Raw genomic sequence first — 57,671 nt, forward strand, 5'->3', positions numbered from 1 at the left:
ATTGAGCAGCACGGCTGGGCGCTCTGGGCGCCGGTGCGCTTTGGCGCAAACAGTATAAACTTCGCTACCACGGCCCCCTTCCCTTCCCCGCCCTCCGCGCAAAACTGGCTGGGAACGGATGCTAACGGCGGCGACGTGCTGGCACGCATCCTGTACGGCACGCGAATATCGCTTCTCTTTGGGCTGATGCTGACGCTCTTCTCCAGCGTGATGGGCGTTGTGGCGGGCGCCGTTCAGGGTTACTACGGCGGGAAAATTGACCTGTGGGGCCAGCGTATCATCGAAGTCTGGTCTGGTATGCCAACGCTGTTTCTGATCATCCTGCTTTCCAGCGTCGTACAGCCCAACTTCTGGTGGCTATTAGGCATCACCGTCCTGTTCGGCTGGATGGCGCTGGTCGGCGTGGTGCGGGCGGAGTTTCTGCGCACCCGCAATTTCGACTATATCCGCGCGGCGCAGGCGCTTGGCGTTAGCGACCGGAGTATCATCTTCCGCCATATGCTGCCTAACGCCGTGGTGGCAACGCTCACCTTCCTGCCGTTTATTCTGTGCAGCTCCATCACCACCCTCACCTCGCTGGATTTTCTCGGTTTCGGGCTACCGCTGGGTTCCCCGTCGCTTGGCGAACTGCTGCTGCAGGGTAAGAACAACCTCCAGGCGCCGTGGTTAGGCATCGCCGCCTTTCTTTCCGTGGCCGTGCTGCTGTCGCTGCTGATTTTTATTGGCGAAGCCGTGCGGGATGCCTTTGATCCGAACAAGGCGGTATAAGATGACCCAGCCTCTTCTGAGTATTGATAACCTGTCGATTGCTTTTTCAAAGCAGGGTGAGACGCGCACCGTGGTCAACGATTTATCGCTGCAGATCCAGCCCGGGGAAACGCTGGCCCTGGTCGGCGAATCGGGTTCAGGCAAAAGCGTTTCGGCGCTCTCCATCCTGCGGCTGCTGCCTTCTCCGCCGGTGAGCTATCCGCAAGGGGACATTCTTTTTCACGGCCGTTCGCTGCTGCATGCCGACGAACATACCCTGCGCGGCATTCGCGGCAACAAAATCGCGATGATCTTCCAGGAGCCGATGGTTTCACTTAACCCTCTGCACAGCCTCGAAAAACAGCTTTATGAAGTGCTCTCCCTGCACCGAGGGATGCGCAAAGAGGCCGCGCGGGGAGAAATTCTGGATTGTCTTGAACGCACAGGCATACGCAATGCGCCCAAACGGCTGAATGATTTTCCGCATCAGCTCTCCGGCGGCGAACGCCAGCGCGTGATGATCGCCATGGCCCTGCTGACGCGCCCCGAACTGCTGATTGCCGACGAGCCTACAACGGCGCTTGACGTGACGGTACAGGCGCAAATACTGACGCTGCTGCGGGAACTGCGTGACGAGCTGAACATGAGCCTGCTGTTTATCACGCACAACCTGAGCATTGTGAGAAAGCTGGCCGACAGCGTCGCGGTGATGCAGAACGGACGCTGTGTTGAACAGAATACGGCGTCCGCGCTGCTGAGTGCCCCACAGCACCCCTATACGCAGCGCCTGCTCGACAGCGAACCCTCCGGCGACCCGGTTCCTCTCGATGCGGACAGCACGCCGCTGCTGCGCGTTGAGGATCTGTCCGTCTCGTTCCCGATCCGTAAAGGTATTCTGCGCCGCATTGTCGATCGCAACCCGGTGCTGAAAAACCTCCGCTTCTCGCTGCGCCCGGGTGAATCACTGGGGCTGGTGGGCGAATCCGGCTCGGGTAAAAGCACCACCGGTCTGGCGCTGCTGCGCTTAATTGCCTCCCAGGGCGAGATCCTCTTTGACGATATGCCGCTGCACCGCTGGAACCGCCGCCAGATGCTGCCCGTGCGTCCCCGCATGCAGGTGGTGTTTCAGGATCCCAACTCCTCGCTTAACCCACGGCTCAGCGTGTTACAGATTATCGAAGAGGGTCTGCGCGTCCATCAGCCCGGCCTGAGCGCGCAGCAACGCGAGCAGGAGGTCATGCGGGTCATGACCGAAGTGGGTCTAGATCCCGAGACGCGCCACCGCTACCCTGCGGAATTTTCCGGTGGGCAGCGCCAGCGTATCGCCATTGCCCGCGCGCTGATCCTGAAACCGGAGCTGATTATTCTGGATGAACCGACGTCATCGCTGGACAGGACCGTACAGGCGCAGATCCTGGCGCTGCTGAAAGGGTTACAGGAAAAGCACCGGCTGGCCTATATCTTTATCAGCCATGATTTACAGGTGGTGCGGGCGCTATGCCATCAGGTGATTGTGTTGCGTCAGGGAGAGGTGGTCGAGCAGGGTGATTGCCAGCGCGTATTTAGCGCGCCAACGCAGCGCTACACGCGCCAGCTGTTGTCGTCAGACTAGCGCTCAGAATGGATACTGGCCGGAGAAAGGCTCTGCAATAGCAACGCCAAAATTTTTCAGGCGGCAGGTAGCAGCAAACTCGTCCTGGCTTTTCACAAACAGGCACGGCTCACCTTCGCACTCCAGCACGGAGCTGTCCACTTCGATATCCGTCAGGGCCTGACTGAGACGCTCCATCACCCGCCAGGCATTTTCGTCGCTCGGGCTCAGCAGCTTGAGCGCCACCAGGCAGTTTTCACAGCCCGCGACGTTTTGCGGAATCGGTTCAACTTTCGAACCAGCAAAACCCGCCGACCAGCGATAGCTCTGGGGCAAGCGATGGACAATAGAAAGTTGTAATGTATTCACGTTCGTTCCCCGGAAGCAAAATTTACTTCACAATTTATTTACATTTATAGTAACACATCATCGCCAGCCTGCACTATTCAGCACTTTTTTATCGGTATTCAGGCTCGCGTCGGCGCTATATGTACCCGTTTCTGCGATCTAACTCAACCTTTTTGAATACAATGATGTGACTTTTTACACAAATAGATTTTACATAAAATAAACAAACACGGAATAAACGAACGGGGGTTTGGTTGATATGCATCAACAAAAAAGGCCCTTCCGGGCCTTCTCTGCGTTTTAGTGGGCCGCTTTTCGCGGTCGACTGGCGTAAAGATAGAAGAGTATCGAGCTGGTTGCGCAAAAAGCCATCGCCCACAGCATCGGCCACGCCGTCGTAAAGGCGGCCATCGAAAGCATCGCTCCGACGATAGCGCCGATGCCGAAGCGGAACGTCCCTGCCAGAGATGATGCGGTTCCTGCCATGTGCGGAAACTCATCCAGGATCACCGCCATCGCATTGGACGACACCATCGACACGCAGCCAACAAAGGCCGCCACGCCGACCACCAGCGCCCAGAAGCCCACGCCCAGAAACGCGCTCACCACCAGCCAGATCGCCATCACAAACTGGATCCACAGCCCGGCGCGGAACATGTTCAGCGCCCCCACCCGCCGGACAAAGCGGCTGTTGATGATGGTCATGATGAACAGGAAGACGATGTTAAGCGCAAAGTAATAGCCGAAGTGCTGCGGCGAAACGTGGTTCAGCTCGATATAGACAAACGGCCCGGCGCTCAGGAAGGAGAACATTCCGGCGAAGCTGAACCCGCTCGCCAGCATATAGCTGAGCACGCGCTTGTGGCGAAACAGCGAGGCAAAGTTGCCGATGGTGGTACGGATGTGAAACTTCTGGCGGCGCTCGACGGGAAGCGTTTCATCAATAAAGAAGAAGATCATCGCGGAGGCCAGCAGCGCGGCCAGGGCCAGGATCCAGAAAATCACATGCCAGCTGAACCACACCAGCACCGCACCACCGGCCATTGGGGCCACCAGCGGCGCAATCGTCGTCACCAGCATGACAAACGACATCATGCGGGAGAACTCTTCTTTGGGGTAGATATCGCGCATCAGGGCGTTAATCACCACGCTTGCCGCTGCCGCCGCCAGACCGTGGAAGAAACGCATGATAATCAGATGATCGATAGTCTGCGCCAGCGCGCAGGCAACCGCTGCGGCGGCAAAGACCAGCGTCCCGCCCAGAATGACCGGCTTGCGTCCAAGGCTGTCGGCCATCGGGCCATAAAACAGCTGGCCGAGGGCAAAGCCGAGAATATAGGTGCTGAGCGTCATCTGCGCGCTGCCCGCCGGTACGCCAAACTGCGCGGAAATGACCGGCAGCGCGGGCAGGTACATATCGATAGACAGCGGCATCAGCATGGCCAGCAGGCCAAGAATGAAGACGATTTTGAACGACGAGTGTGGCCTGGTGGTCACAGAGTTCTCCTGAAATTAGTGCGAAGGCAGACCGACGCTGGCGATCTCTTCTTCCGTTAACGGGCGATATTCGCCAGGCGCCAGGTCGGGATCGAGTTCAATCGCACCAATCCGTTCGCGATGCAGGCCAACAACGTGGTTCCCCACCGCGGCAAACATACGTTTCACCTGATGGTAGCGCCCTTCGCTGATGGTCAGGCGGACCTCCGTCGGGGTGATGACTTCGAGCACCGCCGGTTTGGTCAGATCTTTTTCATTATGCAGCTGAACGCCTTTCGCGAAGTGCTCTGCCGTGTCATCCGACACCGGTGACTCCAGCGTCACGAGATAGGTTTTCTCGCAGTGGTGGCGTGGAGAGGTGATGCGGTGCGACCACTGACCGTCGTCGGTCATCAGCACCAGCCCGGTGGTGTCGATATCAAGTCGACCTGCGGCGTGCAGCTTGTGCGCCACCGGCTCGTCGAGGAAATAGAGCACCGTCGGGTGATCCGGATCGTCCGTTGAGCAGACGTAGCCTTCCGGCTTATTGAGCATGAAGTAGCGCGGACCGTGCTGCTGGGCCAGCGGATTGCCTTCATACTCCACCTGATGGTCAGGTTGCAGTTTGAACGCGCTGTCTCTCACAATGTCGCCATCCACGGTAACTCGGCTGGCGCGAATTTCGCGCCCGGCAATAGCGCGGCTTACGCCGAGTTGCTGAGCGATAAACTTATCAAGTCGCATGAAATCTTTTTAGCCTTAATGGTGCAGGAAGTCGGACAACAGGTCCGAAAAAAGAAGCAGTCTGGAACGGTTCAGTATAATGGTCTGGTTGCGCCACTCAAGGGAAAAAGTTTCGTGGCATACTATGTGCGGAATAACGAAACCGAGACCCCATGACTTTTACACTTCGTCCCTATCAGCAGGAAGCCGTTGACGCCACCCTCGCCTGGTTCCGTAAACATCGCGAGCCGGCGGCGATTGTGCTCCCAACCGGCGCAGGCAAAAGCCTGGTCATTGCCGAACTGGCGCGTCTGGCCCGCGGCCGCGTGCTGGTGCTGGCGCACGTTAAAGAGCTCGTCGCGCAAAACCATGCCAAATATTGTGCGCTTGGGCTGGAAGCCGATATTTTCGCTGCCGGGCTGAAGCGTAAAGAGAGCCACGGCAAAGTGGTCTTTGGCAGCGTGCAGTCGGTGGCGCGCAATCTGGACCTGTTTCGCAGCGAATTTTCGCTGCTGATTGTCGATGAGTGTCACCGCATCAGCGATGACGACGACAGTCAGTATCAGCAAATCCTGTCGCACCTGAAAGACGTGAACCCTCACCTGCGCCTGTTGGGCCTGACGGCGACCCCGTTTCGCCTGGGGAAAGGCTGGATCTACCGTTACCATTATCACGGCATGGTGCGCGGCGATGACAAGGCTCTGTTTAGCGACTGCATCTACGAGCTTCCGCTGCGCTACATGATTAAACATGGCTACCTGACGCCGCCTGAACGGCTGGATATGCCGGTGGTGCAGTACGATTTCAGCCGCCTGCAGGCGCAGAGCAACGGGTTATTCAGCGAAGCGGATCTTAACCAGGAGCTGAAAAAGCAAAAGCGCATTACGCCGCATATCATCAGCCAGATTGAGGAGTTCGCCGCGACGCGCAAAGGGGTGATGATCTTTGCCGCCACCGTTGAGCACGCGCGAGAAATCACCGGGTTACTGCCCCCCGGCGACGCGGCGCTCATCACCGGCGAGACGCCCGGCCCCGAGCGCGACCGCCTGATTGAGGCCTTTAAAGCCCAGCAGTTCCGCTATCTGGTTAACGTGTCGGTGTTGACCACCGGCTTTGACGCCCCGCACGTCGACCTGATCGCTATTTTGCGTCCGACCGAATCGGTCAGTCTGTATCAGCAAATTGTTGGCCGCGGCCTGCGTCTGGCGCCGGGGAAAACCGACTGCCTGATTCTGGATTATGCCGGTAACCCGCACGATCTCTATACGCCTGAGGTCGGCGCGCCAAAAGGGAAAAGCGACAACGTGCCCGTGCAGGTCTTTTGCCCTGCCTGCGGGTTTGCCAACACCTTCTGGGGAAAAACCACCGCCGACGGTACGCTGATCGAACATTTTGGCCGCCGCTGTCAGGGCTGGTTTGAAGATGATGACGGGCATCGCGAGCAGTGCGATTTCCGCTTCCGGTTTAAAAACTGCCCGCAGTGCAACGCCGAAAACGACATTGCCGCTCGCCGCTGTCGGGAATGCGACACGGTGCTGGTTGACCCGGACGACATGCTCAAAGCAGCATTAAAGCTGAAAGATGCGCTGGTACTGCGCTGTTCCGGCATGGCGTTGCAGCCCGGCGCCGATGAAAAAGGCGAATGGTTGAAAATCACCTATTACGATGAAGACGGGGCGGACGTCAGCGAGCGCTTCCGGCTCCAGACGCCTGCCCAGCGAACGGCCTTCGAACAGCTGTTTATTCGCCCGCACACCCGCACCCCGGGGGTGCCACTGCGCTGGATCACCGTGGCGGATATCGTGCACCAGCAGGTGTTATTACGCCATCCGGATTTTGTGGTCGCCCGCAAGAAAGGCCAGTTCTGGCAGGTGCGCGAGAAACTCTTTGACTACGAAGGTCGCTTCCGTCGTGCCAATGAATTGCGCGGTTAGCGGGACTTTTCATTGATGTGGGGGGCATTTGAGTATAAAATGCCGCCCGCTTCACATCCGTGAGGCAGAACACTCACCTGCTGCTGGGTCGCCTGTAGTAGGGTTTTAAATACAGAGAGAAATCAATGTTTACTATCGAAGCAGAAGTACGTAACGTGCAGGGTAAGGGTGCGAGCCGCCGCCTGCGTACCGCTAACAAGTTCCCGGCTATCGTTTACGGTGGTGAAGCTGCTCCAGTTGCAATCGAACTGGATCACGACAAACTGTGGAACCTGCAGACCAAAGCTGAATTCTACAGCGAAGTTCTGACCATCGTTGTTGGCGGTAAAGAAGAAAAAGTGAAAGTTCAGGCTGTTCAGCGTCACGCGTTCAAGCCAAAACTGACTCACATCGACTTCGTTCGCGCGTAATCGCAAACCTGTCGAAAAAAACCCCGCTTCTGCGGGGTTTTTTGTGCCTGCTATTTACCGCCCGAGGTGCGGCGCTGAAGCTGATCGCGCAGATTCGGCGGCGTGCCCTTAATGGTCAGCGTATCGGTGGCCGGATCCCAGAAGATACGTTCACCCAGCAGCATCGCATCAAAGTTAATGGTTAACCCACCGCCGCTGCCGGCAAACTTGGTTAACTGACGCAGCGTGCTGCGATCCGCCGGGAAGCTCTCTTCAAGCTCATAGCCCTTTTCTGCGGTAAATTCCTGGAAGCTGACTTCGCTGACGCCCGCCAGCTCTTTTGACAGCGACTCCAGCTCAATCTCTTCCCCTGCCTGCAGCTGTTCGTTGCAGTAGCTGTAAACCTGCTGACGCACCGTCTGGCGCTCAGATTTATCGAGCTGCGCTTCTGCTGTGAAATCGTCAACCGCCTGGAGCAGCCCTTTGTTCTGCGCTTTGGCGTTAAGCCCTTCACTGGCACCGAGGAAGTCCATAAAGAAATCCGCCACTTTGCGGCCCACGCGTCCCTTCAGGAAAGTCAGGTAGCGGGTCGACTCCGGGTTGGTTTCCCACTCGGTCAAATCAATACGCGCCACGATATCCGCATGGTTAATGTCCAGATAATGCGTCGAGCTGATATCCAGCTGCTCGTTCACGCGCATGCTGCTTAAGTTATTCAGCACGGTAACCAGCAGATACTCGACCGCCAGATAGCGGTAGTGGCAGAACAAGACAATCCCGCCGTCGGCGAACGGATATTTAGCCAGCTCGTCGCGCAGACGCCCGGTTGCCGCACGGCTAAACGCCAGGAAATCCTCTTCACCCTGGCGCTGCAGGCGCAGGCTATCGGCCAGTTCGCTGTCTTCGCTGAAAAGACCATAGGCTTTATTTTTGGCGCTGTAGACGCGATGCAGCTCTGCCATCATCTCCACCACGGTCGCCGTGGGTTCCAGTAACGAATCGCGCAGCACCACTTCAAGGGTTTGCTCATCACGCTTGATAAGCTGGTGCAAGGCAATCTGGTTGATTTCCAGACTCATGATAAACTCTCCTTTTAGACCGGGCGGTATTCAACCACCACCAGGACATGTGTGCAACAACAGATAAAAAAGGGGAAAAAAAGCTGTTGCTACGGTAATATGTTGCCCTTTCATCAACAAACTGATTTTGATTTATGCCACAACATTCCCGCTACAGTGATGAACACGTTGAACAACTGCTCAGTGAGCTGGTCAACGTACTGGAAAAACATAAAACGCCGACCGATCTCTCCCTGATGGTTTTGGGAAATATGGTCACCAACCTGATTAACACCAGCGTTGCTCCGGCTCAGCGTCAGGCGATCGCAAAATCTTTCGCCCAGGCTTTACAGTCGTCCGTCAGCAACGACCCGGCCCATTAAGGGATACGAACAACAGTTTATGGTGACGAATCGTCAGCGCTACCGTGAAAAAGTCTCCCAGATGGTCAGCTGGGGGCACTGGTTTGCCCTGTTCAACATTCTGTTGGCGACGGTCATTGGCTGTCGTTATCTGTTTGTCGCAGACTGGCCAACAACGCTAACCGGGCGTGTCTACTCCTGGATAAGCGTTGTCGGTCACTTTAGCTTTTTGGTTTTCGCCACCTATCTGCTGATCCTGTTCCCCCTGACGTTTATCGTCATGTCGCAGCGTCTGATGCGGTTCTTATCCGCCATCCTCGCGACGGTGGGGATGACGCTGCTGCTTATCGACAGTGAAGTGTTCACCCGCTTCCACCTGCATCTTAACCCCATCGTCTGGGAACTGGTGATTAACCCCGACCAGAACGAAACGGCCCGTGACTGGCAGCTGATGTTTATCAGCGTCCCGGTGATCCTGTTGATTGAGATGCTGTTTGCGACGTGGAGCTGGCAAAAGCTCCGCAGCCTGACCCGGCGACGCCATTACGCGAAGCCCGTCGCCGCGCTCTTTTTCGTCTCCTTTATCAGTTCGCACATCATGTATATCTGGGCGGATGCGAACTTCTATCGCCCTATTACCATGCAGCGTGCGAACCTGCCGCTCTCGTACCCGATGACGGCCCGTCGTTTCCTCGAGAAACACGGCCTGCTTGACGCTCAGGAGTACCAGCGCCGTCTTATCGAGCAGGGTAATCCGGAAGCCGTCAGCGTGCAGTATCCTCTGAGCGATCTACGCTATCGCGATATGGGGCGCGGGCAAAACGTCCTACTGATCACCGTTGATGGCCTGAACTATTCCCGTTACGAGAAGCAGATGCCTGTGCTGGCCGATTTCGCGAGTCAAAACGTCTCGTTTACTCAGCATATGAGCTCCGGTAACACAACCGACGCGGGCATCTTTGGCCTCTTCTATGGCATTTCAGCCGGATACATGGACGGCGTACTCTCTACCCGCACGCCTGCGGCGCTGATCACCGGGCTGAATCAGCAGGGCTATCAGTTAGGGTTGTTCTCATCGGATGGCTTTAACAGCCCGCTCTACCGCCAGGCGCTGCTGTCCGATTTCTCACTGCCAGCGGCACAAAATCAGTCCGATGCGCAGACCGCCGGCCAATGGATAAACTGGCTTCAGCGTTACGCGCAGGAAGATAACCGCTGGTTCTCATGGGTTGCCTTTAACGGCACAACGCTTGCTAACAGCAATAAGAGTGATTTCGCGCGCCGCTACGGCCGCGCTGCGGGTGATGTTGATGCGCAGATTGGCCGCGTGCTTGACGCGCTACGTGAGTCCGGCAAGCTGGATAACACCGTGGTGATCGTGACCGCAGGCCATGGCGTCCCGTTAGGTGACGAGACGAAGAGCATGAGCTGGTCACGCCCGAACCTGCAGGTTCCGCTGGTGATCCACTGGCCTGGCACCCCGGCACAGCGCATCAATATGCTTACCGAGCATAAAGATGTGATGACTACCCTGATGCAACGCCTGCTGCATGTCAGCACGCCAGCGAACGAGTATTCGCAGGGACAGGATCTCTTCAGCGCTGCGCGCCGCCATAACTGGGTCACGGCTGCCGGGAATGACACGCTGGTGGTGACCACACCGAAGCTGACGCTGGTGCTGAACAGTAACGGGAATTATCAGACGTATAATCTGCAGGGTGAACGGTTGAAAGACCAGAAACCGCAGCTGAGCCTGCTGCTGCAGGTCCTGACGGATGAGAAGCGCTTCATCGCTAACTGATTAATAATAAACCAGTTAGCGACAGATTCCCTTGCATTCAAAACGGAATCGAGTAGTATTCTTTTTATGCGTCGGCACGTAGCGCAGCCTGGTAGCGCACCGTCATGGGGTGTCGGGGGTCGGAGGTTCAAATCCTCTCGTGCCGACCAAAAACATACTGAAAACCAGCCTGATGGCTGGTTTTTTTATTTCGCCTCGTCCGGGTTTTTGCGCAGATACACCAGCGTAGCCAGACAAATCACCGCTCCTGCATAAAACGTATATTCCGCGCCAAACGTTTCCCATATCGCGCCGGCTCCCACGCTGGCGATTAATAATCCCACGCCGCTGACCAGACTAAAAATACCGAAAGCAGTGCCGCGCAGATCGGGCGGTGCGGTTTTAGCGATCATTGCCGCCAGTAATCCCTGGGTCATACCCATATGTACTCCCCAAAACGCGACGCCCAGAAGCATTCCAGCCCAGTGGGTGCTCAGCGCCAGCACAACATCTGCCCCAATCAGCATCACCAGACCCCACTGCAGTAATCGGGTGTGGCTCATCCCGTCCGATAACTTGCCAAACGGATAGGCAGAGAGGAAATAGAGCAGATTCATGGCCACCATCACCAGCGGGATCAGCGCCAGCGGCACCCCCGACTGCTGTGCGCGCAGCACAAGAAATGCTTCACTGAAACGTGCGAGCGTGAAGATGGCTCCCAGGCCAATGACCCACCAGCAGCCTTTCCCGAGACGCCTGAGGTTCTCTTTTTTGATGGGGTTCGTGCGTTTATGTTCGACGGGCGTTTTCGGCTCATGCAGGCCGAAGAAAAGCAGCGCAACGGCGAGCACGCCGGGGATCACCGCGATCCAGAAAATCGTGCGGAAGTCATCGTTCCACAGCAGCATTAATCCTACGGCCAGCAGCGGCCCGAGAAATGCGCCGACGGTGTCCATCGACTGACGCAGCCCAAAGGCCGCGCCGCGAAGTTCCGGCGGCGTAACATCAGCAACCAGCGCATCGCGCGGCGCTCCCCGTATCCCCTTCCCGACCCGGTCGATTAAGCGCGCCCCAAGGATCATGCCGGAAGAAGAGGCGATAGCGAACAACGGTTTACTCAATGCGCCAAGACCGTAGCCCAGAACCGCCAGTCCTTTACGCTTGCCCAGATAGTCACTGATGGCGCCGGAAAACACCTTGATAAACAGCGCCGTAGCTTCAGCCAGACCTTCAATCAAACCAATGAAAATAACGCTGGCGCCCAGCGTCGTCACCATAAACAGCGGCAGCAGGCTGTGGATAATCTCCGAGGAGATATCCATTAACATACTGACGCCGCCCACCACCCAGACTCCTTTCGGGATCCGGCTGAGCGTTGCAAACCGGGATAACATTGCGCATCTCCTGCTTCATGTTGCACTGTCTTGTTCGAAACAGAATATCCTGGAAATGCGAATAAAAATTATTAGACATAAAAAAAGCCACCCCGCAGGATGGCTCCGATATCGCAAATCGGCGTCTAGTGTTTATCACGTCCGCCCAGGAAGAAAATGCCCAGCGGGATGGCCAGCAGAACGGTGAACACCAGGCTGTAGACAAAGATCATCGCCGACTGCAGGACATACATGCTGGTTGTCCAGGCAGAGAGAGGAATGTTGTACTGTTCGATAACGCCTACAATGGTGGCCCGCCCCACGCACGCGGCAGCAATCATAAACACAACCAGCAGCGCCAGGAGGAACTTGCGGCCTTCAGGCGTTTTCAGTTTTGCACGAACCATCTCTCTTCCCTTTTACAGATGAATAACATTATAGAGGGTCTAAAATAACACAAACGCCTGCCGGACTCCACGCCAGTGCAAATCTCTACTTAAGTGGCAAATATGTGGTTTATTTCGCTATCCATATTGAAAATGTAAGTAAATAACACCAATCATTCATAGTTGATATGTTAACCTGTGCAGGATCGTTTTGACATAAAGGAATGACAATGAAAAACGCACCTAAATTTGCCATCGCACTCATCGCCGCCGCATGTGTCAGCACCAGTGCTTTCGCCAGCGAAACCCCTAAAGAGCAGCCGCTGGAAAAAGTCGCCCCGTATCCGAAAGCGGATAAAGGGATGAAGCGTCAGGTGATCCAGCTACCGGCACAGCAGGATGAAGCGAATTTCAAAGTGGAGCTGTTGATTGGCAAGACGCTGGAAGTGGATTGCAACCAGCATCGTCTGGGCGGTCAGCTGGAAAGCAAAACGCTGGAAGGCTGGGGTTATGACTACTACGTCTTTGATAAAGTGACCTCTCCGGTCTCCACCATGATGGCCTGCCCGGACGGCAAGAAAGAGAAGAAATTTGTGACAGCGTATCTGGGCGACAATAGCCTGCTGCGCTACAACAGCAAGTTGCCGATCGTGGTTTATACGCCTGAAAACGTGGAAGTGAAGTATCGCGTGTGGAAGGCTGAAGAGAAGATTGAGCAGGCTGTCGTACGTTGAAATTAAGTCGGTGGCGGCTTCGCCTTACCCGACCTACAAAACAACACCGAACATAGGCCGGGTAGGCGTCAGCGCCACCCGGCTTTTTTACCTTACAGCGCGATATCCGCAACCGGTTTGTTTTCCGGCTGAGGCTTCAGCTCCGCTTTTGGCGCAGCATCCGCAGCCTGCGGTTTGATGTACTGCAGCTGCAGTACGCGGCTGGTGTATTCCAGCTCCTGCTCCGTCGCGTCCACGTTACCGTTCAGCTTCGTGCCGTAGGATGGAATAATGGTTTTCAGCTTCGCCTGCCATTCCGGACTGGCGACTTTATCTTTAAACACTTTTTCCATCAGGTGCAGCATGATTGGCGCAGCGGTAGACGCACCCGGTGACGCGCCCAGCAGCGCGGCGATTGTGCCATCCTTATCGCTCACCACTTCGGTACCCAGACGCAGCACGCCACCCTCTTTCGGATCGCGCTTGATGATCTGTACGCGCTGACCCGCCTGCCACAGACGCCAGTCTTCTTTCTTCGCCTGCGGATAGTACTCTTTCAGCGCCTCGAAGCGGTCGTCGTCAGAGAGCATCACCTGGCTAATCAGGTATTTCACCAGATCGAAGTTATCCAGACCCACGTCCATCATCGGCTTGACGTTAGAGGTGGTGGTTGCGCTCAGCAGATCCCACAGGGAGCCGTTTTTCAGGAATTTAGTGGAGAAGGTCGCGAACGGTCCAAACAGCACCACGCGTTTGCCGTCAAGCATACGGGTGTCAATGTGCGGAACGGACATTGGCGGCGCGCCCACGGAAGCCTGACCGTACACTTTTGCCAGATGACGATTCACCACTTCCGGGTTATCGGACACCAGGAACTGACCGCCGACCGGGAAGCCCGCGTAGTCGTCAGCTTCCGGAATACCGGACTCCTGCAGCAGCTTCAGCGCCGCGCCGCCCGCACCGATGAAGACAAACTTCGCCTTGATGACGTGTTCAGCTTCATTGTTTTTCAGATCGGCAACGGTCACGCTCCAGCTATTATCCGCGTTGCGCTTGAAACCGCGCACTTCGGTGCTGAGCTGCAGATTGAAGTTCTCTTTTTTCTTCAGAGATGTCACCAGCTGACGGGTAATTTCGCCGTAGTTAACGTCAGTACCAATTTCGGTACGGGTCGCCGCCACTTTCTGGTTCGGGTCACGACCTTCCATGACCAGCGGAGCCCACTCTTTAATCTGCGCGTGGTCTTCAGAGTATTTCATCCCGCGGAACAGCGTGCTCTGCTGCAGAGCGGCGTAGCGCGCGCGCAGGAAGTTGACGTTCTGCTCGCCCCACACAAAGCTCATGTGCGGCACGGTGTTGATGAAGGAGTGCGGGTCGTGCAGCACGCCGCTGTTGACCTGATGAGACCAGAACTGGCGAGAAACCTGGAATGCTTCGTTGATTTCTACTGCCTTCTCGATACTAATGGAACCGTCCTTTTTCTGCGGCGTATAGTTCAGTTCCATGAGTGCCGAATGGCCGGTACCGGCGTTATTCCAGCCGTTCGAACTCTCCTGTGCCACGCCATCAAGGCGCTCGACCATGGTCATAGACCAGTCCGGCTGCAGTTCTTGCAGATAGGTTCCCAGCGTGGCGCTCATGATCCCGCCACCGATTAAAAGGACGTCCGTTTCCTGCTCTTTTGGTGCGTCAGCTTTCGCCGCCATGGAGACGGTGTTAAGCCCCACGGCCAGAGAAAAGAGCATGGCAGTCATTTTTTTCATAATTTATGCCTTAGTGTAAAAGTGCTTGATGCGTGGAAATTGCAGGTGAAAAAAGCTGCGGGGCACGGTAACAACTTTTAAATATTGTTTAAAGGTTACGAAATTATTGTAATTGTGAAATTTAATGATGGATTGTTTGTGAGGAATTAGCGATGCGTCTGGTAAAGCGCGGTTTTACTGGCTAGTATGTTGCGTTTTGTGATCGCGCGCACGGAAGCCTGCCCTAACCAGCGAACTGTTATGTCCTTACCCCATTCTGCTGTATCCCCCGAAGAGCGCGTAGCCAACGTGCTGCGTTCCCCTAAGAAGCTGACGCGCGAAACGCTGGCAGGCGTGATTACCGCCCTGGCTCTGATCCCCGAAGTCATCTCGTTTTCGGTGGTCGCGGGCGTTGACCCGAAGGTCAGCCTGATCGCTTCCGTAGTGCTGTGTCTCGCCCTGTCCGTACTCGGTGGTCGTCCGGCGATGGTCACGGCAGCGGCCGGTTCCGTGGCGCTGGTCATTGGCCCGATGGTGCATGAGCACGGCGTGCAGTACATTCTTCCCGCCGTGCTCATGGCTGGCGTGATTCAGATTCTGTTTGGCGTGCTGGGCATGGCAAGGCTGATGCGCTTTATTCCCCAGTCGGTCATGAACGGGTTTGTTAACGCCCTGGGCATTTTGATCTTCTTAGCTCAGGTGCCGCATTTCTGGAGCCGAAGCCCGCTGATTGTGGGCCTGTTCGTGCTGACGCTGCTGATCGTGCTCTGGGTGCCGCGCTATATCAAAAGCATCCCTTCCCCGCTGATTGCGATTGTGCTGTTAACCTTGTTTACCGTTTCAACCGGGCAAAGCCTGCCGACCGTGGGCGATGAAGGCTCAATGAGCGGCAGTTTGCCGGGACTTAGTGAACTTCTGGTCCCCCTCAATTTACAGACGCTGAGCATTATCTGGCCGTGCGCGTTGAGCATCGCCTTTGTCGGCCTGCTGGAGTCCCTGCTCACGGCAAAGCTGGTGGATGAACTGACCGCGACACCGTCAAGTAAACGCCGCGAAAGCATTGGATTAGGCGTCGGCAATATTCTGGCCGGATTTTACGGTGGTATTGCAGGCTGCGCGATGATAGGACAAACCATCGTTAACGTGGAGATGGGGAAAGGCCGAAGCCGCATTTCAACCTTCGCTGCGGGCATCGTGCTGCTGATCCTGGTGACGGCGCTCAGCGAGGTGATGGCCAACATCCCGATGGCGGTGCTGGCGGGCATTATGGCGATCGTCGCCGTCAAAACCTTCAGCTGGCACAGCCTTCAGCCCACCACGCTGAAAACGGCCCCGATAGCGGAAACGGTCGTCATGCTGGTCACCGTTGCCGCCACGGTATCAACCGGCAATCTGGCAATTGGCGTGCTGGGCGGAATTATCGTCATGGCACTCCTCCCCGCCCGCATTAAGCGTCGGCTTAAAGAAGAAAAATCGTCGCCAGTCCAAGAAAAATAAAGAAACCGCCGGTATCGGTGATGGCGGTGATCATCACGCTCGACCCCACCGCGGGGTCGCGCCCCAGTTTGGTCATGGTCAACGGGATAATGACGCCCATCATCGATGCCACCAGCAAATTCAGCACCATCGCCAGCATCATCACTCCGCCTAACGCCATATCGTCATACAGCCACCAGGTGATGCCGCCCATAATGCCGCCCCACACCAGGCCGTTGATCAGCGCCACGCCCATCTCTCTGAAAATCAGAAAGGCGAAGTTGCCGGGCTGAATATTTTCCAGCGCCAGCGCGCGGACGATCATGGTGATGGTCTGGTTTCCGGTGTTGCCGCCAATCCCGGCCACAATCGGCATCAGCGAGGCCAGCGCCACCAGCTGCGAAATAGTGTGTTCAAAGCCGTCAATCACGCGGGAGGCGATAAACGCGGTACACAGGTTAATGGCCAGCCACGCCCAGCGCGTTTTCACCGCCTTGCCGACGGAGGCATGGACGTCATCTTCCGCGCTGATCCCTCCGAGCGCACGCAGATCGTTATCGGTTTCTTCGTAGACCACGTCAACGATCTCGTCGATGGTCAGACGCCCCATCAGTTTGCCGACGGAATCCACGACGGCAGCACTCACGAGGTCGTCACGTTCGAAGGTTCGCGCCGCTTTCTCCGCATCGTCTTCCGGGGAGAAGACCATCGGCTCGTTTTCCATCACCTCGCTCACCTTCCGCTGGGTGCTGTTGAGCAGGATGGTTTTCAGCTCCAGCTCGCCGAGCAGGGTTTTGTCCCGGGAGGTGACAAACAGTTTATCGGTGTTGTCCGGCATTTTGCCCAGGCGACGCAGATAGCGCTGCACGGTACCGAGCGTCACGTCCGGTCGCACCGTGATAACGCCGAACTCCATGATCGCGCCGACGCTGTTTTTCTCGTAGTGCATCACCTGACGCACGCGCGCCCGCTCCTCCGCAGGCAGTGACGCCAGCAGGCGACCGGTCAGGTTTCGCGGCAGGTGCTGAACGAGGTAAATCTGCTCGTCGATATCCAGCGTTTGCAGAGCGTCAAGAATATCCCGGTCGCTCATCTCGTCAATCAGGTCGTCCCAGACGTTTTCGGAGGCCTCAAGCAGCACCTGTCCGCGCTCGTGATCCTGTACCAGACGCCAGAGGGCGTGACGTTCTTCCGAGGGAAGCGCTTCAAGGGTGTCCGCCAGATCCGGCGGGGGTAAGTGAGCAACCAGCGCACCTACCTCAGCAATATCGTCGGCCAGAGTGCCGACATCATATTGCTCAGCCAGGGTGAGTTTGCCTAATAGCGTAGAAGTGACCGCTTTATCGGTCGTGAGGAGCCAGATGAGTCGCGCGCGCTCCTGGTCACGCTGTCTGGCGCTGTTTTTCTTTAATACCGACATCAATCATAAATCCATTAAATGAGTTGGGGTTAAGCATAGCGCGGGGATATGTAAATAAGAATAAACAACGGGCCGGGATGGAGAAAAAAGCGGCATTACGGCCACGATCTCTCCCCTCTCCCTGTGGGAGAGGGTTTGGGTGAGGGCATCAGGCCGTACGCGCCACCGCGTCACGCGATGCCGCATCGCGCTCTTCACCGGTCAGCTCGCTCAGCCTGCCGTCGCGCATCTCCAGCAGGCGGTCAGCATGAATGAAGTAGTGATCGTCGTGGCTGATGGCGAAAATGGTTTTGCCCATCTCCTGCATCAGCGGCAGCAGCACCTGATAAAATTCGCGGCGGAAATGCGGGTCCTGATCCGCTGCCCACTCGTCGAGCAGGATGATGTCACGCTCTTCCGCCAGCGCCAGCAGCAGCGCCACGCGCTTTTTCTGCCCTTTGGAAAGCTTCAGGTCGAGGATCTTCCCGTCCTGTAACTCCAGCTTGTGCGACATCTGCAGCTGCGCCAGCCATTTTTCCACCAGCGCCGGATTAGCCTGCTGCCCATCCGGCCCCAGCAGCCGATCGAACAGCCAGACGTCGGTGAATACCGCCGAGAAAAGCTTGCGGTAATCTTCGGGTTTCTCCGCGCTCAGCGCCCTGCCGTCAAGCAAAATCTCGCCCGACTGCGGCTGATAAAGCCCGGTGAGCAGCATAGCCAGCGTCGATTTACCGCTGCCGTTGCCGCCAATCAGGAACAACAGCTCGCCGCGGCGGATCGTCAGGTTGATCGGCCCCACGGAGAAGGCGCTGTCCTGATAGCGGAACGTGACGTTACGTAGCTCGAGCGTCTGCCAGTTCGGGAAGGCCTGCGGGCGCGGAAATTCTGCCTGGAACGGCGCGAGATCGAATTTTTTGAGCTTATTAAAGGCCACCTGCGCACTCAGTAAGGTGGGCAACGCGCCGACCGCCGAGAGCAGCGGCGTGCGCAAAAACAGCAGCGTCAGTGAGTATGTTGCCGCTACGTTAGTGTCCGACCAGCCCAGGCTGTTCGCCATCCAGAATACCAGGCCAATGGCACCCAGCATCATAATGTTTGACCAGTTCACCGCGCTCAGGTGGAAGGTATCGGCGCGAATAATGTGATGCCGGTATTCGCGCGCGTCCGGAATATAGAGATTGTTAAAGATATACTCGGCGCGCTCGCGGTTCAGGGTGAGTTCTTTACGCCCTTCCAGTACCGTCTGGTAATCGTTATAGAGCTTATCTTCGGTTTCGCGTAGCACCGCCATATGTTTATAGACGCGCGACACCAGCATAAAACCGCCCCAGATGGTGATGGCGATCCACAGTGCAGTCACCGCCAGCATTTTGGTGGAGAGCCAGGCGAGATAGGCCGCCGAGCCAAAGGTCAGAATGATCCCCTGCACCAGCTCCGGCAGACGAACGAACGCGATGGTAATGGCGCGCACGTCGCTGGTCAGCCCCGCCAGCAGGGAGGCGCTGCCGAGCTGCTCAACGCGCTCTATTTGGGTGTCCAGGATCCGCTTGATAAACTCACTGCGCAAACGAAAAACGAAATGGTGGCCGAGCGCGGTCAGCGCCAGCTGTGAGCCGAGCGTAACCGCCATCAACAGCAGCAAAAGGCCAAGAAACTCCGGCAATACGGAGAGCGAGGTGTCGACCATTTCTATCAACCGCACGTTAATAAATGCGATCAGGCCAATACCCAGCGCGGCGCTGGCAAGGCTTAACGCCATAACGGCGATGAAGGGCCAGCGATACTGACGCCAGACGAGGAGAAGTAGTTGCATGCAGGCAATCCGGACAATAAAAATCAGCCAGCAGTGTAAACTGCCCTGCGCGGACATCAAGAATAATTCTTATTTTAGTTTATTCATCCCCGCCTGACGGAAGGTCAGATTAAAGCGGTACTCACCCGTGAGGGGGTGGACGCCGGGTTTCAACGGCTGAATGCCGTGATAATAAAGCCGCGATTCCCTGCCCCACACCACCACATCGCCATGTTCCAGCATGATGCGTTTGAGCGGATCGTTGCGGCGTAATCCCCCAAACTGGAAGACGGCGGGCAGACCTAACGATACCGAGACGATAGGCGCGCGCAGATCGGGTTCATCCTTATCCTGATGCAGCGAGAGCTTTGCGCCAACGGCATAGCGGTTAATCAGGCAGGCATCGGGCCGAAAGTCAGGATACTCGGCTGCCCCGGCGGCCTCATGGCAAAGCGCCTGAAAAACCGCAGGCATCGGAGGCCAGGGCTGGCCGGTCGCAGGATCGTTCGGGGCATACAGATAGCCCCGCTCGTTCGTCGCCCAGCCCAGTTCGCCGCAGTTGGCCATGGCCACCGACATGGTGTAGCCGCCCGGCGTCACCATATGGCGAAACGGTGAAACCGCTGTGACCTCTTCAATTCCAGCAAGCAACGCCTCCGCACGGGAGAGAGCAAAGCGACGCAGGATAACCGCCCCCGGCGCAAGCGGCTCCTGCCAGGGTTCAGCATCCGCAAAAAGATCGAGCATTATCCCTCCTGACGTTTCGCCTCACGTTTCAGTAATAGCGCTTTTCGCGCCGTTCCCCAGCGGTAGCCCGACAGCACGCCGTCGTTGCGAACCACGCGATGACAGGGGATCACAATTGCCAGCGTGTTTGCCGCACAGGCTCCGGCAACGGCGCGTACCGCCCTGGGCTGGCCAATCGCCTGCGCCACCTGCTGGTAACTTGCCGTTTCGCCGCAGGGAATGTTGCGAAGTGCCTGCCAGACGCGCTGCTGGAAAGCGGTTCCACGAATATCCAGCGGCAGCGCAAGCGGTACGTCGCGATTATCAATACTGGCAATGACCTGGTGGATCCGCTGCACAAAGGCGTCATCCAGCGGCGCGTGCGTAGCTTTTGGAAATTGCGTGGCAAGCTCTGCGGTTACTTCAGCATCGGTGTCACCCAGCAGAATCGCGCAGATCCCCCGCTCGCTTTCGGCGACCAGACAGCGTCCCAACGAACAGTCATCGATGGCATAACGCACTGCCGCATCCCCTTTGCGGTACTGCTTCGCCGTCATGCCCAGGGCATCGTTGGCTTTGCGATAATAGCTGCTGCTGTCGGGAAACCCCGCCGCCAGCACGGCGTCGGTAATTTTGTCTCCCTGTGCAAGCGCGGTGCGCAGGCGCTGGCCTCGCGCCGCCTGCTGCCAGGCCTTTGGCGTCATGCCGGTCACGGACTTAAACAGACGGTGGAAATGGAAAGGACTCATGGCGACCTGCTGCGCCAGCCCCTCCAGGGTTAGCGTGGGATCCTGCTCCAGAAGACGGCAGGCGTGTTCCACTTTTGCCAGCTTCTGCGCCTGCGGATCGCGTTTGTCCGGCATGCAGCGCTTGCACGGGCGAAACCCTGCCTGAACGGCATGTTGGGCATCGGGATAAAAGCGGACGTTTTTACGCAGCGCGTGGCGGGCGCGGCATGACGGGCGGCAGAAAATACCCGTCGTCTGCACGGCGAAGACAAACTGTTCGTCAGCGAGCGGATCGCGGGCCAGCACGGCCTGCCAGCGATCCTCATCGGTAATAAAGGTTGAGTTTCTCATTATCGGCTCCTCTTGTAAGCATACATAGAGCCTGCCTGAGTGCCACTGATAAAAAACCCGCAACCTTGCTTTTTAATTTTTGTCGCGCACCAGGAAGCTATTGAACTGCGGCGAGCTCCAGGTTTTGAACCCGTCGCCCTCTTTGGTGATCATATAAACCGCCAGCCCTTCCTGGCGGACCACCTCTTTGGCTTTTTCCGGGCCGAGAACCATTAAGCCAGTATCCCAGGCATCCGCTTCCAGCGCGGTTGGGGCGATGACCGTCACCGAGACCAGGTTATGCGTGATGGGACGCCCGGTCTGCGGATCGATAACATGGGAAATACGCTTCCCGTCAAGCTCGTAATAGTTACGATAGCTCCCGGAGGTACTGATGCCATGTCCGTTGATATCCACTATCGCCTGTACGGCATTTTGCCGATCGGTCGGCTTTTGAATCGCTACGCGCCACGGCTTATCGCTGGCGTTCATCCCCCGGCTGACTAGCGCGCCGCCCACGGAGACCAGATAGCGGGAAATGCCTTCCTGGGCCATCAGTGCAGCAAGATGATCCGCCGCATAGCCTTCCCCGACCGTTGACAGATCGACAAACAGATCGGGAATATCTTTTTGCAGGTACTGCTGCCCGTACTGGTTGATCACCGTCAGATGCTGCAGCCCCGTTCGGGCGCGGGCGTCATCAATGGCCGCCTGTTCGGGCGTCTTCACAGGCTGTTTATTCGGGCCAAATCCCCAGAGGTTCACCAGAGGGCCGACGGTCACATCCATCGCCCCGTTAGTTTTGTAACCCACGCGTATGGATTCAGTCACGATATCGGCCATCGCCTCGCTCACCGGCCACAGAGAGGTACTGGTGGAGAGATTAAAGCGCATCAACGCCGAGTCATTTTTATAGGTTGAGAGCAGCTGATCGTCGGCGTCCAGCTGCGCCTGAATTTTGCCGCGAAGCTCATCCGTGCGAGTTTTATCGAGGTTCATCACACTGACGCGCCAGAAGGTTCCCATCGTTTTGCCTTCGAGCACCGTCGCGGCGGGTGCATCGGTTTTCGCCACGGGCGCGGGATCGTCACACGCGGTCAGGAAAAAAAGCATAGCCAGAAAGCTGGCGCGTAAAAAAGTCATGTCCATTCATTATTATCCTCATGCCAGGGCGGCAAGAGTACACCAAAACGGGTGAGTAGTGAGAATCGGGGAAGCACAAAAAAGGGGCCATCAGGCCCCTTACGTCACACGATAAAGCGATTAGAACTGGTAAACCAGGCCCAGCGCTACGATATCGTCAGTACCGATACCCGCCTGACGGGTGAATTCATTTTCATCAACCAGGTTGATTTTGTAATCCACATAGGTGGACATGTTTTTGTTGAAGTAGTAAGTCGCACCAACGTCAACATATTTCAGCAGATCCTGATCGCCGTAACCTTCGATGTCTTTGCCTTTAGACTGCAGGTAGGCCACGGATGGACGCAGACCGAAGTCGAACTGGTACTGAGCAACCACTTCGAAGTTCTGCGCTTTGTTAGCAAAACCGTAAGCGGTAGTCGGGCTGTCGCCATTAGAGGTACCGAAACGAGTTGCGTTGTAGGTCTGGGAGTACTGCGCTGCCAGATAGATGTTGTTGGCATCGTATTTCAGGCCGCCAGAATAAACTTCTGCGTTATCACCATGACCGTAAACGCTTGCACCGTTCTGATCGGCGGTACGTTTGGAGGAGGACATTGCGCCACCTACGCTGAAGCCTTCGCCCAGGTTATAGGTCACGGAAGCACCGTAGCCGTCGCCGTTCTGTTTCAGCAGGCTGCGTCCACCCACGTTTTCACCGCTTACGCTGCCGTTTTTACCCTGATACTGCAGAGCAAAGTTCAGACCATCCACCAGACCAAAGAAGTCCTGGTTACGGTAGGTCGCAACGCCGTTAGCACGGGACTGCAGGAAGTTGTCTGCGCCGTAGGTATCGCCACCAAATTCTGGCAGAACGTCAGTCCAGGAGGTTACGTCGTAGATTACGCCGTAGTTACGACCGTAATCGAAAGACCCCGCGTCACCAAATTTCAGACCCGCAAACGCCACACGCGTCCAGGCATCATTTTCGCTTTCGGAGGTGTTGCCCTGGATCTGGTATTCCCACTGGCCGTAGCCGGTCAGCTGATCGTTAACCTGAGTTTCGCCCTTGAAGCCGAGACGCATGTAGGTCTGGTCGCCGTCGGCACCCTTGTCGTCAGAGAAATAGTGCAGACCATCGACTTTACCGTACAGATCTAATTTGTTGCCATCTTTGTTATAAATTTCGGCCGCATTTGCTGCGCCTGCCACCAGGAGTGCTGGTACCAGGAGGGACAGTACTTTAACTTTCATTTTATTAACCCTCTGTTATATGCCTTATAATTGCCACTGCTTACTGGTTAACCCTCATTAACCAGTCGGCAATTTCATTCTCCGCAAAATTACAGAATAATCCAATGCGAATATGATACGAAAACTTTGAAGATGTTTCATTTATCTATCAACATGTTTCAAAATGTAAATATCAAGGAACTTTTACAAAGCACAAATAGCTTAGAAAATTAGCACTTATAATCAAACGAAAAATACAACCCATATAAATCAATAGGTTACAATAAAATCCGTTACAGCACTGAATGACAAAACAAGATGGCACCTAATCTCTAAAATAACTCTCGCTATCATCATTAACTTTATTTATTACCGTCATTCAATTTTGAATGTCTGTTTATCCCTAATTGAGCCGAATGCTTCGCATTCGGTTTTTTTTTACCTTTCTTTACGTAACTTCTCATTTTTTGTGCTACCGATCCGAAATTGTAACGACTATTAACTAATTTCTCACCGGCTATCCTTCTCTGGCACGCAAATGATATAGCGCTTAATTTCTTGTTAATTCGTGCTATTTGCTGGCTTAGCGCACTTATTATTTGTACGCGCACGGCGAGTTTGTACACGTTTATTGCTCCATCCACCGCCGATATTGTCCAGTGAAAAAGTCGCCTCTTCCCGGACAGTGGCGCTGGAAATTCAGTTATTACCCTTTATACTGCCCTATCGCCACAGAGCACGACCACAACGGGTTAAAGATATCAATGAGTCAGACTGAAACCACCGCCCCGAGCAAATTCTCCCTCCTTCCCGGGAGCATCACCCGTTTCTTTCTTCTTTTGATCATTGTGCTGTTAGTGACCATGGGGGTGATGATACAAAGCGCGGTTAATGCATGGCTGAAGGATAAGAGCTATCAGGTCGTCGATATCACCCACGCCGTCCATAAGCGCATAGATACCTGGCGCTACGCCACATGGCAGATTTACGACAATATCGCGGCCGCACCTGCCTCCTCGTCCGGAGATGGACTTCAGGAGACGCGGCTTAAGCAGGATGTCTATTACCTCGAAAAACCGCAGCGTAAAACCGAGGCGCTTATTTTTGGCTCTCATGACAGCGCGACGCTTGAGATGACGCAGCGTATTTCGACCTATCTGGATACCCTCTGGGGTGCCGAAACGGTGCCATGGTCGATGTATTATCTGAATGGTCAGGACAACAGCATGATCCTGATCTCTACGCTGCCGTTAAAAGATCTCTCTTCCGGTTTTAAAGAGACCACCGTGGGCAGCATCGTCGATTCCCGCCGGGCAGAGATGCTGCAACAGGCGAATGCGCTTGATGAACGTGAGAGCTTCTCTTCTCTGCGCCGTCTGGCATGGCAAAACGGTCATTATTTTACTCTGCGCACCACGTTCAACCAGCCAGGACATCTGGCGACGGTGGTCGCCTTCGATTTACCGATAAATGATTTAATCCCACCGGATATGCCGCTCGATAGTTTCCGTCTGGAGCCCGACAGCAGCACTCAAAACATGCGTGCGGCATCTGACAAAGAGGCCGCAGAGAGCGTATCGATCTCCTTTAACGGCTCGAAAATCGAAATTGCCTCATCCCTGAACTCGACCGGTATGCGTCTGGTGTGGCAAGTGCCGTTTGGCACGCTGCTGCTGGATACCCTGCAAAATATCCTGCTGCCTCTGCTGCTGAATATCGGTCTGCTGGCGCTGGCCCTGTTTGGGTACAGCACCTTCCGTTTCCAGTCGGGGCGTCAAAGCGACGCCTCTGCGGTTCCTGCCGGCACCAGCAATGAGCTGCGCGTATTACGCGCGCTGAATGAAGAGATTGTTTCCGTGCTGCCGCTTGGGGTCTTAGTTCACGACCAGGAAGCGAATCGTACGGTGATGAGCAACAAAATTGCCGACCATCTGCTGCCGCATCTTAACCTGCAGAATATCACCACCATGGCGGATCAGCACCAGGGGGTGATTCAGGCCACCATCAACAATGAACTGTACGAGATCCGCCAGTTCCGCAGCCAGGTGGCTCCACGCACGCAAATCTTCATCATCCGCGATCAGGATCGCGAAGTGCTGGTGAATAAAAAGCTCAAGCAGGCGCAAAGGCTGTATGAGAAAAACCAGCAGGGGCGCGCCGCATTTATGCAGAACATTGGAGATGCCTTCAAGCAGCCGTTAAAAACGCTGGCGACCCAGGCGGCGGCGTTAAATACGTCAGAAAGCCACCAGCTTGCCTGTCAGGCCGACTCGCTGGTCAGAATGGTTGATGAGATCCAGCTGGCGAACATGCTGGAGAATGATTTCTGGAAGGGAACGCCAAGCCTCTTCTCTATTCAGGCTCTGATTGATGAAGTGGTTCCGGAAGTCCTGCCCGTGATTAAGCGCAAAGGGCTGCAGCTGCTGATCAATAACAATCTCCCGGCAAATGACGAACGCCACGGCGATCGTGAAGCGTTGCGCCGCATACTGTTGATGATTATTCAATACGCGGTGACCACCACGCAGATCGGTAAAATCACCCTTGAAGTCAGTACGGAGGAGTCGGCAGAAGACCGCCTGACGTTCCGCATCCTGGACACCGGGGAAGGCGTCACCACGAGTGAAATTGATAATCTGCACTTCCCGTTCCTGAACGACACGCAAAGCGATCGCTACGGCAAGGCAAATGCCCTTACCTTCTGGCTATGCGATCAGCTGGCGCGTAAGCTCGGCGGCCATCTCAATATCAAGGCCCGCGAATCTCTCGGCACCCGCTATTCTCTGCACGTGAAAATGGCCGCCAATCCGCAGGAAGAAGATGAAGAACGTCTGCTCGATGATGTCGTGGTGATGGTCGACGTTACGTCGAACGAGATCCGCAATATTGTCGTTCGCCAGTTAGAAAACTGGGGTGCGGCCTGCATCACGCCGGATGAAAGACTTGCAAGTCAAGAATTTGATCTGTTTTTAACTGATAATCCGTCTAATCTTACTGCCTCCGGCTTGCTTTTAAGCGATGATGAGTCAGGCGTGCGGAAAATCGGCCCTGGCCAGCTGCGCGTCAACTTTAATATAAGCAATGCGATGCAGGAAGCTGTACTACAACTAATAGAAGAGCAGCTGGCGCAGGAAGAGATAGCGGAATCCCCGCTTGGCGGTAATGAAAATGCCGAGCTTCATGCCAGCGGATACTATTCACTCTTTGTTGATACAGTACCAGATGATGTTAAGCGGTTGTATACTGAGTCCGCTGCGAATGATTTTGCAGCGCTGGCACAGACAGCACACCGGCTTAAAGGGGTGTTTGCCATGCTTAATCTGGTTCCCGGCAAGCAGTTATGTGAAACGCTGGAACATCTAATTCGTGAGAAAGATGCCTCTGGCATTGAAAAATACATCAGCGACATTGACGCCTACGTCAAAAGCTTGCTGTAGCAAGGTAGCCTTATACATGAACAATATGAACGTAATTATTGCCGATGACCATCCGATTGTACTGTTCGGTATTCGCAAATCACTTGAACAGATCGAGTGGGTGAATGTAGTCGGTGAATTTGAAGACTCTACAGCACTGATCAATAACCTCCCAAAGCTTGATGCGCACGTGCTCATTACCGACCTCTCCATGCCTGGAGACAAATACGGTGATGGGATCACGCTCATCAAATATATTAAACGCCACTTCCCGGATATCTCGATCATTGTTCTGACCATGAACAACAACCCGGCGATCCTGAGCGCGGTACTGGATCTGGACATCGAAGGGATTGTGCTGAAACAGGGCGCACCGACCGATCTGCCAAAAGCGCTCGCAGCGCTGCAGAAAGGCAAGAAGTTCACGCCTGAAAGCGTTTCTCGTCTGCTGGAAAAAATCAGCGCGGGTGGCTACGGTGACAAACGTCTGTCTCCGAAAGAGAGTGAAGTTCTGCGCCTGTTCGCCGAAGGTTTCCTGGTGACCGAGATTGCCAAGAAGCTGAACCGCAGTATTAAAACCATCAGCAGCCAGAAGAAATCAGCGATGATGAAGCTGGGCGTGGACAACGATATTGCACTGCTGAACTATCTCTCCTCCGTCACGCTGAGCGCAACGGACAAGGATTGATTCCGACGGGTGTGCGGCCTGATGCCCTCACCCCATCCCTCTTCCCCGGGAGAGGGTAAAAAACATAAAAGGCCCTTGCGGGCCTTTTTTATATTCTGGTTTTTCTCACGCGCTCCGCGTAAATCGACAAGGTCTGCTTCAGCACGTCCAGCGTCACCGGTTTCGACAGACAGCTGTCCATGCCTGACTCCAGACAGCGCTGCTTCTCTTCCGCCAGCGCGTTCGCCGTTACGCCCACCACCGGCAACGTCAGGCCAAGCTGCCGGATGCGCTGCGTCAGACGGTAGCCGTCCATGTTAGGCATGTTGACGTCACTCAGCACGATATCAATATGATTCTTACTCAGCACGTTCAGCGCATCCACGCCGTCATTGGCGGTTTTGCACTGATAGCCCAGCGATCCAAGCTGGTCAGCCAGCAGGCGACGGTTAATTGGATGGTCATCCACCACCAGAATCATCATATCGTCATTCACCGACGCCAGAGACTCCGGTGACGGCAATCCGCCCGCGCCGTCGCTCTCTTCCAGTTCCACTTTGTAGATGCGCGCCAGCAGGCTCAACAGCTCGTGCGGGGTTGCGACACTGTGTACCCATTCTCCTGGCGCACGCTCAACCGGGATACCGATGTGGCGACGGCAGAAGAGCACTGACCCTCTCCCCTGCCACGGCAGCTCCAGCATCTCGTCGGCGATCAGCACATCGTCCACGTCCGGCGTTTGACCTTCATAACGGCACACCCTCACGCCGCTGTGGGTAAGCAGCGCCGTCAGATAGTCATTCAGCGAGGCGTTATGCACCGCCAGCCAGCAGCGCTTGTCGCTCAGCCCGTCTACCGTCGCTTTTGCCGGATATTGCGCCGAATAAAGCGGAATGCGGATGGTGAACTGGCTGCCCATGCCGGGCTCGGTATCCACAGAGATATCGCCGTCCATCATGCTGACGAGCTTCTCACAAATCGCCAGCCCCAGTCCGGTTCCCTGGAAGTTACGCTGCACGCCGGTCCCCACCTGGAAGAACGGGTCGAACAGACGAACCACCTCCTTCGCCGGAATGCCGACCCCCGTGTCGCGCACGCGAATGCTCAGGTAATCCCCCGCCCGGCAGACGTGCAACACAATACAGCCGGTATCGGTGAATTTGATGGCGTTGCTGAGCAGGTTAGAGATGACCTGCTGCAGGCGCATCGGATCGCCGTGCAGCGTCAGCGGCACGTCCGGTTCGATAAAGCAGTAGAGCCCCAGCTGTTTACGCACGACCAGCGGCAGATAGTTGGCGCTGATGTGGTTCATCACCTCGCGCGGTGAGAATTCCCGCGGCTCAATTTTCAGCTGCTCAGACTCAATTTTAGAGAAGTCGAGAATATCGCTAATGATTTTCAGCAGCAGGCTGGAGGAGTTGTTCATCGCCGTCACCAGTCTGTCGACTCCTTTCGGCAATTCCTTCGTCTGCAGCAGATCGAGGTTACCGATAATCCCGTACAGCGGCGTGCGCAGCTCGTGGCTTACGGTCGCAAGGAACATGGATTTCGACTGACTCGCCTGCTCTGCGGCCTGCGCCATCTCCTGTAACGACTCTTCCATTTTCACGCGCGCGGAAACATCTACCAGCACGCAAATCGCCACGTTTTCATTGCGATAGCGGGAGTGCACGAAGCTGATCTGCAGATTGGTGTGCGTACTGGTCAACACGTCGACGAAGTTAACCTGCTGGCCGCAGATAATTTGCGTCAGCCTCTGCCGGTCTTCATGCGTCAGCATGTTCAGGTAGTTATGCGCCAGTTCATTACTCAGGATATTGGTTCCGTCCTGGGTACGCAGAATACAGATCCCCACCGGCGCCGAGGCGACAATCTTGCGGTTAAACTGCTCGTGTTCCTCGAGCCGCTGGGCGTCGCTTTCTGCGGGAATAAAGATTTTCCGCTCATACATGCGCGCCAGCGTGAACAGCGCGCCCCCCGCCAGCAGGTTCAGCAGAATCGCATTCATGATAAGAATGCGTATCCGCTCAAGCACCATATCCACCGGCAGCGAATAGACGATACTCAGCGACGAAGGCGGCAGGCTCTTCTTCAGGACCAGCTCGCGGAAACCCGAGGTATAGCCAAACCACGACCGCTCCTGCATCCAGTGCGGTTCGACGTTTAGACGGTTATCGGGCCCGGCAAGGGAGATCAGCTGATGACCATTTTCATCCAGAATGGTCACCCCCATGGGCAGGCTGCCCGGGGTGAAGAAGTTCTCCATGCGAATGGTCTGCTCAATCCCCATCAGCGCCTGCAGGCGATTGCCCAGATAGACCGGCGTCAGGGCGTAAAAATACCCCACGCCCGGGCGCGGGCCCTGGCTCACCCAGAAGATGTTATTCCCGCGCTCGTCCTGCGGCGCATTGCGGTATTTCACAATACGTTCATGCAGGCTTTTCAGCGCATCATCACGCTCAACGGGCACATCGCGCAGGCCAAAGTCAGCCATGCAAAGATTCTCGCTGCCAATCAGGAAGACGCGGTTCAGGTCATAGGCGGCGGAGAAATTGTCGCGCCAGTAGCGCATAAACCAGGCAAGGGATTCCAGCGACCCGCGCCAGGTATTGCTCATGGTGGAGCAATCGGAATCCGGGAACAGCGGCTGGAAGTCCGGGACCTCGGTTTTGTCATCACGCCCGCGAAGCGCAAGGATGCCGTTTTCCGCCGTCAGACGATTTTCGGCAATATACTTCAGCTCCTTCATGACGTCAGACGTTCGCTGAATGTAGCGCTGGGCCTGGTCGGAGCTTAAGTTAAACTCCTGGCGGATCTCCGCTTCTTTCTGGTGCAGGGCGTTAACGATGTAAAACACCGAGAACAGGGCCACCAGCAGCCAAAGCAGGAGCGCCAGCGCCCGAAACAGATAGCGAGAGACTTTCAGCGTAGTACGAAAGGAGACGAGGTATTTCAAGGGGGCGAGGCTCCGCCGTCGGGGTCAAAAGAATGTGGTTAAGGTAGCGGTAAACGCGCCAGGTCGCAACGTTGACTTATCTGCTAATGCAAAAGAAAAGGGCCGGAATCCGGCCCTTTTTTGCATCAGGAGACATTACTCGTCAGCGTCATCCGCTACGTCATCGTCGGTGTCGGCTTCCGGCGCGATATCATCATCGCCTTCCGCAACGCTGCCGTCGATGGAGTCGAGCTCTTCGTCATCCACCGGCTCGGCAACGCGCTGCAGACCCACCACGTTTTCATCTTCCGCTGTACGGATGAGGATCACGCCCTGGGTGTTACGACCCACCACGCTGATCTCAGACACGCGGGTACGCACCAGCGTACCGGCATCGGTGATCATCATGATCTGGTCCGCATCGTCCACCTGCACCGCGCCGACAACGGAACCGTTGCGCTCGGTCACCTTGATGGAGATAACGCCCTGCGTACCACGAGACTTGGTTGGGTATTCGCCTTCCGCCGTACGTTTACCGTAACCATTCTGCGTCACGGTCAGGATAGCCCCTTCACCGCGCGGAATAATCAGAGAAACAACGCTGTCTTCGCCAGCCAGCTTGATACCACGAACGCCCGTCGCGGTACGACCCATTGCACGGACGGCGTCTTCTTTGAAGCGCACCACTTTACCGGCCGCAGAGAACAGCATGACTTCATCAGATCCCGAGGTCAGATCCACGCCAATCAGCTCGTCGCCTTCGTTCAGGTTCACGGCGATAATACCGGCAGAACGCGGACGGCTGAATTCGGTCAGCGCGGTTTTCTTCACGGTACCGCTGGCGGTCGCCATAAAGACGTTCACGCCCTCTTCGTACTCGCGTACCGGCAGAATAGCGGTGATACGTTCGTTCGCTTCCAGCGGCAGCAGGTTAACGATTGGACGACCACGCGCGCCGCGGCTTGCTTCCGGCAGCTGATAGACTTTCATCCAGTACAGACGACCGCGGCTGGAGAAGCAGAGGATCGTGTCGTGGGTGTTCGCCACCAGCAGGCGGTCAATAAAGTCTTCTTCTTTAATACGTGCTGCAGATTTACCTTTACCGCCACGACGCTGTGCTTCGTAGTCCGTTAACGGCTGATACTTCACGTAGCCCTGGTGAGACAGGGTCACAACAACGTCTTCCTGGTTGATCAGGTCTTCGATGTTGATGTCCGCGCTGTTGGCGGTGATTTCGGTGCGGCGCTCGTCGCCGAACTGATCGCGGACCAGCTCCAGCTCTTCGCGGATCACTTCCATCAGGCGCTCTGCGCTGCCCAGAATGTGCAGCAGCTCAGCAATCTGTTCCAGCAACTCTTTGTATTCGTCGAGCAGTTTTTCATGCTCAAGGCCGGTCAGTTTCTGCAGACGCAGATCCAGAATCGCCTGGGCCTGCTGTTCAGTCAGGTAGTACTGACCGTCACGTACGCCGAATTCAGGTTCCAGCCACTCAGGACGCGCTGCGTCATCGCCCGCACGTTCCAGCATCGCGGCGACGTTACCCAGATCCCACGGACGGGAAATCAGCGCAGTTTTCGCTTCCGCCGGGGTTGGCGCACGACGGATCAGTTCGATGATCGGGTCGATGTTGGCCAGCGCAACCGCCAGCGCTTCAAGGATGTGCGCACGATCGCGCGCTTTGCGCAGTTCGAAGATGGTACGACGGGTCACCACTTCACGGCGGTGACGGACGAACGCGCTCAGGATCTCTTTCAGGTTCATGATCTTCGGCTGACCATGGTGCAGCGCAACCATGTTGATACCGAAGGAGACCTGAAGCTGAGTCTGGGAGTACAGGTTGTTCAGCACAACCTCACCCACCGCGTCGCGTTTGATCTCAATCACGATGCGCATACCGTCTTTGTCAGACTCATCACGCAGCGCGCTGATGCCTTCAACACGTTTTTCTTTTACCAGCTCGGCGATTTTTTCAATCAAACGAGCTTTGTTCACCTGATACGGGATCTCGTGAACAATAATGGTTTCACGGCCGGTTTTAGCGTCCGCTTCCACTTCGGCGCGGGCACGGATGTAAATCTTGCCGCGGCCGGTACGGTACGCTTCTTCAATACCGCGACGACCGTTGATGATCGCCGCCGTCGGGAAGTCCGGGCCCGGAATGTGTGTCATCAGCCCTTCAATGCTGATGTCTTCATCGTCGATATAGGCCAGACAGCCGTTGATCACTTCCGTGATGTTGTGCGGCGGAATGTTGGTTGCCATACCGACCGCGATACCGGAAGAACCGTTAACCAACAGGTTCGGGATCTTGGTTGGCATCACATCTGGGATGCGCTCGGTGCCGTCGTAGTTATCGACGAAATCAACGGTCTCTTTTTCCAGGTCGGCCATCAGCTCATGAGCGATTTTCGACATACGGATTTCCGTATAACGCATCGCCGCAGCGGAGTCGCCGTCGACTGAACCAAAGTTACCCTGACCATCTACCAGCATGTAGCGCAAGGAGAATGGCTGCGCCATACGAACGATGGTGTCATAAACGGCGGTATCACCATGCGGGTGATATTTACCGATGACGTCACCGACGACGCGGGCAGATTTTTTATAGGCTTTATTCCAGTCATTGCCCAATACGTTCATGGCGTATAGTACGCGACGGTGTACCGGCTTCAGGCCATCGCGGACGTCCGGCAGCGCGCGGCCAACAATGACCGACATCGCATAGTCCAGATAGGAGCTCTTCAGCTCTTCCTCGATGTTAACCGGTGTAATTTCTCTCGCAAGGTCGCTCATCTAACCGCTATCCCTCTACTGTATCCCGGATTCAAAGGTCGCAAATTATAACACAGCCGAGGTGATTGAGGTAAACCTATACGCTTTATTCACGGGGATTGCCTGATATACTCCTTTGTCTTGCTAAATAAGGAGTAAAAGCGCCCATGAATGCCGAAAAATCCCCGGTGGCTCACAACGTTGACCACGAAGAGATTGCCAAATTTGAAGCGGTGGCGTCCCGCTGGTGGGATCTCGAAGGTGAGTTCAAACCGCTGCATCGCATTAATCCGCTGCGTCTGGGCTATATCGCGGAGCGTTCCGGCGGCCTGTTCGGTAAGAAAGTGCTCGACGTCGGCTGCGGCGGCGGCATCCTGGCGGAAAGCATGGCGCGCGAAGGGGCGAACGTCACGGGCCTGGATATGGGCTTTGAACCGCTGCAGGTTGCCCGTCTTCATGCGCTGGAGTCTGGCATACAGGTAGACTACGTGCAGGAAACCGTGGAAGAACACGCGGCAAAACACGCCCATCAGTACGATGTGGTGACCTGCATGGAGATGCTGGAGCACGTACCCGATCCGCAGTCGGTGGTACATGCCTGTGCAAAACTGGTGAAGCCGGGCGGCCAGGTCTTCTTCTCAACCATCAACCGTAACGGTAAAGCGTGGCTGATGGCCGTCGTTGGCGCGGAGTATGTACTGCGCATGGTGCCGAAAGGGACGCACGACGTGAAGAAATTCATCAAGCCTGCAGAGCTGTTAAGCTGGGTTGACCAGACGTGGCTCAAAGAGCAGCACATCACCGGCCTGCACTACAATCCGCTAACCAATAAATTCAAACTCGCACCGGGCGTTGATGTTAACTATATGTTGCACACAACCGCCAAAAACGACTAACGTCATTCGTTATTCTTATAAAGATTGCGCGACATCATGTTGCGCAATTCTGACCTCCCGTTGAAGAAATCAGCACTCGATCAAATTTTGAATTTTTTTTCTTAATTATTGACATGTCTTCCAGGCCTTACGGTACGAGGACTTAGCCTTTTTTACCCTTTCACAACCTCAATTTAACGCCAAAATCAACCCTTGTGCTGAAAAGATTCGATACTAGAATACTCACCATATAGCGTTTTTCTTATCGCAAACCCCCTACATGTAGTATTTATCCACAGAGTTAGTCACAAGACGGATCTGTGGATAAACGGGGGATATTTTTTATTTCACGGACAGGTAAAACCCACATGAATCAGAGTCTGCTGGTGACAAAGCGCGACGGTACTACCGAGCGTATCAATCTGGACAAAATCCATCGAGTTCTCGACTGGGCAGCAGAAGGACTGAACAACGTATCTATCTCCCAGGTTGAACTGCGCTCCCACATTCAGTTCTACGACGGCATCAAAACGTCTGATATCCACGAAACGATCATTAAAGCAGCGGCAGACCTCATCTCCCGCGAAGCACCGGATTATCAGTACCTCGCTGCACGTCTGGCGATTTTCCACCTGCGTAAAAAAGCCTACGGTCAGTTTGAGCCGCCGAAGCTTTACGATCACGTGGTGAAAATGGTTGAGCTGGGCAAATACGACACGCATCTGCTGGAAGACTATACGGAAGAAGAGTTCGAGCAGATGAACGGGTTTATCGATCACTGGCGCGACATGAACTTCTCCTACGCGGCGGTGAAGCAGCTCGAAGGCAAATACCTGGTTCAGAACCGTGTAACCGGCGAGATCTACGAAAGCGCCCAGTTCCTCTACATTCTGGTGGCTGCCTGCCTGTTCTCTAACTACCCGCGTGATACCCGTCTGGATTACGTGAAGCGTTTCTACGATGCGGTCTCCACGTTCAAGATTTCTCTGCCGACGCCGATCATGTCTGGCGTGCGTACCCCAACCCGTCAGTTCAGCTCCTGCGTACTGATCGAGTGTGGTGACAGCCTGGATTCAATCAACGCCACCTCCAGCGCCATCGTGAAATACGTCTCCCAGCGTGCCGGTATCGGCATCAACGCCGGTCGCATCCGTGCGCTGGGCAGCCCGATTCGCGGCGGTGAAGCGTTCCACACCGGCTGTATCCCGTTCTATAAACACTTCCAGACGGCCGTAAAATCCTGCTCTCAGGGCGGCGTGCGCGGCGGTGCTGCGACCCTGTTCTACCCGATGTGGCACCTGGAAGTGGAAAGCCTGCTGGTCCTGAAAAACAACCGCGGCGTGGAGGGCAACCGCGTGCGTCACATGGACTACGGCGTGCAGATCAACAAGCTGATGTACACCCGTCTGCTGAAAGGCGAAGACATTACGCTGTTCAGCCCGTCCGACGTTCCGGGCCTGTACGACGCGTTCTTTGCCGATCAGGACGAGTTCGAACGTCTGTACACCAAATACGAAAAAGACGACAGCATCCGCAAGCAGCGCGTGAAGGCGGTAGACCTGTTCTCTCTGATGATGCAGGAACGCGCCTCTACCGGCCGTATTTACATCCAGAACGTGGACCACTGCAACACCCACAGCCCGTTTGATCCAGTAGTTGCGCCAGTGCGCCAGTCTAACCTGTGCCTGGAGATCGCCCTGCCGACCAAACCGCTGGAAGACGTGAACGACGAAAACGGCGAAATCGCGCTGTGTACACTGTCCGCGTTCAACCTGGGCGCGATTAAGAGCCTGGACGAGCTGGAAGAGCTGGCCGTGCTGGCGGTTCGCGCGCTCGACGCCCTGCTGGACTACCAGGATTACCCGATCCCGGCCGCTAAACGCGGTGCAATGGGCCGCCGTACCCTGGGTATCGGCGTGATCAACTTCGCCTACTGGCTGGCGAAAAACGGCAAGCGTTACTCCGACGGCAGCGCTAACAACCTGACGCACCAGACGTTCGAAGCGATTCAGTACTACCTGATGAAAGCCTCTAACGAGCTGGCGAAAGAGCAAGGCGCGTGCCCGTGGTTCAACGAAACCACCTACGCGAAAGGCATTCTGCCAATCGACACCTACAAGAAAGACCTGGATGCGATTGTCAGCGAGCCGCTGCACCTCGACTGGGAAGGCCTGCGCGAGTCCATCAAGACTCACGGCCTGCGTAACTCCACGCTCTCTGCCCTGATGCCGTCTGAGACCTCTTCGCAGATCTCTAACGCCACCAACGGTATTGAGCCACCGCGCGGCCACGTCAGCATTAAAGCGTCGAAAGACGGCGTGCTGCGTCAGGTGGTACCGGATTACGAGACGCTGGGTGACAACTACGAGCTGCTGTGGGAAATGCCAAACAACGACGGCTACCTGCAGCTGGTGGGTATCATGCAGAAGTTTATCGACCAGTCGATCTCTGCCAATACAAACTATGACCCGACGCGCTTCCCGTCAGGCAAGGTCCCGATGCAGCAGCTGCTGAAAGACCTGCTCACCGCCTACAAATTTGGCGTGAAAACCCTGTACTATCACAACACCCGTGATGGTGCGGAAGACGCGCAGGACGACCTGGTACCGTCAATTCAGGACGATGGCTGCGAAAGCGGCGCATGTAAGATCTAATGAAGGGCGGGGATATCCCCGCCTTTATTTCGTAAGACAGGACACACTCATGGCATATACCACCTTTTCACAGACGAAAAACGACCAGCTCAAAGAGCCGATGTTCTTCGGCCAGCCGGTCAACGTGGCACGCTACGATCAGCAAAAATATGACATCTTCGAAAAGCTGATTGAAAAGCAACTCTCCTTCTTCTGGCGTCCGGAAGAAGTGGACGTATCCCGCGACCGTATTGACTACCAGTCGCTGCCGGATCACGAAAAACATATCTTCATCAGTAACCTGAAGTACCAGACGCTGCTGGACTCCATTCAGGGACGTAGCCCTAACGTGGCGCTGCTGCCGCTGATCTCAATTCCTGAGCTGGAGACCTGGGTGGAAACCTGGGCATTCTCCGAGACCATTCACTCCCGCTCTTACACGCACATTATCCGCAACATCGTGAACGATCCGGCGGTTGTGTTTGACGATATCGTCACCAACGAGCAGATCCAGAAGCGCGCGGAAGGCATTGCCCACTACTACGACGAGCTGATCGAGATGACCAGCTACTGGCACCTGCTGGGCGAAGGCACCCACCACGTGAACGGTAAAACCATCACCGTGAACCTGCGCGCGCTGAAAAAGCAGCTGTACCTGTGCCTGATGAGCGTCAACGCTCTGGAAGCGATCCGCTTCTATGTCAGCTTCGCCTGCTCCTTCGCCTTTGCCGAGCGCAAGCTGATGGAAGGCAACGCCAAAATCATCCGTCTGATTGCCCGTGATGAAGCCCTGCACCTGACCGGCACCCAGCACATGCTGAACCTGCTGCGCAGCGGTACGGACGATCCGGAGATGGCGGAAATCGCTGAAGAGTGCAAGCAGGAGTGCTACGACCTGTTCGTGCTGGCCGCTCAGCAGGAGAAAGAGTGGGCAGACTACCTGTTCCGCGACGGCTCCATGATTGGCCTGAACAAAGACATCCTGTGCCAGTACGTTGAGTACATCACCAACATCCGCATGCAGGCTGTTGGTCTCGACCTTCCGTTCCAGACGCGCTCTAACCCGATTCCGTGGATCAACACCTGGCTGGTGTCCGATAACGTGCAGGTTGCGCCGCAGGAAGTGGAAGTCAGCTCTTATCTGGTCGGTCAGATTGATTCTGAAGTCAACACCGACGACCTGAGCAACTTCCAGCTCTGATGTCACGCGTCACGTTAAGTCTTTCCGGCACTGAGGTGATGTGTCGGGAGGAGCACCCTTCTCTGCTGGTGGCGCTTGAGGCGCATCAGGTAGAAGTAGAGTACCAGTGTCGTTCCGGCTACTGCGGCTCCTGCCGCTGCCGCCTGGTCGCCGGCCAGGTGGACTGGCTGACCGAGCCGCTGGCCTTTATCAACGAAGGGGAAATTTTGCCCTGCTGCTGCCGGGCAAAAGGCGATATAGAGATCGAGATGTAAAAAAGGGCCTTACGGCCCTTTTTTCTATTTTAAGAACGTCACCGCTTTATCCGGGAAATCCGTAAACAGTCCGTCCACGCCCGCCTGCTTATACAACACTTCATAAAGCTGATTCACGTCCGTGGCATATGGCGGCAGCTGGTCTGCACGCACGGTATACGGGTGCACCTGCATCCTGCTGGCGTGCGCCTCTTTCACCATCGCAGTCAGCTTCACGTGACCTGGCGTTGAGCCTTCCGCCACCAGCATGTGGTAATCCGGCCCGATGCCGTCGGCGTACTGCGCAATCTGCTTCATCGCGCCCGGCTTAAACATCCAGTCGTAGCTGTAGTTAACCCACTTCCCGTCCGGCTGCTTCTCCTGGGTTTCATTCCAGTCGGTATAGGCAATCAGCTGCACCAGATTGAGATCCATCCCCATCTTCGGCTCCAGCTCGGTTTTGATGCGCTTCAGCTCGGCGGCATCAAAACACTGCAGGTAAACTTTGTCCTTCTTGCCGGTGTAGCCGTACTGCTTCAGCACCTCGAGCGTCTTCGCGGCAATATCTTTTCCTTCCTGATGGTGGAACCACGGCGCTTTGATTTCCGGATAGATGCCGATGTTTTTACCGGTTGAGTGGTTCAGCCCCTGAACAAACTCAATCTCTTCCTGGAAGGTATGAATGCGAAAGTCAGATTTGCCCATCGGGAAACGTCCCGGATAGACCTGCACCTTCTTGCCGTTTTCAATCTCAAAGCCCTCGGTAAACTTCAGGGAACGGATCTCCGCCAGCGTGAAGTCGATGGCATAGAAGCGGCCATCTTTGCGCGCGCGGTCCGGAAAACGATCCGCCACGTCCGTCACGCGGTCAAGATAGTGGTCATGCAGGACGACCAGCTGGTCGTCCTTCGTCATCACCAGATCCTGCTCCAGGTAATCCGCACCCTGCGCATAGGCCATCGCCTTCGCCGGCAGCGTATGCTCCGGCAGATAGCCGCTGGCGCCGCGGTGGGCAATAACAATTTTATCCGCCGCCAGCGCGGAGCCTGTCATCAGGCCCGCCAGCAGCAGGCCGGTTGCAAGTTGGGTAAATTTCATCGCTAAGCTCCTTATTGACGACGCGCCAGCACTTCCGCGTGGTGACGTTTCTCACCGATCATCACAACAATCAGCAGCAGTACCGCCAGCACGCTGCCGCCGATCATCACCATAAAGCCGCCGTCCCAGCCGAAGAAGTCAACGGTGTAGCCCACGATGGCGCTCGCCGCGACCGAACCGCCCAGGTAGCCGAACAGGCCGGTAAAGCCCGCCGCCGTGCCCGCCGCTTTTTTCGGCGCCAGCTCCAGGGCATGCAGACCGATCAGCATCACCGGACCGTAAATCAGGAAGCCGATGACGATCATGCAGGCCATATCTACTGATGGGTTGCCCGGCGGGTTGAGCCAGTACACCACGGTAGCAATGGTCACCAGCGTCATAAAGAAGACGCCCGTCGCGCCGCGGTTGCCTTTAAACACTTTGTCCGACATCCAGCCGCAAAGCAGCGTGCCCGGGATCCCGGCATATTCATACAGGAAATAGGCCCAAGAGGATTTATCCAGCGCGAAGTGCTTCACCTCTTTCAGGTAGGTTGGCGACCAGTCGAGGATGCCGTAGCGCAGCAGGTAAACGAACACGTTCGCGACCGCGATGTACCACAGCAGCTTGTTCGGCAGCACGTACTTCATGAAGATCTGTTTCGCGGTCAGTTCTTCTTCGTGCTCCTTGCTGTAATCATCCGGATAGTCGTTTTTGTACTCTTCAATCGGCGGCAGGCCGCAGGACTGCGGCGTGTCGCGCATCAGGGCGAAGGCAATAATCGCCACCAGAATGGCGCCAAAGGCAGGCATATAAAGCGCCGCATGCCAGTCGTTGAACCAGGCCATCCCCAGCAGGAACAGCAGAGGCGGAATACCGCCGCCCACGTTATGCGCGCAGTTCCACACCGACACGATGCCGCCGCGCTCTTTCTGGGACCACCAGTGCACCATGGTACGCCCGCACGGCGGCCACCCCATCCCCTGGAACCAGCCGCAGAGGAACAGCAGCACGAACATGATGGCAATGCTGGAGGTTGCCCACGGCACAAAGCCCATGAACAGCATCACCGCTGCCGCCAGGATCAGACCGGCGGGCAGGAACACGCGCGGATTCGAGCGATCCGACACGGAACCCATGATGAATTTGGAAAAACCGTAGGCGATGGAGATCCCCGACAGCGCGAACCCCAGATCGCCACGGGAAAAGCCCTGCTCCACCAGATACGGCATGGCGAGCGCGAAGTTTTTACGTACAAGGTAGTACGCCGCGTACCCGAAGAAGATCCCCAGGAAGATTTGCCAACGCAGACGGCGATAGAGCGGATCTATTTCTGCCTCTGGCAGACGCGCCCTGTGCGGCGCAGGTTTGAAGATACTGAGCATAACAGCCTCCGTGGCCTTGAAATGAATGAGCAGGTGGCTCGCACCTGAATTCCAGAGGCGGGGATGTTAAGAAATCACGGTGATTGTTACTGTGAATCAACGCACAGATTGTTACAGAAATATGACAGAATGCGCAAAAAAGCGCATGAAATCACGTTTCACTTTCGAATTCCGCGCGTTTATGTTCGAAATCAAACAAACCACAAAATTAATATGGCTAAATGATAAAAAACGAACATAGAGGGTAAACAATGACCAGTCACGATCCTCGTTATAGTGATGTGATAATCATTGGTGGTGGCGCAACCGGCGCCGGGATCGCGCGCGACTGCGCCCTTCGCGGCTTAAGCGTCACGCTTCTGGAACGCCATGATATCGCCACGGGCGCAACCGGACGTAACCACGGCCTGCTGCACAGCGGCGCCCGGTATGCAGTCACCGACGCTGAATCCGCGCGCGAATGTATTGCTGAAAACCAGATCCTCAAGCGTATCGCCCGCCACTGCATTGAGCCGACTGACGGCCTGTTTATCACTCTTCCCGAAGATGACCTCACCTTTCAGGACACCTTTATTACCGCCTGCTGTGCAGCGGGCATTCAGGCTGAGGCCATGGATCCGGCTCTGGCGCGGCGGCTGGAACCGTCGGTTAACCCGGCGCTTATCGGCGCGGTCAAAGTGCCTGACGGCACCGTTGACCCCTTCCGCCTGACTGCCGCCAACATGCTGGACGCCCGCGAACATGGCGCTCACATCCTGACCGGACACGAAGTGACCGGGCTTATCCGTGAAGGTCATTGTATCTGCGGCGTGCGGATCCTTGATAAGCAATATAATGAACACAGCGAGCTGTATGCCGCCGTGGTGGTCAACGCAGCGGGGATCTGGGGGCAGCGCATCGCGGAATACGCGGACCTGTCGGTGCGCATGTTCCCGGCGAAAGGCTCGCTGCTGATCCTCGACCACCGCATCAATAACCACGTCATTAACCGCTGCCGCAAACCGTCAGATGCCGATATTCTGGTGCCGGGCGACACCATCTCATTAATCGGTACGACCTCAACCCACGTGGACTATAGCGAGATTGACTATAACCGCGTGACCGCTGAAGAGGTCGACATCCTGCTGCGTGAAGGGGAAAAACTGGCCCCGGTGATGGCGCAGACGCGTATTCTGCGCGCCTACGCAGGCGTGCGTCCGCTGGTCGCCAGCGATAACGATCCGAGCGGGCGTAACGTCAGCCGGGGCATCGTGCTGCTCGATCACGCCGGGCGTGACGGGCTGGATGGGTTTATCACCATCACCGGCGGCAAGCTGATGACCTACCGCCTGATGGCCGAGTGGGCGACCGATGCCGTCTGCCGCAAGCTGGGCAATACCGAACGGTGCGTGACGGCAGAACAACCCCTGCCCGGCTCGCGTCAGTCCACCGAAAAAACGCTGCAAAAAATCATCTCCCTGCCCGCGCCGCTGCGCGGATCCGCTATTTACCGCCACGGCGACAGAACGCCGCAGTGGCTCGGTGAAGGGCGCCTGAGCCGCAGCCTGGTGTGCGAGTGCGAAGCCGTCACCGCCGGTGAGGTGCAGTACGCGGTGGAAAATCTGACGGTTAACAGCCTGCTCGATCTTCGCCGCCGCACCCGCGTGGGAATGGGTACCTGTCAGGGCGAGCTGTGCGCCTGTCGTGCCGCCGGACTGCTGCAGCGCTTTCATACCACCACCGCGACCCAGTCGCTCGATCAGCTCAGCGCGTTTTTAAACGAGCGCTGGAAAGGCATCCAGCCTGTCGCCTGGGGCGATGCCCTGCGCGAAAGCGAATTTACCCGCTGGGTCTACCAGGGGCTTTGCGGTCTTGAGAAGGAGCAACGCGATGAAATTTGATACCGTAATCGTCGGCGGCGGGCTGGCAGGCCTGCTCTGCGGCATCAGGCTCACCAGGCAGGGGCTGCGCTGCGCCATTATCACACGGGGCCAGAGCGCCCTGCACTTCTCGTCGGGCTCGCTGGATCTGGTGGACGAAACGTACCGCGATAAGCTGCCGCCGGAGCACCCCTATCACCTGATTGGCGCGCACAACGTTGACCGCTTTGCGCTGGAAACCGAAGCGCTGCTGGCGGACTGCGGCGCGCGTCTGAAGGGGAGCGCCCGGCTCAATCACCAGCGCGTCACGCCGCTCGGTACCTTACGCTCTGCCTGGCTCAGCCCGGAGGAGGTGCCCGTTGCCCCCTTCAATGCCGCGCGCGTCCGGGTCGTGGGTATTAGCGGTTTTCTGGATTTTCAGCCCCATCTCGCGGCGGCGTCGCTTTGCCGCCAGGGGATCTATGCCGAAACGGCAGAGATAGAGCTACCTGAGCTTGATGTCCTGCGCGATAACCCGAGCGAGTTTCGCGCGGTGAATATCGCCCGATTTCTGGATAACGAGGACAAATGGCCGCTGCTGTATGACGCGCTCAGGCCCCTCAGCGACAGCTGTGACGCCCTGCTGATGCCCGCCTGCTTTGGCTTACGCGACAACCGGCTCTGGCGCTGGCTATCGGATCGTCTGCCCTGCTCGCTCGGCCTGCTGCCAACGCTGCCTCCGTCCGTACCCGGCATTCGTCTGCATACCCAGCTCCAGCGCCAGTTTGTCGCGCAGGGCGGCGTGTGGATGGCGGGTGATGAGGTGAAAAAAATCACCCTGACCGACGGCGCGGTGAGCGAAATCTGGACGCGCAACCACGACGATATTCCGCTTCGTGCGCGCTATACGGTGCTGGCAAGCGGCAGCTTCTTCAGCAACGGGCTGCTGAGCAGCCGGGAGGGTATCCGGGAAGCTATTATGGGGCTGGATGTTCGCCAGCGTGCCTCCCGCGCGGACTGGTATCAAAGTGATTTCTTCTCGCCGCAGCCATGGCAGCAGTTCGGCGTGATTGTCGATAACTGGTTACACCCGCAGCTTGCCGGTAACCCCATCAGTAATCTCTTTGCCATCGGCTCGCTGCTGGGCGGGTACGATCCTATTGCTCAGGGGTGCGGTGGCGGAGTCTGCGCCGTCACGGCGCTGTATGTGGCAGAGCAGATTAGCCAGCGCACGGAGGCAGAACAATGAACGATACCCGTTTTGAAAGCTGCATCAAATGCACGGTGTGTACCACCGTCTGCCCGGTCAGCGGCGTGAACCCACGCTATCCCGGACCAAAGCAGGCCGGACCGGACGGCGAGCGTCTGCGCCTGAAGGACGGCAAACTGTATGATGAAGCGCTGAAATACTGCATCAACTGCAAACGCTGCGAAGTCGCCTGCCCGTCAGATGTGAAAATCGGCGATATCATCCAGCGCGCCCGGGCACGCTACAGCGCGCAAAAGCCGTCGCTGCGGGACGCGATTCTGAGCCATACCGATCTGATGGGCAGCGTCTCTACGCCGTTTGCCCCGCTGGTGAATGCCGCGACCTCTCTCAAACCGGTGCGCCAGCTGCTGGATGCCACGCTGAAGATAGACCATCACCGCAGCCTGCCGAAATATTCTCACGGAACCTTCCGCCGCTGGTATAAATCCGTCGCGGCGAAACAGGCTCAGTACGCCGAGCAGGTGGCCTTTTTCCACGGCTGCTACGTGAACTACAACCACCCGCAGTTGGGTAAAGACCTGCTGAAGGTGCTGAACGCCATGGGAACGGGCGTTCAGCTACTGAACAAAGAGAAGTGCTGCGGCGTACCGCTGATCGCCAACGGGTTTACCGATAAAGCGCGCAGGCAGGCTCAGAGCAATGTCACCTCCCTGCACGAAGCGATTGTCGATAAAGGTATTCCGGTGCTGGCGACCTCTTCCACCTGTACCTTTACCCTGCGCGATGAGTACCCGCATCTGCTGGACGTGGACAACACCGGACTACGCGAGCACATCGAGCTGGCGACACGTTTCCTGTGGCGCAAGCTGGACAGCGGGCAGACGTTGCCGCTGAGGGAATTACCCCTGAAGGTGGTGTATCACACACCTTGTCATATGGAGAAGATGGGCTGGTCGCTCTATACGCTGGAGCTGCTGCGGTTAATCCCGGGGCTGGAGCTGACGGTGCTGGACTCGCGCTGCTGCGGGATTGCGGGAACCTACGGCTTTAAGCGTGAAAACTACGAAACGTCGCAGGCGATTGGCGCCCCGCTGTTTCGTCAGATTGAGGAGAGCGGCGCGGATATTGTGGTGACGGACTGCGAAACCTGCAAATGGCAGATTGAGATGTCCACCAGCAAGCGCTGCGAACATCCGATTACGCTGCTGGCAAAGGCGCTCGGCTGAACATGGCCGGGGCGAAAGGCCCCGGCACAGGCGTTACTCCACGAACAGCGACTCAACCACGTTAATCCAGCCGTGCTCGCTGGCCACCTCTTTGCCATTCAGCCATCGGCGCAGCATGTTCAGCGCCATCATGGCGCACACCTCCTGACGCACCGCCAGGCTGTGGCGGGTAATGCTCATTTTTACCCGCAGGGCGTGGGTGCCCTCGGGCGTCGCCAGCGCGAAGTTGAGGTGTTCTTCATCCAGCCCGCCGACGAACAGCGCCAGACCGGCAAAATGCTTCACCCTTCTCTCGGACGCCCAGCGGGCGGTCTGCGCCAGGGTCTCCTGCTGGAACGGCACCACTTCGCTGGCCAGCAGCGGCGCGTTGACGCGCGACAGCTGAAGTGCCAGCAGGCCACCGGTGAACTGCTCGCTTAAGGTCACGCTGAGCTGACGCGCCTGCAGCTGCTTCGCAATCAGCGCGGGCAACCCTTCCGGACCTTCAAAGATCAGGCTTTCGCCAGCCACGCGCTGCACCTCGGGCCACAACGCCAGCATCGCCTCTTTCTGCTCGGCCGGACCTGTCAGCTTAAGTTCAATGATCGGCATGGAGGAGCGATAGCCCATGGACACGCCCGGCGGCAGCGGAAGGTGATCGAGGCTTTGGGCCAGATCGCTTTCCGAGCGGCCAAAGGTGGTCAGACGCAGACACAGCGGCGGTTCCGGCAGGGTAAAACGATCGCGAAGGCGCGGCAGGATCTGCTGCTCGACCATCACTTTAAATTCTGAGGGCACGCCCGGCGTGAAGAACATCAGGCAGCGGTTCAGCTGCATGGCAAATCCGCACGCGGTACCCACCGGGTTATCAACCAGCTCGGCGCTGGCGGGAATTTCAGCCTGTTTGCGATTGCTGGGGGCCATGACGCGGCCACGTTCGGAGAAAAAGCGCTCCATCTGCGAAAGCCACGCCTCGTGCAGCACAAGCCCTTCGCCTTTTGCGGTCGCGGCGGCCAGCGCGCTGAGATCGTCACTGGTAGGGCCGAGCCCACCGTTCACAATCAGCACGTCACAGTGCTCACTGCGTTCACGCAGAATAGAGACCAGTGACTCAAGATTGTCGCCCGCCGTATTGCGGCGCGTTAACGGTAATCCTTGCTCAAAGAAAAGATCGGCAAGCCAGGCTGCATTGGTATCAATAATTTGTCCATGCAGCACTTCGTCGCCGGTGGATAACATCTCCACGTTAATCATTATGTTCTCCCGCTTATTTGGTCAAAACACTATAACGCAAACGCGGGGTGGATAAGAGAGAAACTGGCGCGACAGAATGCCGCGCCGGAGTGATTAAAAGCCTGCGCTGACGCCCACGTACGGGCCGTCGGCCAGCGCGTTGTCGCGGTTGCCGTCTTTACCGGCCAGGTTCAGATAACGATAGCCCGCTTCGATGGTAATCGGACGCATGATGGTCCAGCGCGCGCCGGCGTTGGCCTCTTCATAGCTTTCGATACCGCTTGAGAGGGAATCTGGCGAATAGTAGTACTCACCAAACAGGCCGAAGCTGTCGCCAATTTTCCACTGCAGGCCGCCGCCCACTGCAGCCGCGTACCCTTCGTCACCGTCATTTGGGTTGGTATAGATACCTTTACCGCCGACGGTCGCCAGGAACGGGCCAAGAGGAACGTTGAGACCCAGGCCGAGGCTGGCCGCGTCGCCGTCGTCATCATTATGCGTCCAGCCGCCGGTCATCGCCAGACCGGATGTCTCGGTACCCATGCCAAAGCCCAGGTGGGTATAATCCTGACCCGCCGAGCCGTTAATGCTGATGGCGTTAGCCGCCGCAGATACAACCATCAGGCCGAAGCCCAGTAATGCCGCTTTTTTCATTGTCGTGATCCCGCACAATTATTATAAAGAAGTCCCAAAACCGCGAGATTTTAACCGGAGTCTCCCGGGGATCAAGCACTCTGCGTGCGGCAGGTCATCAGATTGTAACTATTTGAAACGGCTATTATCCCTTCAGCGATGCGTTCACCCACTGCTGCAACGCGCGGCGCGAGACTTTAATACCGCCATTTTTGAGTTCGGTCGGCAACAGCAGCCAGCGGACGGGTTGCTCAAAACGCGCCACCTTATCCCTCACCCAGTCAGGTAAACAGGTGATATCCGTTCCCGGCTCACACTCCACCACCGCCACCGGACGCTGCCCAAACTCGGCGTCGTCCAGCGGAACAATAAACACCTGGTTAACCTGCGGGTGCGTGGCGATAACGCGCTCCAGCGATTCCGGCTGGATCCCTTCTCCGCCGCTAAAAAAGAGGTTGTCCATGCGGCCCAGGATCGTCAGACGTCCGTTATGCCATTCGCCGCTATCGCGTGTGGCGAACCATCCCTGCGCGTTGGTCAGCGGAATCAGTTCGCCATCCCGCCAGTAGCCTGAGGCCATGCTTTGCGCCCTGATCCAGACTTCCCCGTTGACCACCTGAACCTCTCTGCCCGGCAGCGCATAGCCCACGTCCGGCTCGCCGTCCGCCTCTTTCGCACAGACGGTAGAGGCAAACTCGGTCAGGCCGTAGCCGCAGAAGGTGCGTATATCCTGTTCTCGCGCCTGTTCGGTCAATTCAACAGGGATGGCCGCCCCGCCCAGCAGCACCGCTTTCAGTGCAACATGCTGGTGTGCATTAAGCAGACGCCAGAGCTGGGTTGGCACCAGCGAGGCGTGGGTACAGCCGCACAGCGACTCCGCCAGCGGCTGTTTCTCGCGCACGGTTAACCGCGCGCCGGCCTGCAGCCAGCGCCATAAAATCCCCTGGCCGGAAACGTGAAACAGCGGCAGCGAAAGCAGCCAGTCGTCGTCTTCACCGTAGGGCATCAGCGACAAAACGCCGCGCGCGCTGGCAAGATGGGCCTCGCAGGTATGGACCGCCGCTTTCGGCAGCCCGGTGGAGCCGGAGGTCAGCGTCATGGACGCCAGCCGCGCCGGTTGCCACGCAGCGCAATACGCATCGGCGGTCTCGCGCATGCTCAGGGCAGGAAGACCGTCATAGCTGCCATCCAGTACCAGCGCAAAGCGCAGCGTCATCTGCGGGAGCAGCACGTCCAGCAGCGGGCGCGGCAGCTGCGGATTCACGGGAAGAATACGCGCCCCGCACTGGAGCAGCGCCAGCCACGCCAGCAGGGTGTGCGGATGATTATGGGCCAGCAGCAGCACGCCGTCGCCCTCCTCCACGCCCTGACGGTGAAAGCCCGCCGCAAGGCGGTCAATGCGCGCGCGCAGCTGTTGCCAGGTAAGCGTCTCGTCGTTAAGACTCAGGGCCGGCTTATCGGCAAACTGCGCACACCAGTGCCGCCACGGCCAGTCGGTAAAACTCATTGCAGCGGCTCCAGCGCCGTAAGGTCGAGGCAGGGCAGCGCGCTGTCCGGCCACGGGCGGAGAAGCTGGGCCTGCATCAGGTTCAGCGTGTCGAGACCAGGGACCGTATCAGGCGTTAACCAGGCGGCAATGCGCGCCAGCTGGGTTAGCCCAAGGCTGGACTCAATCGACGAGCTGATGACCGCCGTCAGCCCTAAGGCGTGCGCCGCCGCGACCTGCTCGCGCACTTTCGCCAGGCTGCCGGTCAGCGTCGGTTTAATCACCACCGCGCTGACGCCGGATTCGGCGACAAATTCAAAATCGGCCTCGCGCAGGCTTTCATCCCAGGCGATGGCAATCCCCGTTTCGCGGGCAAACGCACGCGAATCATCGCGCGTCTTGCACGGTTCTTCGAGGAAGGCAATGCGGCTGCGGTACGCCGGATTGACGTACTTCGCAAACTGCTGCGCCTTAAGCGGCGTCCAGGCGCGGTTGGCGTCCAGACGCAGATGAAGATCGGGGATCGCTTCCAGCAGCAGGTTGGCGACCATGCCGTCGCGCACCGCCTCATAGAGCCCAACTTTGATTTTCGCGACCTTCTCGCCCGGCATAGCGGAGAGCAGCGCGAAGAGTTCGTCCGGATCGCCCGTGCAGAGCGGTGCCGCGCGGTAATTTCCAGCTTCCGGCAGGCTACCGTCCAGCTCCGCGAGCGCGCAGCTGATACCAAAAGCCGCGGAAGGCACATCCGGCAATGCCGGATTCGTGCCCTCACGCCACGCGTCTGCCCACGCCAGCAATGCTGACTGCGCGTCTTCCAGCGACTCCATGCTAAAGCCCGGCAGCGGTGAAATCTCGCCCCAGCCTTCCCGCTCGTCCTGCTGCAGATGCACGAAGAAGCCGTCACGGGTTTTTAACCGCCGTTCACGCAGCACCACGCCCGCGTCCATCGGTATCTGCCAGCGGTAAACCTGCGCGCGACGCATTACGGGTTCCGTTTGTATTTGCTGAAGTCCGGCTGGCGTTTTTCGTTAAACGCGTTGCGCCCTTCCTGACCCTCTTCGGTCATGTAGAACAGCATGGTGGCGTTGCCCGCCAGCTCCTGCAGACCAGCCTGACCGTCACAGTCGGCGTTAAGTGCCGCTTTCAGGCAGCGCAGCGCCATCGGGCTGTTTTGCAGCATTTCACGGCACCAGCGCACGGTCTCTTTTTCGAGATCGGCAAGCGGCACCACGGTGTTCACCAGGCCCATATCCAGCGCTTCCTGCGCGTTGTACTGGCGGCACAGGAACCAGATTTCGCGGGCCTTTTTCTGACCGACGATGCGCGCCATGTAGGAGGCCCCCCAGCCGCCATCGAAGGATCCCACTTTCGGGCCCGTCTGGCCGAAGATGGCGTTCTCGGCGGCAATGGTCAGGTCACACATCATGTGCAGCACGTGGCCGCCGCCGATGGAGTAGCCCGCCACCATCGCCACCACCGGTTTTGGACAGGTGCGGATCTGACGCTGGAAATCGAGGACGTTCAGGTGATGCGTACCCGCATCGTCCTGGTATCCGCCGTAGTCACCGCGCACTTTCTGATCGCCGCCGGAGCAGAACGCTTTATCGCCTTCGCCGGTCAGGACAATCACGCCGATGTTATCGTCGTAGCGCGCATCCGCCAGGGCCTGAATCATCTCTTTCACGGTCAGCGGACGGAAGGCATTACGCACCTGCGGACGGTTAATGGTGATTTTAGCAATGCCGTCGGTGGATTTGTGGTAACGAATGTCGGTGTAGCCTTCGGAGCAGTCTTGCCATTCAACCGGTGCATAGAGCATGTTTTCATCAGGGTAGATCATAGAGTGTCCTTTATGCGAAGACGCAGTATCTGAGCCAGACTTGCGGTAACCGCATCGGGATTTTCCCGGTGGGCGTTGTGTCCGGCGTTGGGAATTGCATGGCGAACGGCTTTCAGCTCAGCGGCCAGGGCCGCAAACTTCTCATCACGTTCGCCATAGAGATAATCAAAAGAGAAATCGCGCGCGCTCAGGGCAGCACGCAGGTCGGGCTGCACGGCCAGCGACGTTGCCTCGAGCATCAGCGCCAGCGTCGCGCCGCTGTTCTGGCTGCGCAGGGTAATCAGCGCGTCGCGCTGGGCGTCCGTAAGGGAGGCGAAAACGGGCTGTTGGTACCAGTCAGCGAACGCTTTCTCCAGCGGTTCGGTACGAAAACGCGTTGCCCAGCGGCGGTCGGATGCCAGCCGCGCATTTCGCGCATCGTCATCCTGCAGGCCCGGATGCCCTCCCTCCACCACCACGCCCTGCAGCCCCTTCGGCTGCTGGCAGGCATGGAACATTGCAATGCGGCCGCCGAGGGAGTACCCGACAAGCCAGAATTTAAGTATGTTGTAACTAAGCAGGGTTCGGGTGAGCAACGCGCTCATCTCGTCAAACCCCTTCACACCCAGATTCCGGGATCCACCGTGCCCCGGCAGATCCAGATATAGCCTGGGATAATCGCTAAGTCCTTCACCGACCCTCTGCCACTCGCGACAGTCACCCGAAAAACCGTGCAAAAAGACCAGCCAGGGATAGCCTGGTTTTCCGGCCTGCAGCACGCCCGAAAGGATCACAGCTGGCTCACCTGCGCCAGCAGGCTTTGCAGGGCCTGCGCACCGTCAGCATCGTTCACCACAAGCTCAATCAGCGTCGCGCCCGGCTGTTTCCATGCGCTGTTTAACGCCGCGTCCAGCTGTTCCCAGCTTTCCGGGCGATGGTATTTCAGGCTAAACATCGCCGCGGCGTGTTCGAACTGCACGTTCTGCGGCATCAGATAGAAACGCTCGCGCTCGCTCTGCGGCGTAGGCAGCAGGGAGAAAATCTGCCCACCGTTGTTGTTGACCACAATCAGCACAAACGGGGCTGACGCCTGACGCAGCAGCGCCAGCGCGTTGAGATCGTAGAGCGCGGAGAGATCGCCCACGATCGCCAGCGTCGATTTCGCGCTGGCGCGCTGCACGCCCGCCGCCGTGGAGATCAGCCCGTCGATGCCGCTGGCGCCACGGTTGCTGTACACCGGGTAGCCCGCGGGCAGCTGCGAAAAGGCGTCAATCAGCCGCACGACCAGGCTGTTGCCGACAAACAGCTGCCCCTGCTCGGGCAGGTACTGGCGAATACGGTGCGCCAGCCCGGCTTCGCTAAACGCTTCACAGTGCGCTTTGGTTAGTTCCCACGCCTGGCGCGAAAGGTCCGGAATGGCCACCGCCCAGGGCTTGAGTTTTTCAGCGGGATGGAGCGCCAGCCAGGCGTCGATAGAGCTGACGAGACGACGACCGCGGTGGTGCGCCGGGTCAAGCCGCCCTTCCAGCGCGTCCACCAGCCAGTACTCGTCGGGTGTGCAGGTCGCCTGCCACTGCAGTAACCGTTTGCCGGTCAAGCTCGATCCAAGCTGGACCACAATCTGCGCCTGCGCCAGTTCGGTGACCGCTTTGGCATTACCCAGCCAGAGATCGGCGCACGGCAGCGGCTGACCGGTCTGGGAAAGCACGTCGCCTATCAGCGGCCAGCCCAGGGTTTGCGCCCATTCGGCAACCAGCTTGCCTTCAGAGGCGCTAATGCGCCCGGCGATAACCACGCCGCGCTTCTGCCGCCAGAAGAACCAGTCGCGCTGTTTCGCGCTCTCAAGGTGCGTCTGCTCGCGCAGCCACGGTTTTTCACTCTCCCACCAGTCGCCGAGGGTCTGCTGCCAGTCAAGACCCGTGTCGTCCAGCTCACCGTACAGCGGCTCGGCAAACGGGCAGTTGATATGCAACGCTCCGCTACGCAACGTCTCCATGGCGTGATCGACGGTGGAGACCAGCCAGCTTGCCGGAATATCCTGGGTGGGACGGGGCAGCGAAATCGTCTGCGAAGGATGCGAAGAAAAGAGTCCCGGCTGGCGAATGGCCTGATTGGCGCCGCAGTCGATAAGCTCAGGGGGACGATCGGCCGTCAGTAAAATCAATTTTTCACCGGTTAACCCGGCTTCAATCAGCGCCGGATAGAGGTTCGCCACGGCGGTACCGGAAGTGACAATCACCGCCACGGGTTCTTTGCTGACCTTCGCCAGACCCAGCGCAAGATGCCCGAGGCCACGCTCATCAAAGTGGGTGTGGTGAATTAACGCCCGGTTTTCGGCGGCCGCCAGCGTCAGCGGCGTTGAGCGAGAACCCGGTGCAATACACACGTGCCTGACGCCATGGCGCGTCAGGGCTTCAAGGATCACCGCCGCCCAGCGTCGGTTAAAAGAACTTACTGACATGAGATTGTCCGGTATCAAGAATGCGACACAGTATAAATAATAGAAAAAATTGGAATTTTGATATGAATCGGGATTGCGCGAATCTGTATTAATCCCTTAGGAGCAGAGAGCGCAATCCGGCGGCTTTGTTTTCAATCTCCTGCCACTCCTGCTCCGGGTCAGACCCGCTGACGATACCGGCGCCGGCGTAGAGCCGCAGGGAGTCCTCCTGAACGCGCGCGGAGCGCAGCGCCACGCAGAACTCACTCTGCTCGGGGGATAAATACCCGGCCGAACCGGCGTACCATTCGCGGTTAAAGGGTTCAACCTTCTGAATAAACTCGCGCGCAGGCTGTCGGGGTAATCCGGCAACGGCCGCGGTCGGCTGCAACATGAGCAGACACTGCTCGTCATCAGCCTGTTTAAGCTCGGTCCAGATACAGCGGCGCAAATGCTGCACTTTACGCAGGCGTACCACCTGGGGGGGCAGTACCTCGAGCGTCTGCGTAGAGTGCTGAAGACGCTGGCAAATATCTTCCACGACCAGCATATTTTCACGCTGGTTTTTATCATCGTTCAGCAGCCACTCGCCGAGACGCTGCGCCTGGCTATCATCGCTATGGCTGGCGACGGTGCCCGCCAGCGCTTCCGTACGCAGAAGCGTGCCGCGCCGCCGCCAGAGACGCTCGGGGGTCGAGCCGAGAAACGCGTTGCTGGCGTCGAAAATCATGCAGAAATGGTAGCAATGTAAATTCAGGGCCCGGCTGGCTGCCATCAGCGCGACGGGGTTTACGCGCTGTGTAAAACGAATATCGGTTGCCCGGGCGAGAACCACTTTTTCAAATTCACCCCACGCAATGGTCTCTGTCGCCCTGCGGATAAGCGTCAGCCATTCGGCCTGCTGCGGCAGATGGGTTTCGTGCTCTACCTGAACGGATAGCGGGCGGATAGGCCTTGCAGGACGGAGCTGCTGTAAAAAATCCAGCGCGGCGCGGGCATCTTCCTGAAGAGAATAATTGCTCCACAGCTGCAGGCGCAGCGTGGCGTTGCCGGCGGTACGTCGCCAGAGCAGCCGCGGTAAAAAGAGGCTCCCCTGCTCCGGATTAAAAGCGTTCAGGCCGCAGATACGGGTATCTTGTGCCGCGTTTTGCTCGCGCAAAAACTGCGTGGCTAACGCCAGAGAGGAAAATTGGGTAACCGCCCCCAGCGCAGCCAGCTCTTCATCGCCGTTACGCTGTTGCCAGTAAAACTGCGGATAGCACTGCTGAGCCCCAAGCCAGGCGAGAGGGTCGAAGGCGTCGTTTAACGGGAAAGAGACGTCGAAATGACGTAAGCCGGGTGTTGCGGGTAACGCTTGCGAAAGCTGGGTACGCAATTGCTCCAGCGCGAGGAAAATCGAATTCACGCGAACCTCTCCCTGTTAAAACCTCGTATTATACGGGGTACTGACGATAAATAGCAGTACCCACGTATAGGGAGTGGTTAAGCGGCTTAACGACGGGCTAACAGCAGCCCCAGCACCAGCCCCACGGCAGCCCCCACGCCAATACCCTGCCACGGTTTTTCATGCACGTAATCATCGGCACGGTACACCGCTTTTTTGGCACGGTAGTAGTAGGTATCAGACGCATGGCTGACGCGGTTTTTCACTTCATGTAGCGCCTGCTCGGCGCGGGCTTTTAGCTCAATATATTTCTGATCGGCAGGGTCGCCCGAGGAACGTAACACCTCTTCCAGCGTTTCGCTCAGTAAAGCCAGGTCGTCGTCGATACGGGTATCCCAGGATTGAAATGACATATTTTTCTCCATGTTAGTACACCAGTCCGCTAACTATAGCCAACGACTCGCTATTACGCCTGCTTCGCTTCTCGCGCCATGCCGACGTGGGGAATGCCATCTTCATCGTACACATCGGTGACCGGCACGAAACCAAAGTGGCCGTAGAAGGACTGCAGGTGTGCCTGCGCGCCCAGGTATAACGCCTTGTCAGGCCACTGTTTCCGGCACGCCTCCAGCGTTTTTTCCATCAGCTGATAGCCCAGCTTTTCGCCGCGCGCCTTACCGCTGATGATGACGCGGCCAATGACGACAGGCTCAAAATCGTCTTCGCTTTTCAGAATCCTCGCATACGCCACCAGCTCGTTATTCCGCCAGCCGAGTATATGGCGGTTCTCGCCAACGAGATCGTCGCCGTCGATGTCCTGATACGGGCAGGTCTGTTCAACCACAAAAACTTCGCAGCGCAGTTTCAGCAGGGCGTAAAGTGAATGAACGGTGAGGTCACTATGGTGTAAATCTTGCCACTGGGTCATGTCAGTCTCCTTCCTGGGGTTCATCACGTTATACTAAACCCCTCCCCGTTCGGCAAAGGGCTGATTGCGTTATGGAACTGATTTTTCTGGGTACGTCCGCTGGCGTGCCAACCCGCTCACGGAACGTGACGGCGATCCTTCTGGATCTTAAACATCCCACCCGCGGCGGGCTGTGGCTATTTGACTGTGGTGAAGGGACGCAGCATCAGCTGTTACACACCGCTTATCACCCCGGCAAGCTGGATAAAATTTTTATCACCCATCTGCATGGTGACCATCTGTTTGGCCTTCCCGGCCTGCTGTGCAGCCGCTCGATGGCCGGTAACGCCAACTCGCTGACGATTTACGGGCCTGCGGGTATTCGTGAATTTGTTGAAACCACGCTGCGCCTTAGCGGGTCATGGACGGATTATCCGCTGGAGGTCGTTGAAATTAGCGAAGGCCTGGTTTTCGATGACGGCGAATATAAGGTGAGCGCTCAGCCGCTCAATCACCCTGTCGAGTGCTATGGATACCGCATTGAAGCGCATGACAAACCCGGCGCGCTGGACGCCGCCGCGCTGATGGCCGATGGCGTCAAACCCGGGCCGCTGTTCCAGCGCCTGAAGCACGGTGAGACCGTCACGCTGGAGGACGGGCGCGTCATCAACGGCCAGGATTATCTCGCCGCACCGCAGCCCGGCAAAAAGCTGGCGATATTTGGCGACACGGCCCCGTGCCCGGCAGCGCTTCAGCTTGCCCTGGGCGTGGATGTGATGGTGCATGAAGCAACGCTTGAAACAGCGATGGAAGAAAAAGCCAACGGCCGGGGCCATAGCTCTACGCGTCAGGCGGCGCAGCTTGCCCGTGATGCGGGCGTCGGGAGGCTCATCATCACCCATGTCAGCTCGCGCTACGACGCGCGAGGGTGTGCAAATCTGCTTGCAGAGTGCCGCGCGCTGTTCCCGGAATGTGAACTGGCCGAAGATTTCGCTCAGGTCAGCGTTTAGTCCTTCATTTTTCCCTCAGGATGCCGATAACGATTAAAAGGTCAGCATTTCTCTCGAGGGTAGAATGGATAATTTCCAGAAAGATATTGATGACAGGGCGAATCTGACCCTGTCGAACCGTTTTGAACTGTTGCTGTTTCGTCTTGGCACTTCTCTTAACGAAAATAAATCCGAGCTGTTTGGCATTAACGTCTTTAAACTGCGTGAAATTGTGCCGATGCCGGAGTTCACGAAACCTGCCGGGATGAAATCACCGCTGATGGGAATGGTGAATATTCGCGATCAGGTGATCCCGGTGATCGACCTGGCCGCCGTGGCGGGCTGTAAGCCCACCACCGGGCTGAATATCCTGCTGATCACCGAATACGCGCGCAGCGTGCAGGCGTTTGCCGTGGAGTCGGTTGAGAACATCATGCGTCTGGACTGGAAGCAGGTGCACGCGGCGGAAACCGCCGTCAGCGGTCGCTACATCACCAGCATCGCCTGCCTGGATGAGAAAACGGATACCAACGATCTGGCGATGGTGCTGGACGTTGAGCAGATCCTGTACGACATCACTCCGGCCAATCACGATCTGCACGCCACGAATCTGAAGACCACCAAATTCCATATTAAGCCGGGCGCTGTCGCCATCGTTGCGGAAGATTCCAAGGTGGCGCGCTCGATGCTGGAGAAAGGTCTGCAGGCGATGGAGATCCCCGCGCAGCTGCATATCACCGGCAAAGATGCGTGGGAGAAAATTGGCGTACTGGCCGCTCAGGCGCAGGCTGAGGGAGTTCCCATCACCGATAAGATCGCGCTTGTGCTGACCGATCTTGAAATGCCGGAGATGGACGGCTTTACGCTGACGCGCAAAATCAAAACCGACCCGGTATTAAAGGACATTCCGGTGGTGATCCACTCTTCCCTTTCCGGCAACGCCAACGAAGATCATATTCGTAAGGTGAAAGCGGACGGGTATGTGGCGAAGTTTGAGCTAAACGAGCTGTCGTCGGTGATTGAGGAAGTGCTGGACCGCTCGATGAAGAAGATTGACGGGCCGCTTATAAGCAGGAAGCAGCTGGCTTAAGTCTGGTGCGGGCTGGTGCCCTCACCCCGTCCCTCTCCCACAGGGAGAGGGCGAAAACCATAAAAAAACCCGCCGAGGCGGGTTTTTTGTTTTACATCAGCGGCATCGCTCGCTGCACGATATCAATCAGCGGCTGCGGATAGATACCGAAGATCAGCACCAGCAGCGCCGAGATAAGCACTACGATACCACCGGCGCTGTACTGCCAGTTGGTTGGGGCATCACGGTTGAGCTGCTGAGGCGCGCTAAGGTACAGGCTCACGGCCACGCGCAGGTAGTAGTAGAGACCAATCGCGGAACCGATCACCACGCCCGCGGTCAGCCACCACAGGTGCGCCTGCACACCGACGGCCAGCACGTAGAATTTACCGATAAAGCCAAGCGTCATCGGGATACCTGCCAGAGAGAGCATCATCACGGTCATCACCGCAGACAGGATCGGACGGTGCCAGAACAGACCACGGTAGGAGAACAGTGAATCGGCATCCGGACCACGGTACGGGCTGGACATCAGGCTCACCACGCCGAAGGCGCCGAGACTGCTGAACAGGTAACCGGCCAGATACACGCCCACGGTTTCCATCGACATCTCGCCGCTCTGCAGCGCAATCAGCGCCACCATCAGGTAGCCCAGATGAGAGATAGACGAGTAGCCCAGCAGACGCTTGATGTTGGTCTGGCTCAGCGCCATCAGGTTACCGAAGATGATGGAGACGAACGCGATAATGCCCAGCACCACGCGAACCGCTTCGCTGTCACCTACCGGCGCGTACAGGAACAGACGCATGACCACACCGAAGATAGCGATTTTGCTC

General features: G+C 57.0%; 47 protein-coding genes and 1 tRNA gene (2 of these 48 running past the window's edge). 20 read left to right on the plus strand and 28 right to left on the minus strand.

The window, feature by feature from the left end; genetic code table 11:
* Together ACW9E7_RS13315 and yejF are read left to right on the plus strand one after the other, a co-directional pair.
* Nucleotides 1-768, plus strand: the 3' portion of a protein-coding gene (locus ACW9E7_RS13315; protein ID WP_133294830.1) for an ABC transporter permease. 258 nt of this gene lie to the left of the window's left edge; the window shows 768 of its 1,026 coding nt (coding positions 259-1,026); its start codon lies beyond the left edge, outside the window; it ends in the stop codon at nucleotides 766-768.
* A 1-nt stretch (nucleotide 769) separates the two neighbouring features.
* Nucleotides 770-2,359, plus strand: a complete 1,590-nt coding sequence (gene yejF / locus ACW9E7_RS13320) for a microcin C ABC transporter ATP-binding protein YejF (RefSeq protein WP_458727904.1) — start codon at nucleotides 770-772, stop codon at nucleotides 2,357-2,359.
* A 3-nt stretch (nucleotides 2,360-2,362) separates the two neighbouring features.
* Here the strand turns inward: yejF and ACW9E7_RS13325 are convergent, their stop codons facing one another.
* The 3 genes from ACW9E7_RS13325 to rsuA all read right to left on the minus strand — a co-directional run bounded on the left by ACW9E7_RS13325 (nucleotide 2,363) and on the right by rsuA (nucleotide 4,906).
* Complete coding sequence (locus ACW9E7_RS13325) at nucleotides 2,363-2,707, minus strand: YejG family protein (RefSeq protein WP_008500952.1); 345 nt, start codon at nucleotides 2,705-2,707, stop codon at nucleotides 2,363-2,365.
* A gap of 279 nt (nucleotides 2,708-2,986) precedes the next feature.
* Entirely contained in the window at nucleotides 2,987-4,183 is a 1,197-nt protein-coding gene (locus ACW9E7_RS13330) for a Bcr/CflA family multidrug efflux MFS transporter (protein ID WP_458727905.1), read from the minus strand.
* A gap of 15 nt (nucleotides 4,184-4,198) precedes the next feature.
* Nucleotides 4,199-4,906 carry a 16S rRNA pseudouridine(516) synthase RsuA gene (gene rsuA, locus ACW9E7_RS13335; protein ID WP_458727906.1) on the minus strand — a complete coding sequence of 236 codons (708 nt, stop codon included), beginning with the start codon at nucleotides 4,904-4,906 and terminating at the stop codon, nucleotides 4,199-4,201.
* 152 nt (nucleotides 4,907-5,058) lie between these two features.
* Here rsuA and ACW9E7_RS13340 point away from each other — a divergent pair, with 152 nt between their 5' ends.
* Nucleotides 5,059-6,819, plus strand: a complete 1,761-nt coding sequence (locus ACW9E7_RS13340; RefSeq protein WP_458727907.1) for a DEAD/DEAH box helicase — start codon at nucleotides 5,059-5,061, stop codon at nucleotides 6,817-6,819.
* Between the two features lie 125 nt (nucleotides 6,820-6,944).
* The gene (rplY, locus tag ACW9E7_RS13345) at nucleotides 6,945-7,229 is read left to right on the plus strand and encodes a 50S ribosomal protein L25 (protein WP_008500956.1); all 285 of its coding nucleotides are present in this window, start codon (nucleotides 6,945-6,947) and stop codon (nucleotides 7,227-7,229) included.
* A 50-nt stretch (nucleotides 7,230-7,279) separates the two neighbouring features.
* On the opposite strand, the gene yejK is transcribed toward rplY, so the two are convergent.
* Nucleotides 7,280-8,287: a nucleoid-associated protein YejK gene (yejK, locus tag ACW9E7_RS13350; protein WP_109845346.1), complete on the minus strand. Its 1,008-nt coding sequence runs from the start codon at nucleotides 8,285-8,287 to the stop codon at nucleotides 7,280-7,282.
* A 134-nt stretch (nucleotides 8,288-8,421) separates the two neighbouring features.
* On the opposite strand from yejK, the gene ACW9E7_RS13355 reads away from it, so the two are divergent.
* From ACW9E7_RS13355 to ACW9E7_RS13365, 3 genes are all read left to right on the plus strand, one after another.
* A complete protein-coding gene (locus ACW9E7_RS13355; RefSeq protein WP_008500958.1) occupies nucleotides 8,422-8,649 on the plus strand; it encodes a YejL family protein in 228 nt (75 codons plus the stop codon).
* 19 nt (nucleotides 8,650-8,668) lie between these two features.
* Nucleotides 8,669-10,429, plus strand: a complete 1,761-nt coding sequence (gene yejM, locus ACW9E7_RS13360) for an LPS biosynthesis-modulating metalloenzyme YejM (RefSeq protein WP_115875868.1) — start codon at nucleotides 8,669-8,671, stop codon at nucleotides 10,427-10,429.
* A 72-nt stretch (nucleotides 10,430-10,501) separates the two neighbouring features.
* A tRNA-Pro gene (locus ACW9E7_RS13365) sits at nucleotides 10,502-10,578 on the plus strand.
* 36 nt (nucleotides 10,579-10,614) lie between these two features.
* On the opposite strand, the gene ACW9E7_RS13370 is transcribed toward ACW9E7_RS13365, so the two are convergent.
* Nucleotides 10,615-11,802: an MFS transporter gene (locus ACW9E7_RS13370; RefSeq protein ID WP_458727908.1), complete on the minus strand. Its 1,188-nt coding sequence runs from the start codon at nucleotides 11,800-11,802 to the stop codon at nucleotides 10,615-10,617.
* Between the two features lie 125 nt (nucleotides 11,803-11,927).
* On the minus strand, nucleotides 11,928-12,188 hold the full coding sequence (locus tag ACW9E7_RS13375; protein WP_010433451.1) for a DUF2534 family protein: 261 nt from the start codon (nucleotides 12,186-12,188) through the stop codon (nucleotides 11,928-11,930).
* Between the two features lie 209 nt (nucleotides 12,189-12,397).
* Between ACW9E7_RS13375 and eco the strand changes: the two genes are divergently transcribed.
* Entirely contained in the window at nucleotides 12,398-12,901 is a 504-nt protein-coding gene (eco, locus tag ACW9E7_RS13380) for a serine protease inhibitor ecotin (RefSeq protein WP_045351839.1), read from the plus strand.
* A 92-nt stretch (nucleotides 12,902-12,993) separates the two neighbouring features.
* Here eco and mqo read toward each other — a convergent pair whose 3' ends face one another.
* Nucleotides 12,994-14,643, minus strand: a complete 1,650-nt coding sequence (mqo, locus tag ACW9E7_RS13385) for a malate dehydrogenase (quinone) (RefSeq protein WP_047652540.1) — start codon at nucleotides 14,641-14,643, stop codon at nucleotides 12,994-12,996.
* A gap of 186 nt (nucleotides 14,644-14,829) precedes the next feature.
* Here mqo and ACW9E7_RS13390 point away from each other — a divergent pair, with 186 nt between their 5' ends.
* Complete coding sequence (locus ACW9E7_RS13390) at nucleotides 14,830-16,119, plus strand: SulP family inorganic anion transporter (RefSeq protein WP_458727909.1); 1,290 nt, start codon at nucleotides 14,830-14,832, stop codon at nucleotides 16,117-16,119.
* Here the strand turns inward: ACW9E7_RS13390 and mgtE are convergent.
* The 6 genes from mgtE to ACW9E7_RS13420 all read right to left on the minus strand — a co-directional run bounded on the left by mgtE (nucleotide 16,082) and on the right by ACW9E7_RS13420 (nucleotide 23,449).
* The gene (gene mgtE / locus ACW9E7_RS13395; RefSeq protein ID WP_069303099.1) at nucleotides 16,082-17,518 is read right to left on the minus strand and encodes a magnesium transporter; all 1,437 of its coding nucleotides are present in this window, start codon (nucleotides 17,516-17,518) and stop codon (nucleotides 16,082-16,084) included. The two genes, ACW9E7_RS13390 and mgtE, sit on opposite strands and share 38 nt — an antisense overlap.
* 148 nt (nucleotides 17,519-17,666) lie before the next feature.
* Complete coding sequence (locus tag ACW9E7_RS13400; RefSeq protein WP_143345338.1) at nucleotides 17,667-19,310, minus strand: multidrug ABC transporter permease/ATP-binding protein; 1,644 nt, start codon at nucleotides 19,308-19,310, stop codon at nucleotides 17,667-17,669.
* A 69-nt stretch (nucleotides 19,311-19,379) separates the two neighbouring features.
* The gene (alkB, locus tag ACW9E7_RS13405; protein WP_133294837.1) at nucleotides 19,380-20,036 is read right to left on the minus strand and encodes a DNA oxidative demethylase AlkB; all 657 of its coding nucleotides are present in this window, start codon (nucleotides 20,034-20,036) and stop codon (nucleotides 19,380-19,382) included.
* Complete coding sequence (gene ada, locus ACW9E7_RS13410) at nucleotides 20,036-21,094, minus strand: bifunctional DNA-binding transcriptional regulator/O6-methylguanine-DNA methyltransferase Ada (protein ID WP_458727910.1); 1,059 nt, start codon at nucleotides 21,092-21,094, stop codon at nucleotides 20,036-20,038. Before ada ends, alkB begins: the two co-directional genes overlap by 1 nt.
* Before the next feature lie 72 nt (nucleotides 21,095-21,166).
* A complete protein-coding gene (apbE, locus tag ACW9E7_RS13415) occupies nucleotides 21,167-22,222 on the minus strand; it encodes an FAD:protein FMN transferase ApbE (protein ID WP_458727911.1) in 1,056 nt (351 codons plus the stop codon).
* Nucleotides 22,223-22,336: 114 nt separating this feature from the next.
* Nucleotides 22,337-23,449 (minus strand): porin OmpC, encoded by a 1,113-nt coding sequence (locus ACW9E7_RS13420; RefSeq protein WP_033146057.1) that lies wholly within the window; start codon nucleotides 23,447-23,449, stop codon nucleotides 22,337-22,339.
* A gap of 743 nt (nucleotides 23,450-24,192) precedes the next feature.
* Between ACW9E7_RS13420 and rcsD the strand changes: the two genes are divergently transcribed.
* Both rcsD and rcsB read left to right on the plus strand, forming a co-directional pair.
* Nucleotides 24,193-26,865, plus strand: a complete 2,673-nt coding sequence (gene rcsD / locus ACW9E7_RS13425) for a phosphotransferase RcsD (protein WP_115875875.1) — start codon at nucleotides 24,193-24,195, stop codon at nucleotides 26,863-26,865.
* 16 nt (nucleotides 26,866-26,881) lie between these two features.
* Complete coding sequence (gene rcsB / locus ACW9E7_RS13430) at nucleotides 26,882-27,532, plus strand: response regulator transcription factor RcsB (RefSeq protein WP_003859405.1); 651 nt, start codon at nucleotides 26,882-26,884, stop codon at nucleotides 27,530-27,532.
* Nucleotides 27,533-27,620: 88 nt separating this feature from the next.
* On the opposite strand, the gene rcsC is transcribed toward rcsB, so the two are convergent.
* The gene (gene rcsC / locus ACW9E7_RS13435; protein ID WP_127731758.1) at nucleotides 27,621-30,467 is read right to left on the minus strand and encodes a two-component system sensor histidine kinase RcsC; all 2,847 of its coding nucleotides are present in this window, start codon (nucleotides 30,465-30,467) and stop codon (nucleotides 27,621-27,623) included.
* A gap of 135 nt (nucleotides 30,468-30,602) precedes the next feature.
* A complete protein-coding gene (gene gyrA / locus ACW9E7_RS13440) occupies nucleotides 30,603-33,239 on the minus strand; it encodes a DNA topoisomerase (ATP-hydrolyzing) subunit A (protein ID WP_111965289.1) in 2,637 nt (878 codons plus the stop codon).
* Between the two features lie 146 nt (nucleotides 33,240-33,385).
* On the opposite strand from gyrA, the gene ubiG reads away from it, so the two are divergent.
* The 4 genes from ubiG (at nucleotide 33,386) to yfaE (ending at nucleotide 38,181) form a co-directional block, all read left to right on the plus strand.
* Nucleotides 33,386-34,114 (plus strand): bifunctional 2-polyprenyl-6-hydroxyphenol methylase/3-demethylubiquinol 3-O-methyltransferase UbiG, encoded by a 729-nt coding sequence (ubiG, locus tag ACW9E7_RS13445; RefSeq protein ID WP_021241539.1) that lies wholly within the window; start codon nucleotides 33,386-33,388, stop codon nucleotides 34,112-34,114.
* Nucleotides 34,115-34,461: 347 nt separating this feature from the next.
* Entirely contained in the window at nucleotides 34,462-36,747 is a 2,286-nt protein-coding gene (gene nrdA / locus ACW9E7_RS13450) for a class 1a ribonucleoside-diphosphate reductase subunit alpha (protein ID WP_045908710.1), read from the plus strand.
* Nucleotides 36,748-36,796: 49 nt separating this feature from the next.
* Nucleotides 36,797-37,927 carry a class Ia ribonucleoside-diphosphate reductase subunit beta gene (gene nrdB, locus ACW9E7_RS13455; RefSeq protein WP_047074992.1) on the plus strand — a complete coding sequence of 377 codons (1,131 nt, stop codon included), beginning with the start codon at nucleotides 36,797-36,799 and terminating at the stop codon, nucleotides 37,925-37,927.
* Nucleotides 37,927-38,181 carry a class I ribonucleotide reductase maintenance protein YfaE gene (yfaE, locus tag ACW9E7_RS13460; protein ID WP_458727912.1) on the plus strand — a complete coding sequence of 85 codons (255 nt, stop codon included), beginning with the start codon at nucleotides 37,927-37,929 and terminating at the stop codon, nucleotides 38,179-38,181. Before nrdB ends, yfaE begins: the two co-directional genes overlap by 1 nt.
* Nucleotides 38,182-38,205: 24 nt before the next feature.
* Here the strand turns inward: yfaE and glpQ are convergent, their stop codons facing one another.
* Nucleotides 38,206-39,258 carry a glycerophosphodiester phosphodiesterase gene (gene glpQ, locus ACW9E7_RS13465; protein ID WP_325849419.1) on the minus strand — a complete coding sequence of 351 codons (1,053 nt, stop codon included), beginning with the start codon at nucleotides 39,256-39,258 and terminating at the stop codon, nucleotides 38,206-38,208.
* Between the two features lie 11 nt (nucleotides 39,259-39,269).
* Nucleotides 39,270-40,622, minus strand: coding sequence for a glycerol-3-phosphate transporter (glpT, locus tag ACW9E7_RS13470; RefSeq protein ID WP_045354273.1), 1,353 nt, complete (start codon nucleotides 40,620-40,622; stop codon nucleotides 39,270-39,272).
* Between the two features lie 251 nt (nucleotides 40,623-40,873).
* Between glpT and glpA the strand changes: the two genes are divergently transcribed.
* From glpA to glpC, 3 genes are read left to right on the plus strand one after another with little or no spacing between them, the layout of a single operon-like run.
* Entirely contained in the window at nucleotides 40,874-42,502 is a 1,629-nt protein-coding gene (gene glpA, locus ACW9E7_RS13475; protein WP_458727913.1) for an anaerobic glycerol-3-phosphate dehydrogenase subunit A, read from the plus strand.
* Complete coding sequence (gene glpB, locus ACW9E7_RS13480; RefSeq protein WP_458727914.1) at nucleotides 42,492-43,709, plus strand: glycerol-3-phosphate dehydrogenase subunit GlpB; 1,218 nt, start codon at nucleotides 42,492-42,494, stop codon at nucleotides 43,707-43,709. The genes glpA and glpB overlap by 11 nt, the downstream gene beginning before the upstream one ends.
* A complete protein-coding gene (gene glpC / locus ACW9E7_RS13485; RefSeq protein WP_458727915.1) occupies nucleotides 43,706-44,896 on the plus strand; it encodes an anaerobic glycerol-3-phosphate dehydrogenase subunit GlpC in 1,191 nt (396 codons plus the stop codon). The genes glpB and glpC overlap by 4 nt, the downstream gene beginning before the upstream one ends.
* 33 nt (nucleotides 44,897-44,929) lie before the next feature.
* On the opposite strand, the gene ACW9E7_RS13490 is transcribed toward glpC, so the two are convergent.
* The 10 genes from ACW9E7_RS13490 to ACW9E7_RS13535 all read right to left on the minus strand — a co-directional run bounded on the left by ACW9E7_RS13490 (nucleotide 44,930) and on the right by ACW9E7_RS13535 (nucleotide 54,798).
* A complete protein-coding gene (locus ACW9E7_RS13490) occupies nucleotides 44,930-46,129 on the minus strand; it encodes a nicotinamide mononucleotide deamidase-related protein YfaY (protein WP_458727916.1) in 1,200 nt (399 codons plus the stop codon).
* 93 nt (nucleotides 46,130-46,222) lie between these two features.
* Nucleotides 46,223-46,762: a YfaZ family outer membrane protein gene (locus tag ACW9E7_RS13495; protein ID WP_115875883.1), complete on the minus strand. Its 540-nt coding sequence runs from the start codon at nucleotides 46,760-46,762 to the stop codon at nucleotides 46,223-46,225.
* Nucleotides 46,763-46,886: 124 nt separating this feature from the next.
* The gene (gene menE / locus ACW9E7_RS13500) at nucleotides 46,887-48,248 is read right to left on the minus strand and encodes an o-succinylbenzoate--CoA ligase (protein WP_458727917.1); all 1,362 of its coding nucleotides are present in this window, start codon (nucleotides 48,246-48,248) and stop codon (nucleotides 46,887-46,889) included.
* Nucleotides 48,245-49,210, minus strand: a complete 966-nt coding sequence (gene menC, locus ACW9E7_RS13505; protein WP_458727918.1) for an o-succinylbenzoate synthase — start codon at nucleotides 49,208-49,210, stop codon at nucleotides 48,245-48,247. Before menC ends, menE begins: the two co-directional genes overlap by 4 nt.
* Nucleotides 49,210-50,067 (minus strand): 1,4-dihydroxy-2-naphthoyl-CoA synthase, encoded by an 858-nt coding sequence (gene menB, locus ACW9E7_RS13510; protein ID WP_045402731.1) that lies wholly within the window; start codon nucleotides 50,065-50,067, stop codon nucleotides 49,210-49,212. The genes menC and menB overlap by 1 nt, the downstream gene beginning before the upstream one ends.
* The gene (gene menH, locus ACW9E7_RS13515; protein ID WP_458727919.1) at nucleotides 50,064-50,840 is read right to left on the minus strand and encodes a 2-succinyl-6-hydroxy-2,4-cyclohexadiene-1-carboxylate synthase; all 777 of its coding nucleotides are present in this window, start codon (nucleotides 50,838-50,840) and stop codon (nucleotides 50,064-50,066) included. Before menH ends, menB begins: the two co-directional genes overlap by 4 nt.
* Nucleotides 50,837-52,507: a 2-succinyl-5-enolpyruvyl-6-hydroxy-3-cyclohexene-1-carboxylic-acid synthase gene (gene menD / locus ACW9E7_RS13520; protein ID WP_458727920.1), complete on the minus strand. Its 1,671-nt coding sequence runs from the start codon at nucleotides 52,505-52,507 to the stop codon at nucleotides 50,837-50,839. Before menD ends, menH begins: the two co-directional genes overlap by 4 nt.
* An 88-nt stretch (nucleotides 52,508-52,595) precedes the next feature.
* Nucleotides 52,596-53,891, minus strand: a complete 1,296-nt coding sequence (menF, locus tag ACW9E7_RS13525; RefSeq protein WP_458727921.1) for an isochorismate synthase MenF — start codon at nucleotides 53,889-53,891, stop codon at nucleotides 52,596-52,598.
* A gap of 86 nt (nucleotides 53,892-53,977) precedes the next feature.
* On the minus strand, nucleotides 53,978-54,283 hold the full coding sequence (gene elaB / locus ACW9E7_RS13530; protein ID WP_008500219.1) for a stress response protein ElaB: 306 nt from the start codon (nucleotides 54,281-54,283) through the stop codon (nucleotides 53,978-53,980).
* Nucleotides 54,284-54,336: 53 nt separating this feature from the next.
* Nucleotides 54,337-54,798 (minus strand): GNAT family N-acetyltransferase, encoded by a 462-nt coding sequence (locus ACW9E7_RS13535; RefSeq protein ID WP_458727922.1) that lies wholly within the window; start codon nucleotides 54,796-54,798, stop codon nucleotides 54,337-54,339.
* Between the two features lie 71 nt (nucleotides 54,799-54,869).
* Between ACW9E7_RS13535 and rbn the strand changes: the two genes are divergently transcribed.
* Nucleotides 54,870-55,787 carry a ribonuclease BN gene (rbn, locus tag ACW9E7_RS13540; RefSeq protein ID WP_458727923.1) on the plus strand — a complete coding sequence of 306 codons (918 nt, stop codon included), beginning with the start codon at nucleotides 54,870-54,872 and terminating at the stop codon, nucleotides 55,785-55,787.
* 64 nt (nucleotides 55,788-55,851) lie between these two features.
* Nucleotides 55,852-56,856, plus strand: coding sequence for a chemotaxis protein (locus tag ACW9E7_RS13545; RefSeq protein ID WP_023312530.1), 1,005 nt, complete (start codon nucleotides 55,852-55,854; stop codon nucleotides 56,854-56,856).
* Between the two features lie 91 nt (nucleotides 56,857-56,947).
* Here the strand turns inward: ACW9E7_RS13545 and nuoN are convergent, their stop codons facing one another.
* Nucleotides 56,948-57,671, minus strand: partial view of an NADH-quinone oxidoreductase subunit NuoN gene (gene nuoN / locus ACW9E7_RS13550; protein ID WP_023312531.1) — the end only. It continues 734 nt past the right edge of the window; only the last 724 of its 1,458 coding nucleotides appear in the window; its start codon lies off the right edge, out of view; it ends in the stop codon at nucleotides 56,948-56,950.

Source organism: Enterobacter sp. H2G27 (assembly GCF_054403075.1).

Coding starts and splice junctions, on each gene's coding strand:
- yejF (WP_458727904.1), top strand. CDS start 770: ATGACCCAGCCTCTTCTGAGTATTGATAACCTGTCGATTGCTTTTTCA.
- rsuA (WP_458727906.1), bottom strand. CDS start 4,906: ATGCGACTTGATAAGTTTATCGCTCAGCAACTCGGCGTAAGCCGCGCT.
- ACW9E7_RS13340 (WP_458727907.1), top strand. CDS start 5,059: ATGACTTTTACACTTCGTCCCTATCAGCAGGAAGCCGTTGACGCCACC.
- rplY (WP_008500956.1), top strand. CDS start 6,945: ATGTTTACTATCGAAGCAGAAGTACGTAACGTGCAGGGTAAGGGTGCG.
- yejK (WP_109845346.1), bottom strand. CDS start 8,287: ATGAGTCTGGAAATCAACCAGATTGCCTTGCACCAGCTTATCAAGCGT.
- ACW9E7_RS13355 (WP_008500958.1), top strand. CDS start 8,422: ATGCCACAACATTCCCGCTACAGTGATGAACACGTTGAACAACTGCTC.
- yejM (WP_115875868.1), top strand. CDS start 8,669: ATGGTGACGAATCGTCAGCGCTACCGTGAAAAAGTCTCCCAGATGGTC.
- ACW9E7_RS13370 (WP_458727908.1), bottom strand. CDS start 11,802: ATGTTATCCCGGTTTGCAACGCTCAGCCGGATCCCGAAAGGAGTCTGG.
- ACW9E7_RS13375 (WP_010433451.1), bottom strand. CDS start 12,188: ATGGTTCGTGCAAAACTGAAAACGCCTGAAGGCCGCAAGTTCCTCCTG.
- eco (WP_045351839.1), top strand. CDS start 12,398: ATGAAAAACGCACCTAAATTTGCCATCGCACTCATCGCCGCCGCATGT.
- mqo (WP_047652540.1), bottom strand. CDS start 14,643: ATGAAAAAAATGACTGCCATGCTCTTTTCTCTGGCCGTGGGGCTTAAC.
- ACW9E7_RS13390 (WP_458727909.1), top strand. CDS start 14,830: ATGTTGCGTTTTGTGATCGCGCGCACGGAAGCCTGCCCTAACCAGCGA.
- mgtE (WP_069303099.1), bottom strand. CDS start 17,518: ATGTCGGTATTAAAGAAAAACAGCGCCAGACAGCGTGACCAGGAGCGC.
- ACW9E7_RS13400 (WP_143345338.1), bottom strand. CDS start 19,310: ATGCAACTACTTCTCCTCGTCTGGCGTCAGTATCGCTGGCCCTTCATC.
- alkB (WP_133294837.1), bottom strand. CDS start 20,036: ATGCTCGATCTTTTTGCGGATGCTGAACCCTGGCAGGAGCCGCTTGCG.
- ada (WP_458727910.1), bottom strand. CDS start 21,094: ATGAGAAACTCAACCTTTATTACCGATGAGGATCGCTGGCAGGCCGTG.
- apbE (WP_458727911.1), bottom strand. CDS start 22,222: ATGGACATGACTTTTTTACGCGCCAGCTTTCTGGCTATGCTTTTTTTC.
- ACW9E7_RS13420 (WP_033146057.1), bottom strand. CDS start 23,449: ATGAAAGTTAAAGTACTGTCCCTCCTGGTACCAGCACTCCTGGTGGCA.
- rcsD (WP_115875875.1), top strand. CDS start 24,193: ATGAGTCAGACTGAAACCACCGCCCCGAGCAAATTCTCCCTCCTTCCC.
- rcsB (WP_003859405.1), top strand. CDS start 26,882: ATGAACAATATGAACGTAATTATTGCCGATGACCATCCGATTGTACTG.
- gyrA (WP_111965289.1), bottom strand. CDS start 33,239: ATGAGCGACCTTGCGAGAGAAATTACACCGGTTAACATCGAGGAAGAG.
- ubiG (WP_021241539.1), top strand. CDS start 33,386: ATGAATGCCGAAAAATCCCCGGTGGCTCACAACGTTGACCACGAAGAG.
- nrdA (WP_045908710.1), top strand. CDS start 34,462: ATGAATCAGAGTCTGCTGGTGACAAAGCGCGACGGTACTACCGAGCGT.
- nrdB (WP_047074992.1), top strand. CDS start 36,797: ATGGCATATACCACCTTTTCACAGACGAAAAACGACCAGCTCAAAGAG.
- yfaE (WP_458727912.1), top strand. CDS start 37,927: ATGTCACGCGTCACGTTAAGTCTTTCCGGCACTGAGGTGATGTGTCGG.
- glpQ (WP_325849419.1), bottom strand. CDS start 39,258: ATGAAATTTACCCAACTTGCAACCGGCCTGCTGCTGGCGGGCCTGATG.
- glpT (WP_045354273.1), bottom strand. CDS start 40,622: ATGCTCAGTATCTTCAAACCTGCGCCGCACAGGGCGCGTCTGCCAGAG.
- glpA (WP_458727913.1), top strand. CDS start 40,874: ATGACCAGTCACGATCCTCGTTATAGTGATGTGATAATCATTGGTGGT.
- glpB (WP_458727914.1), top strand. CDS start 42,492: ATGAAATTTGATACCGTAATCGTCGGCGGCGGGCTGGCAGGCCTGCTC.
- glpC (WP_458727915.1), top strand. CDS start 43,706: ATGAACGATACCCGTTTTGAAAGCTGCATCAAATGCACGGTGTGTACC.
- ACW9E7_RS13490 (WP_458727916.1), bottom strand. CDS start 46,129: ATGATTAACGTGGAGATGTTATCCACCGGCGACGAAGTGCTGCATGGA.
- ACW9E7_RS13495 (WP_115875883.1), bottom strand. CDS start 46,762: ATGAAAAAAGCGGCATTACTGGGCTTCGGCCTGATGGTTGTATCTGCG.
- menE (WP_458727917.1), bottom strand. CDS start 48,248: ATGAGTTTTACCGACTGGCCGTGGCGGCACTGGTGTGCGCAGTTTGCC.
- menC (WP_458727918.1), bottom strand. CDS start 49,210: ATGCGTCGCGCGCAGGTTTACCGCTGGCAGATACCGATGGACGCGGGC.
- menB (WP_045402731.1), bottom strand. CDS start 50,067: ATGATCTACCCTGATGAAAACATGCTCTATGCACCGGTTGAATGGCAA.
- menD (WP_458727920.1), bottom strand. CDS start 52,507: ATGTCAGTAAGTTCTTTTAACCGACGCTGGGCGGCGGTGATCCTTGAA.
- elaB (WP_008500219.1), bottom strand. CDS start 54,283: ATGTCATTTCAATCCTGGGATACCCGTATCGACGACGACCTGGCTTTA.
- ACW9E7_RS13535 (WP_458727922.1), bottom strand. CDS start 54,798: ATGACCCAGTGGCAAGATTTACACCATAGTGACCTCACCGTTCATTCA.
- rbn (WP_458727923.1), top strand. CDS start 54,870: ATGGAACTGATTTTTCTGGGTACGTCCGCTGGCGTGCCAACCCGCTCA.
- ACW9E7_RS13545 (WP_023312530.1), top strand. CDS start 55,852: ATGGATAATTTCCAGAAAGATATTGATGACAGGGCGAATCTGACCCTG.